60 protein-coding genes and 1 pseudogene (1 of these 61 running past the window's edge) are annotated in these 57,671 nt (G+C 44.2%); 29 read left to right on the forward strand and 32 right to left on the reverse strand.

Going from position 1 to position 57,671, the window contains the following annotated elements; translation table 11 throughout:
* Positions 1-186, forward strand: a pseudogene (locus F6K57_RS14950) (transcriptional regulator); the annotation flags it as partial.
* Here F6K57_RS14950 and F6K57_RS14955 read toward each other — a convergent pair.
* Positions 161-442, reverse strand: coding sequence for a hypothetical protein (locus F6K57_RS14955; protein WP_293068847.1), 282 nt, complete (start codon positions 440-442; stop codon positions 161-163). The pseudogene F6K57_RS14950 and the gene F6K57_RS14955 sit on opposite strands and share 26 nt — an antisense overlap.
* Between F6K57_RS14955 and F6K57_RS14960 the strand changes: the two genes are divergently transcribed.
* Entirely contained in the window at positions 441-1,688 is a 1,248-nt protein-coding gene (locus F6K57_RS14960) for an RNA-guided endonuclease TnpB family protein (protein WP_070394933.1), read from the forward strand. The genes F6K57_RS14955 and F6K57_RS14960 overlap by 2 nt on opposite strands.
* A 40-nt stretch (positions 1,689-1,728) precedes the next feature.
* Here the strand turns inward: F6K57_RS14960 and F6K57_RS14965 are convergent, their stop codons facing one another.
* Positions 1,729-2,454, reverse strand: a complete 726-nt coding sequence (locus F6K57_RS14965; RefSeq protein WP_293068851.1) for a hypothetical protein — start codon at positions 2,452-2,454, stop codon at positions 1,729-1,731.
* A 107-nt stretch (positions 2,455-2,561) separates the two neighbouring features.
* Between F6K57_RS14965 and cobU the strand changes: the two genes are divergently transcribed.
* On the forward strand, positions 2,562-3,167 hold the full coding sequence (gene cobU / locus F6K57_RS14970; protein ID WP_293068854.1) for a bifunctional adenosylcobinamide kinase/adenosylcobinamide-phosphate guanylyltransferase: 606 nt from the start codon (positions 2,562-2,564) through the stop codon (positions 3,165-3,167).
* A gap of 79 nt (positions 3,168-3,246) precedes the next feature.
* Positions 3,247-3,678: a hypothetical protein gene (locus F6K57_RS14975; protein WP_293068857.1), complete on the forward strand. Its 432-nt coding sequence runs from the start codon at positions 3,247-3,249 to the stop codon at positions 3,676-3,678.
* A gap of 465 nt (positions 3,679-4,143) precedes the next feature.
* Here the strand turns inward: F6K57_RS14975 and F6K57_RS41990 are convergent, their stop codons facing one another.
* Complete coding sequence (locus F6K57_RS41990) at positions 4,144-4,377, reverse strand: transposase (RefSeq protein WP_364302975.1); 234 nt, start codon at positions 4,375-4,377, stop codon at positions 4,144-4,146.
* A gap of 445 nt (positions 4,378-4,822) precedes the next feature.
* On the opposite strand from F6K57_RS41990, the gene F6K57_RS14980 reads away from it, so the two are divergent.
* From F6K57_RS14980 to F6K57_RS14995, 4 genes are all read left to right on the forward strand, one after another.
* Complete coding sequence (locus F6K57_RS14980; protein ID WP_293068860.1) at positions 4,823-5,254, forward strand: hypothetical protein; 432 nt, start codon at positions 4,823-4,825, stop codon at positions 5,252-5,254.
* Positions 5,255-5,323: 69 nt separating this feature from the next.
* A complete protein-coding gene (locus F6K57_RS14985) occupies positions 5,324-6,646 on the forward strand; it encodes a hypothetical protein (protein ID WP_293068862.1) in 1,323 nt (440 codons plus the stop codon).
* A 60-nt stretch (positions 6,647-6,706) separates the two neighbouring features.
* On the forward strand, positions 6,707-8,158 hold the full coding sequence (locus F6K57_RS14990; protein WP_293068865.1) for a Dyp-type peroxidase: 1,452 nt from the start codon (positions 6,707-6,709) through the stop codon (positions 8,156-8,158).
* Positions 8,159-8,223: 65 nt separating this feature from the next.
* Positions 8,224-9,399, forward strand: a complete 1,176-nt coding sequence (locus F6K57_RS14995) for a catalase family protein (protein WP_293068868.1) — start codon at positions 8,224-8,226, stop codon at positions 9,397-9,399.
* A 151-nt stretch (positions 9,400-9,550) separates the two neighbouring features.
* Here F6K57_RS14995 and F6K57_RS15000 read toward each other — a convergent pair whose 3' ends face one another.
* A complete protein-coding gene (locus F6K57_RS15000; protein ID WP_293068871.1) occupies positions 9,551-10,357 on the reverse strand; it encodes an NADH:flavin oxidoreductase in 807 nt (268 codons plus the stop codon).
* Between the two features lie 910 nt (positions 10,358-11,267).
* On the opposite strand from F6K57_RS15000, the gene F6K57_RS15005 reads away from it, so the two are divergent.
* From F6K57_RS15005 to F6K57_RS15015, 3 genes are all read left to right on the forward strand, one after another.
* Positions 11,268-11,507, forward strand: a complete 240-nt coding sequence (locus tag F6K57_RS15005) for an SDR family NAD(P)-dependent oxidoreductase (RefSeq protein WP_293019085.1) — start codon at positions 11,268-11,270, stop codon at positions 11,505-11,507.
* A gap of 195 nt (positions 11,508-11,702) precedes the next feature.
* Positions 11,703-12,995: a cytochrome P450 gene (locus F6K57_RS15010; protein ID WP_293068875.1), complete on the forward strand. Its 1,293-nt coding sequence runs from the start codon at positions 11,703-11,705 to the stop codon at positions 12,993-12,995.
* A gap of 315 nt (positions 12,996-13,310) precedes the next feature.
* Positions 13,311-15,068, forward strand: a complete 1,758-nt coding sequence (locus F6K57_RS15015; protein ID WP_293019082.1) for a peroxidase family protein — start codon at positions 13,311-13,313, stop codon at positions 15,066-15,068.
* Positions 15,069-15,241: 173 nt separating this feature from the next.
* Here F6K57_RS15015 and F6K57_RS15020 read toward each other — a convergent pair whose 3' ends face one another.
* From F6K57_RS15020 to F6K57_RS15030, 3 genes are all read right to left on the reverse strand, one after another.
* A complete protein-coding gene (locus F6K57_RS15020; protein ID WP_293019080.1) occupies positions 15,242-15,676 on the reverse strand; it encodes a hypothetical protein in 435 nt (144 codons plus the stop codon).
* Positions 15,677-15,943: 267 nt separating this feature from the next.
* On the reverse strand, positions 15,944-16,291 hold the full coding sequence (locus F6K57_RS15025; RefSeq protein ID WP_293043440.1) for a hypothetical protein: 348 nt from the start codon (positions 16,289-16,291) through the stop codon (positions 15,944-15,946).
* A 20-nt stretch (positions 16,292-16,311) separates the two neighbouring features.
* The gene (locus tag F6K57_RS15030; protein ID WP_293068880.1) at positions 16,312-16,785 is read right to left on the reverse strand and encodes an EVE domain-containing protein; all 474 of its coding nucleotides are present in this window, start codon (positions 16,783-16,785) and stop codon (positions 16,312-16,314) included.
* 270 nt (positions 16,786-17,055) lie between these two features.
* On the opposite strand from F6K57_RS15030, the gene F6K57_RS15035 reads away from it, so the two are divergent.
* The 3 genes from F6K57_RS15035 (at position 17,056) to F6K57_RS15045 (ending at position 19,449) form a co-directional block, all read left to right on the forward strand.
* Positions 17,056-17,676 (forward strand): heme-binding protein, encoded by a 621-nt coding sequence (locus F6K57_RS15035; RefSeq protein WP_075902850.1) that lies wholly within the window; start codon positions 17,056-17,058, stop codon positions 17,674-17,676.
* A 62-nt stretch (positions 17,677-17,738) separates the two neighbouring features.
* The gene (locus tag F6K57_RS15040) at positions 17,739-18,704 is read left to right on the forward strand and encodes an alpha/beta fold hydrolase (RefSeq protein WP_293068883.1); all 966 of its coding nucleotides are present in this window, start codon (positions 17,739-17,741) and stop codon (positions 18,702-18,704) included.
* 499 nt (positions 18,705-19,203) lie between these two features.
* A complete protein-coding gene (locus F6K57_RS15045) occupies positions 19,204-19,449 on the forward strand; it encodes a hypothetical protein (protein ID WP_075902846.1) in 246 nt (81 codons plus the stop codon).
* Positions 19,450-19,763: 314 nt separating this feature from the next.
* Here the strand turns inward: F6K57_RS15045 and F6K57_RS15050 are convergent, their stop codons facing one another.
* The 7 genes from F6K57_RS15050 to F6K57_RS15080 form a co-directional block, all read right to left on the reverse strand.
* Positions 19,764-20,228, reverse strand: coding sequence for a hypothetical protein (locus F6K57_RS15050; RefSeq protein WP_075902844.1), 465 nt, complete (start codon positions 20,226-20,228; stop codon positions 19,764-19,766).
* 91 nt (positions 20,229-20,319) lie between these two features.
* Positions 20,320-20,838, reverse strand: a complete 519-nt coding sequence (locus F6K57_RS15055; RefSeq protein WP_293068887.1) for an MBOAT family O-acyltransferase — start codon at positions 20,836-20,838, stop codon at positions 20,320-20,322.
* 176 nt (positions 20,839-21,014) lie between these two features.
* A complete protein-coding gene (locus tag F6K57_RS15060) occupies positions 21,015-22,220 on the reverse strand; it encodes a Coenzyme F420 hydrogenase/dehydrogenase, beta subunit C-terminal domain (protein WP_070394912.1) in 1,206 nt (401 codons plus the stop codon).
* A gap of 489 nt (positions 22,221-22,709) precedes the next feature.
* Positions 22,710-23,633, reverse strand: coding sequence for a Uma2 family endonuclease (locus tag F6K57_RS15065; RefSeq protein ID WP_075902842.1), 924 nt, complete (start codon positions 23,631-23,633; stop codon positions 22,710-22,712).
* Between the two features lie 115 nt (positions 23,634-23,748).
* On the reverse strand, positions 23,749-23,943 hold the full coding sequence (locus tag F6K57_RS15070; protein ID WP_075902840.1) for a hypothetical protein: 195 nt from the start codon (positions 23,941-23,943) through the stop codon (positions 23,749-23,751).
* Between the two features lie 60 nt (positions 23,944-24,003).
* Positions 24,004-24,216 carry a hypothetical protein gene (locus tag F6K57_RS15075; RefSeq protein ID WP_158069760.1) on the reverse strand — a complete coding sequence of 71 codons (213 nt, stop codon included), beginning with the start codon at positions 24,214-24,216 and terminating at the stop codon, positions 24,004-24,006.
* A gap of 567 nt (positions 24,217-24,783) precedes the next feature.
* Positions 24,784-25,743: a DUF362 domain-containing protein gene (locus tag F6K57_RS15080; protein ID WP_075902836.1), complete on the reverse strand. Its 960-nt coding sequence runs from the start codon at positions 25,741-25,743 to the stop codon at positions 24,784-24,786.
* An 863-nt stretch (positions 25,744-26,606) separates the two neighbouring features.
* Between F6K57_RS15080 and F6K57_RS15085 the strand changes: the two genes are divergently transcribed.
* The gene (locus F6K57_RS15085) at positions 26,607-26,945 is read left to right on the forward strand and encodes an NfeD family protein (protein WP_293019074.1); all 339 of its coding nucleotides are present in this window, start codon (positions 26,607-26,609) and stop codon (positions 26,943-26,945) included.
* Positions 26,946-27,335: 390 nt separating this feature from the next.
* On the opposite strand, the gene F6K57_RS15090 is transcribed toward F6K57_RS15085, so the two are convergent.
* The 4 genes from F6K57_RS15090 to F6K57_RS15105 all read right to left on the reverse strand — a co-directional run bounded on the left by F6K57_RS15090 (position 27,336) and on the right by F6K57_RS15105 (position 28,524).
* Entirely contained in the window at positions 27,336-27,977 is a 642-nt protein-coding gene (locus tag F6K57_RS15090; RefSeq protein ID WP_293019073.1) for a DUF6391 domain-containing protein, read from the reverse strand.
* A 177-nt stretch (positions 27,978-28,154) separates the two neighbouring features.
* Positions 28,155-28,292: a hypothetical protein gene (locus tag F6K57_RS15095; protein WP_293043480.1), complete on the reverse strand. Its 138-nt coding sequence runs from the start codon at positions 28,290-28,292 to the stop codon at positions 28,155-28,157.
* 9 nt (positions 28,293-28,301) lie between these two features.
* Positions 28,302-28,430 (reverse strand): pentapeptide repeat-containing protein, encoded by a 129-nt coding sequence (locus F6K57_RS15100; protein WP_081431320.1) that lies wholly within the window; start codon positions 28,428-28,430, stop codon positions 28,302-28,304.
* Positions 28,417-28,524, reverse strand: coding sequence for a pentapeptide repeat-containing protein (locus tag F6K57_RS15105; RefSeq protein ID WP_081431319.1), 108 nt, complete (start codon positions 28,522-28,524; stop codon positions 28,417-28,419). Before F6K57_RS15105 ends, F6K57_RS15100 begins: the two co-directional genes overlap by 14 nt.
* A gap of 759 nt (positions 28,525-29,283) precedes the next feature.
* Here F6K57_RS15105 and F6K57_RS15110 point away from each other — a divergent pair.
* Positions 29,284-29,487: a hypothetical protein gene (locus F6K57_RS15110; RefSeq protein ID WP_075906439.1), complete on the forward strand. Its 204-nt coding sequence runs from the start codon at positions 29,284-29,286 to the stop codon at positions 29,485-29,487.
* Between the two features lie 101 nt (positions 29,488-29,588).
* A complete protein-coding gene (gene ispG / locus F6K57_RS15115; protein WP_293043478.1) occupies positions 29,589-30,806 on the forward strand; it encodes a (E)-4-hydroxy-3-methylbut-2-enyl-diphosphate synthase in 1,218 nt (405 codons plus the stop codon).
* Positions 30,807-31,022: 216 nt separating this feature from the next.
* On the opposite strand, the gene F6K57_RS15120 is transcribed toward ispG, so the two are convergent.
* Positions 31,023-31,712, reverse strand: coding sequence for a Uma2 family endonuclease (locus F6K57_RS15120; RefSeq protein ID WP_293068942.1), 690 nt, complete (start codon positions 31,710-31,712; stop codon positions 31,023-31,025).
* Positions 31,713-31,763: 51 nt separating this feature from the next.
* Positions 31,764-33,071 (reverse strand): transposase, encoded by a 1,308-nt coding sequence (locus F6K57_RS15125; RefSeq protein WP_293019068.1) that lies wholly within the window; start codon positions 33,069-33,071, stop codon positions 31,764-31,766.
* Between the two features lie 594 nt (positions 33,072-33,665).
* On the opposite strand from F6K57_RS15125, the gene carB reads away from it, so the two are divergent.
* Positions 33,666-36,923, forward strand: coding sequence for a carbamoyl-phosphate synthase large subunit (gene carB / locus F6K57_RS15130; protein WP_293068896.1), 3,258 nt, complete (start codon positions 33,666-33,668; stop codon positions 36,921-36,923).
* 44 nt (positions 36,924-36,967) lie between these two features.
* Here carB and F6K57_RS15135 read toward each other — a convergent pair whose 3' ends face one another.
* From F6K57_RS15135 to F6K57_RS15155, 5 genes are all read right to left on the reverse strand, one after another.
* Positions 36,968-37,138 (reverse strand): hypothetical protein, encoded by a 171-nt coding sequence (locus F6K57_RS15135; protein WP_293068899.1) that lies wholly within the window; start codon positions 37,136-37,138, stop codon positions 36,968-36,970.
* The gene (locus F6K57_RS15140) at positions 37,138-37,596 is read right to left on the reverse strand and encodes a DUF29 domain-containing protein (RefSeq protein WP_293068902.1); all 459 of its coding nucleotides are present in this window, start codon (positions 37,594-37,596) and stop codon (positions 37,138-37,140) included. The genes F6K57_RS15135 and F6K57_RS15140 overlap by 1 nt, the downstream gene beginning before the upstream one ends.
* Positions 37,597-37,767: 171 nt before the next feature.
* A complete protein-coding gene (locus tag F6K57_RS15145; protein WP_293068905.1) occupies positions 37,768-40,083 on the reverse strand; it encodes a pentapeptide repeat-containing protein in 2,316 nt (771 codons plus the stop codon).
* Positions 40,084-40,102: 19 nt separating this feature from the next.
* The gene (locus F6K57_RS15150; protein ID WP_293068908.1) at positions 40,103-40,999 is read right to left on the reverse strand and encodes a DUF1822 family protein; all 897 of its coding nucleotides are present in this window, start codon (positions 40,997-40,999) and stop codon (positions 40,103-40,105) included.
* Positions 41,000-41,270: 271 nt separating this feature from the next.
* Positions 41,271-41,756, reverse strand: coding sequence for a ribbon-helix-helix protein, CopG family (locus F6K57_RS15155; RefSeq protein WP_293068911.1), 486 nt, complete (start codon positions 41,754-41,756; stop codon positions 41,271-41,273).
* 237 nt (positions 41,757-41,993) lie between these two features.
* Here F6K57_RS15155 and F6K57_RS15160 point away from each other — a divergent pair, with 237 nt between their 5' ends.
* The gene (locus tag F6K57_RS15160; protein WP_293046887.1) at positions 41,994-42,215 is read left to right on the forward strand and encodes a hypothetical protein; all 222 of its coding nucleotides are present in this window, start codon (positions 41,994-41,996) and stop codon (positions 42,213-42,215) included.
* A 226-nt stretch (positions 42,216-42,441) separates the two neighbouring features.
* Here F6K57_RS15160 and hrcA read toward each other — a convergent pair whose 3' ends face one another.
* Both hrcA and F6K57_RS15170 read right to left on the reverse strand, forming a co-directional pair.
* A complete protein-coding gene (gene hrcA / locus F6K57_RS15165; protein WP_293017368.1) occupies positions 42,442-43,533 on the reverse strand; it encodes a heat-inducible transcriptional repressor HrcA in 1,092 nt (363 codons plus the stop codon).
* Positions 43,534-43,950: 417 nt separating this feature from the next.
* Positions 43,951-44,310 (reverse strand): rhodanese-like domain-containing protein, encoded by a 360-nt coding sequence (locus F6K57_RS15170; protein WP_293068915.1) that lies wholly within the window; start codon positions 44,308-44,310, stop codon positions 43,951-43,953.
* A 597-nt stretch (positions 44,311-44,907) separates the two neighbouring features.
* Here F6K57_RS15170 and F6K57_RS15175 point away from each other — a divergent pair.
* Positions 44,908-45,321 (forward strand): hypothetical protein, encoded by a 414-nt coding sequence (locus tag F6K57_RS15175; protein ID WP_293068918.1) that lies wholly within the window; start codon positions 44,908-44,910, stop codon positions 45,319-45,321.
* Between the two features lie 56 nt (positions 45,322-45,377).
* On the forward strand, positions 45,378-46,178 hold the full coding sequence (gene cysE, locus F6K57_RS15180) for a serine O-acetyltransferase (RefSeq protein ID WP_293017371.1): 801 nt from the start codon (positions 45,378-45,380) through the stop codon (positions 46,176-46,178).
* A 39-nt stretch (positions 46,179-46,217) separates the two neighbouring features.
* On the opposite strand, the gene F6K57_RS15185 is transcribed toward cysE, so the two are convergent.
* Positions 46,218-46,802, reverse strand: a complete 585-nt coding sequence (locus F6K57_RS15185) for an Npun_F5749 family FMN-dependent PPOX-type flavoprotein (protein WP_293017372.1) — start codon at positions 46,800-46,802, stop codon at positions 46,218-46,220.
* 167 nt (positions 46,803-46,969) lie between these two features.
* Here F6K57_RS15185 and F6K57_RS15190 point away from each other — a divergent pair, with 167 nt between their 5' ends.
* Both F6K57_RS15190 and F6K57_RS15195 read left to right on the forward strand, forming a co-directional pair.
* A complete protein-coding gene (locus F6K57_RS15190; RefSeq protein WP_293017579.1) occupies positions 46,970-47,188 on the forward strand; it encodes a hypothetical protein in 219 nt (72 codons plus the stop codon).
* A 327-nt stretch (positions 47,189-47,515) separates the two neighbouring features.
* Positions 47,516-47,794, forward strand: coding sequence for an RNA-binding protein (locus F6K57_RS15195; RefSeq protein ID WP_075902801.1), 279 nt, complete (start codon positions 47,516-47,518; stop codon positions 47,792-47,794).
* Between the two features lie 543 nt (positions 47,795-48,337).
* Here the strand turns inward: F6K57_RS15195 and F6K57_RS15200 are convergent.
* Positions 48,338-49,420, reverse strand: coding sequence for an ATP-dependent 6-phosphofructokinase (locus F6K57_RS15200; RefSeq protein WP_293017373.1), 1,083 nt, complete (start codon positions 49,418-49,420; stop codon positions 48,338-48,340).
* Positions 49,421-49,664: 244 nt separating this feature from the next.
* Here F6K57_RS15200 and fbp point away from each other — a divergent pair, with 244 nt between their 5' ends.
* Positions 49,665-50,759: a class 1 fructose-bisphosphatase gene (fbp, locus tag F6K57_RS15205; RefSeq protein ID WP_293068923.1), complete on the forward strand. Its 1,095-nt coding sequence runs from the start codon at positions 49,665-49,667 to the stop codon at positions 50,757-50,759.
* Here the strand turns inward: fbp and F6K57_RS15210 are convergent.
* A complete protein-coding gene (locus F6K57_RS15210; RefSeq protein WP_293068925.1) occupies positions 50,730-50,867 on the reverse strand; it encodes a hypothetical protein in 138 nt (45 codons plus the stop codon). The genes fbp and F6K57_RS15210 overlap by 30 nt on opposite strands.
* 2 nt (positions 50,868-50,869) lie before the next feature.
* Positions 50,870-50,995 carry a hypothetical protein gene (locus F6K57_RS15215; RefSeq protein ID WP_293038000.1) on the reverse strand — a complete coding sequence of 42 codons (126 nt, stop codon included), beginning with the start codon at positions 50,993-50,995 and terminating at the stop codon, positions 50,870-50,872.
* 22 nt (positions 50,996-51,017) lie between these two features.
* Between F6K57_RS15215 and F6K57_RS15220 the strand changes: the two genes are divergently transcribed.
* The 5 genes from F6K57_RS15220 (at position 51,018) to F6K57_RS15240 (ending at position 57,314) form a co-directional block, all read left to right on the forward strand.
* Positions 51,018-51,338, forward strand: a complete 321-nt coding sequence (locus F6K57_RS15220; RefSeq protein WP_293068928.1) for a hypothetical protein — start codon at positions 51,018-51,020, stop codon at positions 51,336-51,338.
* A gap of 43 nt (positions 51,339-51,381) precedes the next feature.
* Positions 51,382-52,536 (forward strand): transaldolase, encoded by a 1,155-nt coding sequence (gene tal / locus F6K57_RS15225; protein ID WP_293017376.1) that lies wholly within the window; start codon positions 51,382-51,384, stop codon positions 52,534-52,536.
* A 220-nt stretch (positions 52,537-52,756) separates the two neighbouring features.
* Positions 52,757-54,286 carry a glucose-6-phosphate dehydrogenase gene (gene zwf / locus F6K57_RS15230; protein WP_293017377.1) on the forward strand — a complete coding sequence of 510 codons (1,530 nt, stop codon included), beginning with the start codon at positions 52,757-52,759 and terminating at the stop codon, positions 54,284-54,286.
* A 67-nt stretch (positions 54,287-54,353) separates the two neighbouring features.
* Positions 54,354-55,709, forward strand: a complete 1,356-nt coding sequence (gene opcA, locus F6K57_RS15235; protein WP_293068933.1) for a glucose-6-phosphate dehydrogenase assembly protein OpcA — start codon at positions 54,354-54,356, stop codon at positions 55,707-55,709.
* A 93-nt stretch (positions 55,710-55,802) separates the two neighbouring features.
* Positions 55,803-57,314: a cobyrinate a,c-diamide synthase gene (locus tag F6K57_RS15240; protein WP_293017379.1), complete on the forward strand. Its 1,512-nt coding sequence runs from the start codon at positions 55,803-55,805 to the stop codon at positions 57,312-57,314.
* 75 nt (positions 57,315-57,389) lie between these two features.
* On the opposite strand, the gene F6K57_RS15245 is transcribed toward F6K57_RS15240, so the two are convergent.
* A protein-coding gene (locus F6K57_RS15245) for a hypothetical protein (RefSeq protein ID WP_293017380.1) crosses the window boundary here: on the reverse strand, positions 57,390-57,671 show its end. It continues 816 nt past the right edge of the window; the window shows 282 of its 1,098 coding nt (coding positions 817-1,098); the start codon falls outside the window, past its right edge; it ends in the stop codon at positions 57,390-57,392.

A 57,671-nucleotide genomic window follows, 5' to 3' on the forward strand; every position in this document is an offset into this window, starting at 1 on the left:
CGAGACAGTGGAGAAGTTTTGGCTAAACTAGGCAAGCTACCTTCTAGTCGTATTCTGGCATTAGCTCCTAATACTGGTAACAAGTTGTGGATCGGAACTTCGGAAGGACTAGCTTGGGTGAGCATGAGTACAGGTCGCATCGAACCCCATTTGGGCTTTGTTAGAGAGATTCCAGGTAGTTTTTAGCTTGGGAAGCATCGGCTCTAAGTGAGTGCGTTCGCGTTCGCGCAGCGTCGGCTTTGCCGAAAGCGTGACCAAAGGTCAATCGCAAAAAAAAATTGACGCTCCCATCAGCAGCTTTGATTAACCTTTTTTCACGGAATTCCCCATCCTTCTTCAGGGTGGGGATGGATAGGGAGGGCGTTGCTAAGCCAATTATTTTTAGTATTTGAGATTTTAACACTCGTGCGGCTGTGTGGTAAAATCCGGTTATGCTTACCATGAACTACACTTACCGTATTTATCCAGACCTGCACCAATCGGCAACAATGCTCGAATGGCTGGAAACGTCGCGCCAGGTTTATAACCGTGCATTGGGCGAACTTAAGGACTGGATCAACTCCCGTAAGTGTTTGATGGATAGGTGTTCATTGAATCGGGAATACATTATTCCCGCCGACGTCCCTTTTCCATCTTATCATCGTCAGCAAAATGATTTGCCTAAATTGAAACAGACCTGGCCAGACCTCAAGAATGTTTATTCTCAAGTGTTGCAAACTACGATTCGGAGGTTGCATGACACATGGAAAGCATTTCAAAAACGTGGTTTTGGATTTCCAAGGTTTAAGAAGTTTGGACAATTCAAGTCTTTCTTGTTTCCACAGTTCAAAGACAACCCAATTAATGGCTTTGAAATTAAACTGCCCAAGATTGGAAGTATCCTAATTAGCTATAGTCGCCCAATTCCAGATGGATTTAAAGTCAAGCAAGTAAGGGTGTTGTCTAAGGCTCGTGGAACCCAATGGTATGTAATTGTTTCGATTCAATCTCAAGTGTCGATTCCCGATATTTCTGTTCATGGTAGAGCGATTGGCATTGACTTGGGATTGGAGCGATTCGCCACCACATCTGATGGCAACTTTTTTGAACGTCCTAAGTTTTTGAAGTCTCAATACAGCAAGCTGAAATTGCTGCAACGTCGAGCCGCACGAAAACAAAAGCGTTCTGCTAACTGGGAAAAAGCTCAAATCAAGGTGGCGCGATTGCATAATGAGATTACCGCCAAGCGCAAAGACTTCCATTACAAAACGGCACATAACCTTTGTGACCAAGCTCAAACCATTTTTGCAGAAGACCTGAATACAGTTGGACTCAACCGAGGGATGCTCCGCAAAGAGTGTATTGATGCATCCTTTGGGGCGTTTCTTTCTCGCCTGGAATGGGTGTGCTGGAAACGGGGGGTATTTTTTATGCGAGTCAATCCCAACGGTACAAGTCAAACCTGTCCAAGTTGCGGCGCAACTGTGGGTAAGCCCCTTGGGGAAAGGGTTCATCATTGTCCTGAATGTGGATACCAGACTCATCGCGATCATGCGGCTGCCGAGATGGTGTTATGGCGTGGAGTAAACTCAGTACCCGTGGGCAATCGGGGAATGGAAACTGCCTGTGCAGGCGTACTAGCGGGGGCTCAAACCTCTAGCCAAGTGCCGAAATCCCGCCAGGGAACAACCAGGAACTCCAAGAAGTGATTCTTCGGAATCCCCATCCCTCTATAGGGTGGGGAGGATGTCAAGGCCTATTTAGCTGAGAGTGCATCACAGTTAATGTTTCTGCTAGTTGACTAAGGCGATCTTCGAGGTATTTTTTCCGAATCAATAGTTGTCGCAGTTTTTGATAACGAGCGATGGCCATGCTCACACTGGGAACCTGATCTGCTGGACAAAACCTTGACCAAGATTGACCCTGCTCATCCAAGCCACAAAGACGATAACCAGTACGAGGAGATTGATAGGTAACATTAGTATTAGATTGCTCAACCCCTTCATCCACATAGTCCATCATCCGGTCACCATGGGCTAGTCTTACGGTTCCTATGGCATCTTGGGGTTGACTCGCTTGAGACTCTAACCAGCCATCAACAATTGGTCCTTCTAAGTATAGGTCTTGAATTTGCCGGAGGATTTTGTGCAGTTCCTGCTGCCAACCCAGAACAATTCCCTCAATGTCTTGCAACAGATTCATGGCCAAAGCTGGATTAGCACCATGGCGATGGTTTCCCAGTTTAGGGTATTTCAATCTAGGCAGAGTCGGTATCTTCTGTTCATCCTGGCGAGTAGGGAACGGTTGTACTGCCATAGAGAAAGAAGGTTCCTTTTTATTTCTACGACTTACTACACCTGCTTGTTGGTGATTAGTTTGATCAGCCACAGCTGGGGATGGTTTTGATGAATCAGTGGCACTAGCTTTTGCTAACTGATTTAGTGTTGTCTCGATCCGTCGCAATTTTGATTTCATGAAGACTGATTTGAGGAAATATAGTTGATTTCAAGGGGGAAGATGCCCATTATTGAACTATAAGCTTTATTAATTTTCGCGCAATGGCAATATAACTCCCAATAGCCTTGAATAGTACCAAATTTACCAGTACCAAATTGAGCACTAATTTAATTTTAGTCACCGGACCATCCAGGTCTGGCAAAAGCGAGTGGGCAGAAACCCTGGCGATGCAGACTGGGAAATCGGTAATATACGTTGCTACTGCCACAACCAACCCGGATGATCCAGAGTGGCTGGCCCGGATTGAAAAACATCAGCAGCGACGCCCCAGTTCGTGGACAACCCTTTTGGTACCACTGGACTTGGCAGGAACAATTACCAACTATTCTGACATCAATCACTGCCTGTTAGTAGATTCTCTAGGAACCTGGGTTGCTAATTGCTTAGAACAGAATGATACGATTTGGCACCAAACGTTACAAAGCTTATGGAATAGTTTGAGCAAAGTTAAAGGTTCTGTAATTTTTGTTGCAGAAGAGGCTGGCTGGGGAGTGGTGCCAGCTTATCCTATGGGTAGGGCGTTTCGCGATCGCTTGGGAAATGTGGTGCGTCATTTGGGGCACTTGGCTAACCCAGTCTACTTAGTCACCGGTGGTCATGTGCTTAATCTCAGTACTTTGGGTCAACCATTACCCTATAATGGTACTGTTGGCCAATCACCTCAAACCTAATCCAATCCATGGCAAGAGGGGGAAGAGACCAGCAGTGGGGATTAAAAATAACTCCTAACAAATAACTACTAACAAAGCCATGGCATCTGAACAACAAGTCAAACGCTATCTCACCTACTGGTTCCAGTTAGGCAAAAAAGTTGTGATGCACAATGGTTTTTTAGCTATGCAGCCACAATCATTAACAAATGGCAAGCACTACAGCCAAGAATTTGAAACGATTTGGCAGCTAGCTATTTCACCAGAGACTGGTGATTGTTACCTGGAAGGAACTGATGAAACAATTGCGGATTTATTAACACCCAAGTGGGATATACTGCCTTGTTCCCGTTGTGATATGCCTGTACCCATTAAAACCGCTGGCATACCACCAACCTGTTGTCCCTGTTTTGATTTACCCACATGGCCCAACACAGAATTGCCAGCACCACGAGATCCAGTGTGTAGTCAAACCAAACTAAGAGGGATTTGCGATCGCTTAAATCAAATTACTGATAATAAAATTACTTAAGAGAGTAGAAAAAAATAAAATACTAGTTTTTAGCTTGTAGGGTTGGCAACAAAAAGTGGCTCTCCTAGTGTGGCGATGATAAATTAGTATAAAATAATCGCGCTCAGGGCTTAATAAGTAAGGCTTTGAGTAATTTAAAAATGCAATTTTAATAAAAGCGATGCAGCGCGGTCTTGGGGGTTTCCCCCGGAGACAAAACCTTAGATAGTGGAGCCTTTATAGTTAGCAGGTTATGCAGAAAAGGGTTAAATATTTTTTAATAAGGCGACCCTATCTTACGGTAAATTCAAACCATGAGCGACTGCATTAAGACAATGTATTTTTAGTTTATTGAATCCCTTGCTATTTAAGGGGTTAAGCTTCATTTAAACTACTATTAAACTACTAATTTAATATCATCAGTCTAGGAGAGCCGAAAATCTGAGCTGTACCCAAGTTATTTATAATAATATGGAATCCGTTTAATTAGACAATGCAAGTTGTCAATGACGGCCACCAATGGAATTGAGTCAACCTCCTAAGTATTTGAGGTTGCTTGATGAGTTGACGACAACGCTGGAAAATTGCTTCTTCCAATGCTTCTATCGTCTCAAATACCCGATTGATGAGCGCCTGATCTAGAAGAGGCCATAACCGCTCTGCTGGCTGTAACTCAGGAGAGTAAGGGGGTAAAAACTCTAAAAATAAACCTTTGGGAATTTCGAGCTTCTTGGTGGTGTGCCACCGGGCTTAGGTTTTGGACTAGCAAGGCAGGGTGCTGTTTATCAATCCCTTGAGCAGCAGCTTTCTTTGGCTAGGATTCGGTTCATAATCTCGGTATTAACTCGCATTATTAATCCACCATTCGCTTTCCCCACTACACCGGTTCGACTTCTCCGTAGACGTATTGACAAAATTCATTCGCTTTTAAATTGTCAGTCATGGGTTGCCGTTCTGATTAAGTTTTTAAACACAGAAAAACAACACCACCCCATAAACAGGATGAATGTATTAAATTAAAAGTTAGGGGTGAGATACCACAGAACTCCAACCAAGGATATAGCAATTCTCAGAGAAACTCGCTTCTTTAGCCCACCCCGTTTCTGAAACCGACAAACCGATACCTGTCTAACCCATTCAATCACCAATAAGGAAGATTCTAGAGATGACCATGACGACAGCAGACCTTCAGAAATTATCTCCGACCGAGTTGGATCAGCTGTATCAGCGCAGTCCCATGGGTGACATCCCCGATGGAGAAGGGAAAGGCACTGTCTTATCTTTGACAAGCCTGCCTACAGGCAATCTCTGCTCTGGCTTAGTCAAGTTATTAGCCTGGCAGGGGAAGGTATTTTATCGAGATCAGGGCTTCTTACTCAATCGTGTCAGCCTATTTAGCATCCAGATGATCAAAGCCAAAGTTGATCCCGGCGAGAGCTGGTTCACCCAGGGAGAAGCCACGATTTTGGACTATTCCAAAACATCGTTTGTGGCCCAAAAAATTCGCGATGAAATTCGGGAAGTTTCTCCTGGTCTTTATCTGGGTCAAGCTTACTGGGACACAACCCGGGTGTTGTGTTTCTCCCTGGAATTTTAATCGCCCAAATGGTCTCTAGGCTGGCCAATAACCTGACTAGAGAAGAGATACCCCTATCGGTACAGGTGTATGACCTACCAAGAAACCCTCACCGTAATCGCTCCAATTAAGGCTGACCAGATGGACTGCCTGAGGGAAGTGCTCCAGTCCATCCAGCAAAACGTCGGGCATAACGACCTGATTCCCTTTGCTCAGTTTCCGCAGGTTCATTTCGCCAGGTTTGTCATCCTGGAGGCGGTTAAAGATCCCCTACTAGGCATCACAATTCCGCCCAGTCTGGCCTTCTCAAATTGCCTTGATGCTCCTCTGAAGGAGTATCTGCGCTCACTAGCGGAGGAGGGTGGTTATGGGTTGGATCGAATTTTTAGCCACTGCGAAGGCTATCCCTCCCCCCAGCGGCTCACTGTCAGCAGCCGGATCGCCTACCTGCAGAAACACCGGGTCAATACTCAGACCTTCTATGTGAACACCATAGGTCGCACAGTACAACAGGTTCGCCAGGAAGCCGACTTGCACGACAAGATCGAGCTCTTTCTAGATCGCTACCAGCACCAGCAAGGAGCTGACGGTTCCGATGTGGATACGGTTCGTCGGGCCATTCAGAACTTTGTGAAGCAAGATCCCTCCCTCTCCTGGGCTCTGACTCCGGCAGTACCCCCCGATCTAGGGTGGCAGATTCGAGACAAGCTGCATCTGATCGTTGGCTTGTTCTTAATCCTGCTGCTAGGATTGGCCTTCTTGCCAATCTCCCCCCTATTCGTTGCAATTTTGCGCTGGAAAGAGGAAACAGCTCCTCATCCTAGGCAGGATCCAAAATTTAGACTAAGTCAGTTTCATCGCCTTCACCTTGCCCAAGATGAAGACTTTTTTAGTCAAAATCAATTCAGTGTGGTGGGTTTTGTCAAACCGGGTTGGTTCCGCTACATCACCCTGAGGGTCATTCTTTGGCTGGCTAATTTTGCCACTCGTCACGTCTTTAACAACGGTGATTTGGGAACGGTTCCTCTGCTCAATCTATATGGGGTAGACACCATTCACTTCGCCCGCTGGGTGGTGATTGATCAAGGCCGACGGGTGCTGTTTATGAGCAACTACGATTTCAACTTAGAAGACTATATGAATGACTTCATCAACAAATTAGCCTGGGGATTAAACATAATCTTTGGTCACGGGGTGGATTATCCCAAAACCAGTTGGCTGGTAAAGGGTGGTGCTAGAGATGAACAAATTTATAAAGCTGTCCTTCGCAAGTATCAGATTCGCAGCCAGGTTTGGTATGCGGCCTATCCCAATCTTTCAGCGGTCAACATCAGCAACAATGCCCAGATTCGAGCTGGACTGTTCCAACCTTTAGACACTGCTCAACAGCAAGCATGGCTGTCTCGGTTCTGAGTTAAATTGCCCCTCTTTTCTAGCTGCTATGTCCTATTAACGACTACTCCAGGAAGCCCTATGTCTCACCTTGAAGTTCAGGATATTCAAAGCATTATCGCCAGTGGCTGCGGTAATCTCAAAGCTGCTGCCTATGTCCTACTACACATCCAGGACGCCCCTCTAGCTAGACAGTGGCTGAGCAATTTGGTAGATCGAGTGCAAACCAGCCAGGATCCCCCCTCCGATCTCTGCCTAAATATTGCCTTTACTTACGAAGGATTAACCACTTTAGGTTTGCATCAAAGCACCCTCAGCACTTTCCCCACAGAGTTTAAGGAAGGCATGACTGAAGCTAATCGCAGTCGTATTCTTGGCGATCATGAGGACAGTGAAAATGATCCGAAATTATGGGTTTGGGGGGGAACGAATCCGCAGCAGACGAGAGTGCACATCCTCCTGCTCCTATATGCCACTGATGATGAGCAATTGGATGAATTTTGTACCACACTGGTCGATCAGTTGCCCAAAGGTGGGGTTGAGTTTATTCTGAAATTGGATACTTTAACCCTCAAAGACGAAGCAGGGAGATTTCGAGAACACTTTGGTTTTCAAGATGGGATTAGTCAACCTATTATTGAAGGTCTTAACCGGGTCGGGTCACCAGATAATACTATCAAAGCGGGAGAATTTATCCTAGGCTATAACAATGAATACAATTTGCTGGCAGAAAGTCCCAGGGTAAAACCTGATCTCGATCCTCACAATATTCTGCCGCCTGGTGAATTTGCCTTCCATGATCTCGGTCGCAATGGTAGTTACCTGGTCTTCCGACATCTGAGCCAAAAAGTTGAGGAATTTTGGCGCTTTCTAGAGGAAGTCACCCAAAATCCTGATGGCTCCAGTAACCCTGAGGAGCGTCTCAAATTCGCCGCTAAAATGGTTGGTCGCTGGCCTAGTGGTACCTCCCTGGTGCAGTCCCCAGATCGAGATGACCCGAACGTTATCGATAAGAATGATTTTGCTTACCACCATGTAGATCCTCAGGGTTTTCGGTGTCCCTTTGGTGCCCATATCCGCCGCTCCAACCCCCGAGACTCCTTAGACCCGGCTCCAGGCACTGAGAGATCTATAGCCATCAACAAAACCCATCGGCTGCTCCGCCGGGGTCGAACCTATGGAGAACCGATCAGTCCATCGTTTGATCCAGAAGCCATCCTCAATAACCCCAACCCAGGGGAGCGAGGCATCCATTTCATCTGTATTAATGCCAATATCAATCGGCAGTTTGAGTTTGTACAGCATACTTGGGTCAACAATCCAAAATTTAACGGTCTCTATGAGGAGACAGACCCTTTGGTGGGCGATCGCCACCCTGGAAAAATGGGAAATACCGATATTTTCACAATTCCAGGAAAACCGATTAGAAAACGGATTAAAAATTTACCGCAATTTGTAGTCGTTCGGGGAGGCGCTTACTTTTTCTTACCTGGCATCAAAGCTATCCGGTATCTGGCATCGATTTCAGAGTAAATGCTCAAAATGACCAAGCAATAGAACTTAATTCATAAAATCAGATTTTGTGAAGGATGAGAGCCATGAGCATACCAAAAATAGTTAACGCCCTTTCCGTGAAATTAATTAACTTCACACGTCGATTGAATCCGGCTATTCGAGATAGCTTCGACCGCTTGTTTCAAAAAAGAATTCAAGCAGTTACCCAATTTATCATCAATCTAAGTAGGAAAAACGATCATCTGGCTATTGCTCAAGAAAAACTCCTGCCGGATGAAGAAAAAATTACCCGAGATATTGCTCAGCAAATGACTGAGTTTTTGAAAAAAAACTACACTGGAAAAGTTGCTGAGCGAGCTGGCAATACCAAAACTTATGGAGTTGTTAAAGCAACCTTTGAAGTTCTTACCGATTTAGCTGATGAGTTAAGAGTAGGAATCTTTCGAGAAACCAAAACCTATGCTGCTTGGGTGCGGTTTTCAGGTCCTGGGCCTTTAGAAACCCATGATTTATACAACAATGGCATTCTTAGCATTGGCATCAAACTGATGGATGTAGAAGGTGAAAAACTTATTGATGATGAAAAGATGACCCAAGACTTCACAGGTATCAGTTCTCCTACCTTTACCACCCCCAATATTATTGAAAATCTCAAGTTACAACGACAGGTTTTTAACGACACCCCCGCCTGGTATTTTCTGAATCCTTTTGACTCTCATCTGTTAGATGCAATCATGCAGGGGCTCTATGCCAAAGCCCATACCAGTCCTTTAGAAGTGAGGTATTTCAGTTGTGTCCCTTACCTCTATGGGGAAAGAAAAGCAGTCCAATATTCCATTAAACCCAGCACTGACGAGAAAACCCCTATCCCTAAAAATCCGTCCTATGACTATCTCCGAGAAGCGATGGTCAAGGTATTGGACGAACGAGAGGTCTGTTTTGATTTCATGGTGCAATTTCAAACAGATCCTCACCGGATGCCCATTGAAAATGCTTCAGTGGTCTGGTCTGAAACTCTGTCTCCTTACATCAAAGTGGCAACATTGCGTATTCCTGCTCAAGAATTCGATTCACCAGTTCAACTCGCATTTGCTCGCAATCTCTCCTATAATCCGTGGCATTGCATTGCCGAGCACCGACCTTTAGGTAACCAAAGTAGAGCCAGAAAATATATTTACCTAGAAACATCTAAGTTTCGGCAGCAGATGAATGGAGATAAACGAATAGAGCCGCAGAGTGATTGGATTATTTATCAATAAATATGAGTTTGGGTTAAGACTCTCAACACAGAAAAGTTACACCAACGGAACTAGGCAATACCCATTGATACCAAATCCGGTTATCATAGTGTAGTTACACAAATCATCAAATCCTCTCTAGGCAAGGACTTTGATTTTTTTGAATAGAGTCTCAGTCAAGCGGATTTGGTACATGAAGGGCATCTGCTCCAGCTTCCTCCACCCACTTGCAGATTTGGATAGAGTCTTCCAGGGTATTTCCAGGCTTGTCCCAAGGAATCACAGCATTGTTGTATTCCACTGCACTGATTTTTGCCTGGAGGTGAAAATCGTTTCCTACCTCTTTGCGTATTGCCTGGATAATCTCCAGTAAGAAACGAGCTCGATTTTCCAGAGAACCGCCATACTCATCCTTGCGGTCGTTGATGCCTGAACTCAGAAATTGGGTAATCAGATAGCCATTGGCACTGTGCAGTTCTACCCCATCAAGTCCTGCCTCACGAGCTCGTCTGGCACCATCAGCGAACGCCTGAATCATTTCCTTGATTTCCTTGCGTGTCATTGCCTGACACTCCAGCCCATGAAATGACTCAGTTTCACTGGTTGAACTAAGACCCTTATTATACAAATTCTCCACACCACCAACATCCCGCTGACGACCAGAGTGGCTCAGTTGCATCAAAAACTTACAGTCATATTCATGAACTTTCTCCCCGACCTTGCGCCAGAAAGGAATTCGATCATCCCGGTCAATCGTGGCATAGTTAGGTAAAATTCGTCCTCGGATTTGGACTGGTGTAAAGCAAGAGACGATTGCACCGACGCCGCCTCGGGCAAATTTCTCTTCCCAATTGATCCGTGCCTGGTTACCGGAACCATCATAGTTGTCAAATCGACCAGAGATATTAGAACGAAAGATCCGATTCTTTAGGGTCAAGTTTCGGAACTCCAACGGTTCAAAAATTATATCCTTTTCCATTTGATTTAGTTGAATCTTGGCTTTTGTCGGAATAAAGCAAGCTACAAGCTCAATGCCTAGCATTCCAGATGCTGGCCGAATATTTTTTTAGGAAAACTTTCTAAGGCTGCTATTGAGAGTAAATAACAATAAGGATGTCATTTGTCTTTTTTCCTTTCTATTTTGTGACGCTTATTTGGTTCTGATCCCCGATTCTCTGCTACGCGCTGTCCCTAGGCTAGGAATAAATTACTGTCAGTGACTATCCCCTTTGACCCAATCCCCTTGCTTTGGGGTGGGGGAGGAGTCATTGAACTATCACAAATTTGTATAAGGGCGTTTGTTGGCCAATTTTGGGTAAGTCCTGACAAAATCTTGCTCCCCAGTTGGATGTTGTTAAGTCTCTCCTCGAAAAACTATAATTTCCAACACTTTCCATTATGACTTAACGACCATTGATATTTCATGATTATTAAGTTTTTTAACAACAATCGGGTTTTGGAAAAGCTCCCTGTGAGGATAACTATCAAGGCAATAGAGAGATTTTTGGCAACTGAACCACCTACTTCAGCTAGGGTCTCCATTCTCCCTAAATTTCTCAAAAGTATGCTATACCTCAACTATAGTCCCTCTGCGTGCTTCATTGGTTTGATTTTTCATTGCCCTAGGATCTGGTGATCTCCTTAAAATGTAATTTAAGTTACAACTACTAGTGGATAACTATAACCTACATAGCATTTCCATTTGAGTTGTGAACATAATCCCTTAGGGAAAGGCAAGAGGCAAGAGGCATGCATGCTAGAGCTAATCAAGTATCTAGGGATTTTTTGTAATGAAAAAACTCTAATCCTTGTTTCCAATTCCTTTGGAAAGGCTATCGAAATAATTCTTCAAGATTTCCTGGGTTAATTTTTGTAAAAATACACCTCAAATGAATCTAAAAAATCAGGTAAAGGATCGTCCCAAAACCGCTCTGATTACTGGTGCATCCAGTGGCATTGGTTATGAATTTACTAAGTTATTTGCTCGCGATGGCTACAAGTTAGTACTAGTTGCCAGAAGTGAGTCGAAACTATCTCAACTGGCCGAGGATTTTAGGGAAAAATTTGGGACATTTGTCAGGGTTATTCCGGTGTTGTCCCTGGTCTCAAAAACCAGTTGCTTGCCCTGAGTATAAGATTTATGCCCCGAAATCTAGTAACCCAAGTGGTAAGAAACATGCAAGAAAGGAGCCACTAGTTCTGATTAGGCAGTGGATTTATAAATTCTGGCTTAAGCTGATAGCCTTCATGAAAATAGAAGCAATGGATAAGTTTCAAAGAAAGCCTCAAGAAAGATTTGTCAACAAAACAATGAGCAATGAATAATGAACACCTACCCTTCTACCAATGTACTCGACTTGTTACGGCTTCTGGGTAATCTAGCCAGTGGCTTTATCCGTAACCCCCGTGGTTTCGACCTTGAAAAAGTATTAGGGGGTTGGATTCAGGATGTAATCAAACGCTATGGTAGTAAAAATGTCATTCTAAACTTTCTTCTCAAGAAAGTCTTGCTAGTATCTGGGCGTGACTTATCAGACCGGATTTTACAAGACCCACCAGACAGCCAAGGCTATATCGAAGGCAATCTCAAGAAGGATGGTATGTCTTTTCTTGCCCCCAACGCCCTCACTATCAGCCATGATCAACAGTGGCAGCGCCTGAGACCTTATAATGAGGGAGTGCTTGGCACAGGTTCCCAGCACCAGTACCAACAGGCTTTCCTCGAACAGGTACATCGTGCTTTTTCAAAGCCAGTATCCAACATTGAGGATATCCGGAAATGTATGGGTCAGGCAATGCTGGGCATTGTGTTTGGGGAAAATGTTGCTCCTGAGCGGTTGATCAAGGATATACAGGTGTTATTCTCAATGGTGGGAAATCCGATCAAGCGGATTCTATTGGGAAGGTTTGAAACTAAGCGTTTAGAAAAATTTTATGAAACTCTTGAGCAGCTTTGGGAAGGCAGCGAAGCGTCTGAAAAGCCATGCCTGTTGTCTATGGCTCATGGCATAAAGCCCTACACTACTGAAGAGGAACTCCTGCAACAAATCCCCCACTGGATGTTTACCTTTACTGGTTCAGGGACTGACTTGCTGGCGAGAACCCTGACTATGATTACCTCTAGACCAGAAGTGCTCGAACGGGTGCGACAGGAAATCAAGGAAGCGGGTTCGTTAGAGAAAGCCTCAACCATTGCTAAACTCAGCTATTTAGAAGCTTGTTTGTTGGAAACTGGTCGTTTGTTCCCTCCAGTGACCAGAACCTTTCACATTACAACAGCTGGCGACGCTTATAATAACACCCGTATTCCGCCAGACATGGAAATTCTACACTTTTTCCCAATCATGCAACGGGAACGGTCTTTAGACCCATCCACCGATTCGTTTGTACCTCAACGGTGGCTAGATCCGAGCGATCAGGACAATTCGACTTACTCCAATTTGTTTCTGAGAGGATCTCGTACTTGCCCCGGAAGGGATTTGATCCTGTTTGTGTGTAAGAGTGCGATCGCAATTCTCCTAGACCAGCAGCAGCTGACATCCAAAACCAATGTACTCTCCCGAGACCCTCTACCAGCCTACTTCCCAGAAAAGGATATCCAATTTGTTAACCCTTGACGGCTTGTGAAATTAATTGACAGTTGAGTGATCAGCAAAGAGTACCCGAGATGGGTACTGTCAATCCCTGTAAATTATACAACACTAGATTTATTAGTCAATCCTCTTTAATTTATAAATTAATGAGTTATGATCAACATAAAAAACTAAGAAATAGAAAGAGCTAGACAACGGTGAATTAAGGATTAATTAAGATCATGCTCAGTCCTATTCACCTAAGCTTAGGAGTGAGCAGTAAGCTCTGACCGGAATTCCTGACACTCCCAACCTAAAACACTAAATACCTCGGTAATAAAAACTAAAGGAATTAGCACAATGACAAAGAAACCTTGGCATAAGTTTCCTACTCCTCTAGCCCTGTTCAAATTAAATAAATTCCGCGAGAATATGCGGGAAGAAAACCTGCACGATACCTCCCAATTACCCACAAAAGGGGAGCCCCCTGAACCGACTCCTAGTCCTGATGGTCGCCATCTTAAAATTCGTACAGCGGATGGTTCATTTAATGACCCCAATGATCCCAAAATGGGGATGGCTGGCACCCGCTTTGGACGCAATGTAGCCCTGAAATACGCATACCCCGACGAAAAGAATTTACTCAATCCCAACCCCCGTACGATCAGTCGGAAGTTATTGACCCGGGATGAATTTGTCCCAGCTTCGACCTTAAACCTAACAGCTGCAGCTTGGATTCAATTCCAGACTCACGATTGGTTTTCTCATACCTTTAATGATTCCGAAGAGAAAATCGAGATTCCTCTGGAACAGGATGACCCCTGGCCCGAAGAGCATAGACCTCTGGAAATCGAAAAAACTCCAAAAGACCCTACTCGTTCTGAAGACGATACCAAAAATCCCCCAACCTTTATCAACCAAGAAACTCACTGGTGGGATGCTTCCCAAATCTATGGCAGTAATCAGGAAACTATTGATAAGGTGCGTAGCCATGTCGATGGTAAGATGATCATTGGTGATGACGGTTTGTTACCTGTCAACCCAGAGAACGGAATCGATATTGTGGGCTTTGACGATAACTGGTGGATAGGACTAAGCATGTTGCATATCCTGTTCGTCAAAGAGCACAACACTATCTGTGATCATCTGAAAAAACAATACCCTGACTGGACAGATGATGACCTGTTCGACCACGCTCGACTGATTAATGCTGCCTTGCTAGCTAAAATTCATACTGTGGAATGGACTCCGGGCATCCTGGCACATCCCGCTTTGCAAGTTGCCATGAGAACGAATTGGTGGGGTATATTGGGTGAGGAATTCAAAAATCGCTTTGGGCGTATTGGGGACAGTGAAGTAGTCAGCGGCATTATCGGATCATCTATTGACCACCACAGTGCTCCCTACTACCTCACCGAAGAATTCGTTTCTGTGTATCGGATGCATCCCCTCATCCCCGATGAATTCCCGTTTTACTCAGTTAAAGACGGTAAAGAGCTGCTGACGAAAGACTTTTTTGAAGTGTCTGGCAAGCGCTCACGTGCCATTCTAGAACAGGTAGATATAGCTGATTTATTCTACACCTTCGGAATCAGCCACCCAGGTGCTGTCACCCTTTACAATTATCCAAAGAAATTGCAGCAGCTAGTGAGGGACAACGGTGAAGTATTTGACTTAGCTGCTGTAGATATCCTGCGAGACCGGGAGCGAGGGGTTCCCCGCTACAACCAGTTCCGGGAACTAATTGGTCGCGATCGAGTTAAATCCTTCGAGGAAATCACTGAGAAGCCAGAATGGGCGAAAGAATTGCGGGAGGTTTACAACAATGATATCGATAGTGTAGACCTAATGATAGGTATGTTTGCCGAAAATCCTCCCAAGGGATTTGGTTTCAGCGATACCGCCTTTCGGATATTCATTCTGATGGCATCCCGACGACTGAAAAGCGATCGCTTCTTTACCAAGGATTACACTGCCGAAATCTATACTCAATTCGGTTTGGACTGGATTGAAAAGAACACTTTCATAAGTGTTGTGCTCCGACATTACCCCAGCTTAGCTGCTAGTCTGAAGGGTGTTGAAAATGGCTTTGCTCCCTGGAAGCGCATAGTCAAATAATGGCTCAGTTGAACCTTTGGGTTAATTGACAATCTCCGCTCGCTCAGAGACGGGGATTGTTGCTTTTGGTTTGCACCAATGACAGTAGAGATCAAATCTCCCTAGGTGCGCTTGACCCATTAAGAATTATAGCAGTCGCCAGGGCAGGCGCGGACATGACAAAAGTCTCAAACCTAAGTAAGCGCAAGAGTTTGACTTCTGACTTCTGACTTCTGACTTCTGACTTCTGCTATAAATTCGCCACGGGTCGCACCTGAGGAAATTCCGCCCTGACGCTCACACTTGAAACCCGACTCACCCCAAGCCTTCATGTCTACATCCGTGAGCTGGATTAGATCAGAGCATCGGGGTTGAATGACTTGAGACAGCAGCGCCCAAACCAAGCTGCGAGCAATGTCTATCCCAGTTTTGAGAGGGGATTCTGAATTACCAGGAATACCTTTCTCTGGCACCAAATCTGTGTCTACCCAAATCCCATGAGCTCCCAGTAGAATTTGCGCCATCCACTGAGCCCGTGGTAGATGGGTGCAAGAGGTAATTAACTTAACCCTACGAACACCCCAACGCCGGAAAATTGGGATAGTGACATACTCCCACACGCTTATCAAAGATTACAGTGTGGGCTTCTTACCAACTCCACCTAACGGGAACGGATATTCGGTAAGCTTTATTAACGACACTGGATGCCCCTCCGCGCCGGAACAATAAATAAGTTCTATTTTTAGTAAGTAGGTGGCGGTTAGCTCTTAATTTGTCTTCCCTACTTCTTTTATTATAGACGATCTTCAATCGTAATTGTTCCCTATTACATAAATATCTTGTGCAAAATTCATCCCACACTCATGCTGCGAATGTTCGTTGTGGGGCTTCTTTTGCTAGAAGCTAAAGAAAAAGTTACCAAAGGTAGAATTAGCACACTTTTCTAACCAAACCTGTTCCGAAGATGCCATCTCCCGCTGAAAAATTAGCCAAATGCAGGGGTCTGGGGATCCATGAGAAATCAGAATTCGCTTGTCTGGGTGCTGTTTGACTAATTCAGCAACATGGATTTCTCGACGAATACTCCCCCCTAGGACAAAGAACGTATCCACAGGTGCTGATGCTGCTGCCTGCAATCTCAGAGTATTAATTAGCAGCCAGCCACACAAAAAAAGTGCTAGGGTTAATAACCCCCAAAGTCTTAGGCGTCTTCGCCATTTTACTGCTCGTGACAAGTTTATCATTCATTAATCGGCCTGAAATATTACCTTTGACTTGGATTTTTGGCTTGAGTGATACCTAGAATTTTATGAGCTACTGCCTGAGAAACTGGCATCACCGAGAGTCGATTTCCACGTCTGGTCACCCATAGCTCTTGGTCGCTAAACTCCTGTTTAAGGGTTGAAAGCTCTAGCAAATGGGGAAAAACATCGACAAATTGCACTACCACAGTATGCCAGCGCGGAGATTCAACACTTGATTTGGGGTCGTAGTAACGGCTAGTTTGGTCAAATTGAGTCGGGTCAACTACTTCACTTTTAATAATTTCCATTAAGCCCACAATTCCAGGGGGTTTAGTATTGGAATGGTAGAAAAAAGCCAAGTCTCCCTCCTTCATTTCACGCAGAAAGTTTCGAGCTTGGTAATTACGAACCCCATCCCAAATTGTTTTACCTTCTTTTTCCAGATCAGTGATGCTATAGACTTGTGGTTCCGACTTCATCAACCAGTAATTCATTAGTTATAGGCTTTTAAAAGGAGATGTGAAACTAGTATTGATCAAAAAAGCGACTGCATCAAGACAACCCGATGATTTTTTGGTGTTATCCGAAATCAGGATTTGGTTTCCTTATCTATTTGGAAATGCTGATCAAGTCCGGTTAGTTAGTTGGTTTATGCTCAAGTCGCTTTTTGTTATTCGTAATTTTTCCTTCTTCTTATAACTATAATGATCTTGAACTTGCTAAACAAGGCGTAGTCTTCCACTGTTAGTTAATTTTGCTCCCTGATGAAGCTATCCAAATTTCTCTTGCCTGTAGGCTTACTGGCAATTGTCTTACTGGGATGGAGAGTGTTCAGTGCTGCCTCTGCTCCCCTACCAGAAGGGTTTCCACCTCCTACCCCAGCTGGCAAAATCGAAATCAAACACTACCCTGCCTATCGCGCTGCCACAGTACCCTACTCTGGGGAGCTGTCTGAGGCAGCTAATCGTGCTTTTGGCTCCCTGTACCGTCATATTAGCTCTAACGATATTTCCATGACTGCTCCGGTCGAAACTCGTTATCCGATCAGTACCCTGGAAAGTAGTCAGGGAGATTCCCTTGCTCAGCTTGGTGTTGCCTATGTATCATTTCTATACCACCGCCGTAATATCACTCCTGAGCAGATTGAAAAGAATATTCAGGTAGAAGACATACCACCGATGACAGTAGTCAGCCTTGGGATGAAAGGTAGCTATAGTTATATCAGCTACCAACAAAGTATTGAGCAGTTGAAGGAATGGTTAGCCCAACACTCGGAGTATACCGTCGTTGGTAAACCCCGTCGCTTTTTCTATGATTCTCCCTTTGTTCCGGAACCCCTAAAGCGCAGTGAAGTTCAAGTTCCCATTAGAGCGGTAAATGACTAATACCAATTTAATTTATTCCTGCTACCAATAATGATAATTAGAATGATCAGGATTTTTTAAAAATGGAAAGACAAGAATTCTTTGAATCCAAGGGTGCAAAGATTTATGGAACACTTACCCTACCAGAAGGTGTGGAAAAGCCCTCCGCTTGCCTATTCATTGGAGGGTCTTTTCCTCAGACAAGAGAAGGAAATATAGATAATTCAAAAACCGATTGGTTTCCTAAACCATTACCAGAGCGAAACCTGTTCCGGGATGAAGCTATAATTCTGGAGGAAATCGGGATAGCCACATTTAGATACGATAAGCGAGGATGTGGTCAAAGCGAAGGAAATTTTAATACTACTCGACTATTTGACTTGGTAGATGATGCTCGGATGGCATTGGAATGGATGCGGAGTATTCCTGAGATTGACAGCAGTAGAATCGGAGTTCTTGGTCAAAGTGAAGGGGCTGTAATTGCTTTAATTTTAGCAGCGTCTGACCCAGACATTAATTTTTTTGTTTGGCAAGGTGGCATTTATAACAACCTAGAAGGGATAATCAAATGGCAAGCCGAAGCCTTTGAAAAATTAGATAGTACAACTATCAAAAATTTCAAGAAAAACATGCCATTAATTTATTGGACATACAAACAGTTTGATGAAATTATTGCTAGCGCAAAAAGGGGTGAAGAGTTCTTTCGCATCGGAGATGAAGATTGGTCTTTTAATTCTTACCTACCGGCGGCTCAAGAGCATTTTGACAATCCTCCCTATTTATTTGTGGACAAGGTCAAATGCCCAGTACTAATTTTACACGGTGCCTTGGATCACAATACACCTCCAGAAGAAGCTCAAGAAATGCAGCAAGCACTTATCGATGCTGGAAATAGGAATGTGACAACTCATATTTTTCCTGGATTGGATCACAGCTTCAGAAGATTAGGTGACCCAGATGAAGATTTTGTTACTGCTATGAAACGACCCCTAGATCCAGAAATGCCCCAAGCACTAACTAATTGGCTAAAAGTCTGGCAACAAAAGTGATCAGGTGATCAGATCAGGTCATGGGGAGATCGGGATATCAGCTACAGAACAGGAAAGAATAACAGACTATGATATCCCCTTAATCTAGCTAACAAATCCAGTTTATTTTAGGCTAATTATTGGGAATCGATATATACACCATTCGTCAAGTCTGAAATGTCGGCTCTTAGGCGAAAGCCTTTGGCTAGACAAACCAAGTCCACCTACCTAAGTGGACTCAAGTTTCTTTCTAGCCTAGGGCTACTAAAAATGGTGCAAGATATCAGTTAAAGCGACTTCATAAATTTTGGTAGTTTCCAGTTAGGACACCTCATTGGCTGAAATTTATAGGGTTATTTGATCATAAAAAGTACGGAATAGCAAAAAAAATTACAATTACCAGGTTTTGTCTAAAAATCACTAACTAGTTAAGTGTTACAAGCTCTAGCTATTGAAGTAACCGAAGATTGTAGAATATAAGGAAAACGTACTATTTCAGATTCAGAGGTGAGGTAAAGTTATGCCCCGTGGTGGTTATCGAGAAAATAGTGGTCGCAAGCCGAAGTGGAATCTGGGTCAAACGAAAGCAGTAAGGATTCCGGTAGTGATCGCAGATACAATTCTAGAAGTGGCTAAACGACTGGATGAGGGGGAGAGTATAGAGTCGGTGATTATTCCTAAATCAGAAACGACTAAACTCTCTCAATTGACTGAAGAAATAGGGGCATCACCAAGAGACTCCAAAGACTCATTAATGGGGTCTTAATTCAGAATTCAGAGTTCAGAGTTCAGGAATATTCCAGCTCAATTCGTAATTCTGAATTCTGAACTCTACAGATATTAGACTACAGGAGCATTTTCGCTTAGTTTCACTTGATTGTAAATAGGGTTTTCTTAAATTTATAAGCTCTTGATTTCTCTGATTTTTTCCTAAATCATGAAGGTGCTAAATCGAATTATAAAACATAGATTTACTGTACATAAAATCTTCTGGTTTACCAATAATAAAAACTCTCTAAATTTGATAAATTCTATACTTTGAAAAAAATATTGCTGTCTAGGTTCTTGATAAACATCAAATTAGATTCTATTTGGCCAAGTTGCTATAACCTTAATCTTCTGATTTTTGCACCAATTTATAAATTTGATGATGCTACTCATTCCCTGACTTGAAGTTATAGATTCAGATATCTTCTTGTTTGAAGTAATTTTGGCAATAGTTTTGATTTCTTTTTGGGTCATATCAGCTTTTCGATTAGCTGTTTCATCTCCATACTCATTAATAGTTGGAGACTGATAAGCTGAATTCCTGGACTGAAGGGTTTTAAATTTAGCTACTATTCCCTGTTGCACACGCTTCAAGGATATTGCACTGATAAAACGAACTTGATCAATTAAATTCAGTGATAGTAAATATTCCGGATCCCGACTCAACACATAATCAGTAAAGAGATTACTAGGTTTTCCATCATGTATATAATGCTCATATTCCAGAGGAAGAAGAACTAAATCTCCAGGTTTGAGCCAGGAACGAGAACGAGTCAAGATGTAATCAATACCAAGTGGAAAAGTTGTAGCTCCATTAAGACAACTTATGGACGTCTCTTTATGTATCTGACTACAGCTAATGCCAAATCTATAGCAGCATGGTAATTATTAAATTGAGATTGCGTCGCAATTCGCCTTTACGATTACCACCGAGAGGAATATAGAGATAATCCCGCAGAAAGTTAGAAAGGGTAATATGCCACCTACGCCAAAAGTCGCTGATGTTTACTGCTTTGTAAGGAGAGTTAAAGTTCAGTGGTAGCTTAATAGCAAACATCCGTGCTGCACCGATAGCCATCTCAGAGTAGCCGGAAAAATCGAAGTAAAGTTGGAACGTGTAAAATAAGGCACCACTCCAAGCATCATAAAAGGTGAGCAATTCTCCTGAAGCAGCAGCATTAAAGACTGGAGTAGCATAAACAGCAGCTGTGTCAGCAATCAAGACTTTTTTGATTAACCCTATGGAGAAAATAGTTACCCCCACCGCCAGATCTTCAGGGTTAAACTGACCAATCTTTAGGTCTACATTTATACAGTTCCCTGATCTCCTGTCCAATGAACAGTAATTGCTGACTTTTCCTAAGCATTTAGCCGTCAGCTTGGTCATTGATCATTGGGGATTGAGTTAGTGCTGCTATTGTTGTTATTTCAGCTCAAGCCTTTGCGATCGCTTGCTGATCAGCATCGCCATTACCCATTACCCATTACCTAGAATTTCTCTCGTAGCTGAGTTGGAAGGCACGCGATCGCTTACTCTACCGAACCGGAGCAATCCCTCAGTTTTTAGTCTGGCAACTTGTACTGTTCTACAATCCGCTTGGCATACTCTGGCACATGTGCCTCTAACTTTTCTGGATGATTGCGCTTTAGATATAAATAGTTGCGGGTGAAGTGGGAGTCAATAGAAAAACGAGCATACTCCAATCCTTTCGGACCTATTTTTTCAATCACCACTCCCATCATTTTTGCTGCCCACATCGGTAACGTAACTCCCTTGTCATAGGCAGGAATACTCTGTTGCACTGCCTGTTTGCGATCGCCTTTTGACATGACTGGTTGAGTTTCCAACTGGTCTTGCACCAAATCCAACAATTCTTGCCCAATGTCATTACGAACGAGAATCCACTGCCAACCAAAGGGAGCTCCCATGTAACCTACCACTAAATCCGCTAGGGAGTTTACATAGTCAAAACAACTCATGCAAGAGGAGGCAAACACATCTTTGAGTTGATTAGTCTTTAAGCCAAAGAACGGTACTTTCTCAATCGAGCCATCCTCATGTTTAAAGTGAATCCGGAAATCCTGCATAAACTCGTAATGTACCACTGTTTCTGGTGAACGGCTGGTGGTTTCTAGAAATTTTTGCAACCCCTCACGGTTGACATTATCGACACAGGGCGTACCTAAAACATAGAGTTTTTCTAAACCGAGTTCGTTTTGCACTGATCGCAATGCTTGGATTTGGCAGCCAACACCAATTACTAATAATCGCTTCATCCCTGATTGTTCCACTTGCTCTAACACAGAGAGGTTAGGAGACAAGGTAGGCTTATTCACCCGTGCTGCTAACACCTCCTCTGGGGTACGAGCAATGATCGGCATTGGCTGAAAGCGGTCTTCTTTAGTGTTTTGGACACAGACTACACCTTCAACTTTACCCTGCTTGAGCATTTCCATGGCAATGGTACTGACAATTCCTGTCCACTGCGCCCCTTCTATGGGGTTAATCTTCTTAGCCGTGATCATCTTCTGGTTAACACCAAAGTACCAATCGTCTGGATGATCTAGATTGCGGCTACGTCCATGGGCTTTTGTTTCCAAGTCAGCTATTTGCTGGTTTAAGAATGCACAAGCTTCCTTGACATAATGGATATAGTATGTATCACAAAGTCCACACTCGCTACACAGTTCCTTGGCAGGGCGTCGGCTACTTGGTTTTAAGGCTCTCGCTTTTTTATGTTTGGCAGGTTGAGGTGTCACTGAAGTCATTTGCTTAACTAATGGTCTATTGTCTCACGATGGTGAGCATTCAGCCGTCAGCTAATGCGCTACCTCAAGCGCGTCGTTCGCACAGCGTGGCCAAACGCGCCCCGCGTGGCCCAAAGGCCAAGGCCAAAGCCTGTGCCACGCACGCTACTTGAGGTGATATCAGCTATCAGCCGTCAGCGTTAATTTGGATCTTGGTTATCGATTCCAACACAATAGACAGGAGTGTAAATGCGTTCCCGTCGCGGCTCAATGCTTAGCATCGCATATCTCGATTGCCAACACTGATCGGATTTTCTCTTAATTTTCTCTTAATTTTCTCTTATTTGGTACATTTGTACTCAATTAAGTCATGCGATCGCGTAGCGTGGCCTACGGCCAATCGCACAAAGAGGAGATAATTGGACCCTCAGGTCAATCAAAGTACCACCTTAGGGGCGCAGGGCGTGCGCCCACCCACCAAGGGAAAAGAAAACCAGAAAAACCCTCCTTTTAGTTACCAAATTCTGCCACCTGAGATTCAGACAGACCTGTTAAATTCGCCACCTGCTCCACCGTCATCCCTTGCTCTAACAAGTTCTGCGCCACCTGCTGCAACTGAGACTCCGCTTGATCAGCTCTTTGTTGTTCTTGATCAGCTCTTTGTCGTTCTTGCTCGGCTTTTTGTTGTTCTTGATCGGCTCTTTGTTGTTCTTGATCGGCTCTTTGCCGTTCTTGTTCAGCTCTTTGTTGTTCTTGATCGGCTCTTTGTTGTTCTTGATCGGCTCTTTGTTGTTCTTGCTCAGCTTTTTCCTCAGAAGTGGGCAGTAACTCCCCATCCAAATTTGCCCAGCGTAACCAAGTTGCTTCGATGCCGTTATACTCACCATGCCAACGCACCAAGCTCAAACCTAATGCCTGAGATACCAGTTGGTTTTGCTCATTAGGTTCTATCGGTTGGTAAACTCTATTTTGGAGATGAAATCCAGCCCAATCATCTGGATTAAACGGATCAAACCAGAAATACTCTGGCACACGCATCTGATTTTGATAAATCTGTTTTTTCTCGTTTTTGTCACGCTCAGCAGTGCTTGCCGACAAAAGTTCGATAATCACGTCAGGAGCCTTTTCCTCCTCCCAAATCACCCAGCTTCGACGCTCTCCCTTGGGTACATCTAGAGCAACAAAGAAATCTGGTCCTTTATAGTCCTTATTTTTGAGTTGGGCAACGCTGTAGTAAACAAACATATTACCACCGACATAGCCATCCGACCTATTATCTAGCCAAGGCGATAGGGTATAAATGAGCAGATCCATTTGGGCTTTGTGCCGTGCGGTTTCCATTGGTATATCATCATCACAAGGGAGCTCAGCCTGAGTAGGTGGTGCTGCCACTGGCATTGACACTATAGTTTTAGAGAGTGTAAGCTCTGACATGGCTGTCCAAAGGTTTCAGTTTACCAAGTTTTGACACTTCTATGTTAATGGGTGCTGCTTCCAAGCAAATGGGATCATATTTTGGAGGCTCTGGTTTTGGCGGACGGAAACTCTCCTAGATACCTATAGAAATCACCCCCATGCCCTGGTCAGTCAGTGCTTCTTTACAAAGAAGCCGAAGTTTAGCTTTGATTGGGTCAGTATCCGGCAACGAGAAAGCATTCATCCCCTTCTTTGCTGCTGTCTTCAATGCTGCAAATACCTGCTCAAAAGGCAGATATTTGCCTAACACCTTTTGATAACTTTGCATCCAGGGGAAAGTACTGATGTATTCACAATTAAAGGTGAGGTAGCCAGAGTCCTCACCAATTTAGATAAACGAGAGATAGTCATTATTGTAACCAAAGCGGAAATCCCCTACTGGATCTTCCCAAGTGGCCATAACGTCCGAGGGTAACTGTTGATGGCTGATAGCTGAGTGGTCAAAGTATACATGGCTGCGTTCGCTAGCCAACGCCCTTCGGGCTAATCGCAACTTCCTCAAACCTAGACGCATCAGGCTGTTTGACTTTTTAAATGCCACCTTCGGTCTCTTATAAGTAAGCAGAAAGTCTATCACTGTTTGCTGGACTTGACCAATAGTCCAGCTAGACAGTACTTAATTATACAAAGTTGGACTATGTGTTGTGGTATTTACCAATGACTACTTAGTGATTAGTGATTAGTGATTAGTGCTTTGTGGCCAGTAACAAGTTTTCTGGTATTCACCAATCACCAGCTTAGTGATTAGTAATTAGTGATTAGTAATTAGTGATTAGTGCTTTGTGGCCAGTCACAAGTTTTCTGGTATTCACCAATCACCAGCTTAGTAATTAGTGATTAGTGATTAGCGCTTTGTGGTCAGTAACAAGTTTTCTGGTATTCACCAATCACCAGCTTAGTAATTAGTGATTAGTAATTACTAAGCTGGTGATAAGTGCTTTGTGGCCAGTCACAAGTTTTCTGGTATTCACCAATGACTGATTACTAATCAATAAAAAACCGCCGCTAGCAATAGGGCGGGATGGTTAAGCAATCGGAGGGTAACTCTAGGTTACTTGGTTAATCTAGGATAGTGTTGTAGCAAATTTTACCAAATACCTATGACTGTCTAGCTTTTACCATAAGCATTAATGGGCTCTTTGATAAGCCGAATATATAAATGCTTAAAGGTAGACCTAATTACTCGAGGCATACCAAAATCAATCGGTGTCATAGTATCAGGTAGTTTCCAATCCCTCACTTGGATTTCTACAGGTCGATGGTAAGGAAAGTCAATCTCTGCTAAGTCTGGCAACAACCCTAGCCGTTTTTGAGCTGCTAGGGTAGGAACCAGAGCTGGCTCAACATTGAGAATTTCCACTATTGATCGGTCGAGAGCAAAGACATCCTCTGATGCTCCCAAGATCCCCAAATGTCTCGGTTCACCACCAATCGGACCATTCCCTTCCTGACCAATAATGCCATCAATGATAGTCAACTGCGGATTAATCGCCCGTGCTGTTTCCACCAGCATTTCCCCAAAGCGCGTCTCATCCTTACCCGCTTCCATATGCCACCAGGCTTTCATTTTTCCGGGAACACAGCCGAATAAATTTTTAACCCCCATGGTCAGGGTCAACTGCATGTGGGATTTTACCTTCGGTAGGTTAATCACCACATCCGCATTCATGGCCTCTTTAGACAAACGCAGATGATTAAAGGTTTCGCTAGCAGTTTCATAACCCTTGCCGTGGAATTCAACAATAGGGATATCAAGTTCTGCCATCATTGGCAGATAGCCGTTCGCCTTAGCCACACCCCTAGCACTCCCAAAGGCTGGGCTATCTCCGAAAAAGGGTTTACCCCCAGCTTCTTTGACTAGTTGAGCCACGCAGTAAACAATTTCAGGGCGAGTGATACATTCTTTACCAGGACGACCAGCAGTAAGTAAATTAGGTTTCAGCAGAACCGAATTACCTTTCTTAACAAAAGCACTCATCCCTCCCAAAGGTTCTAGCAGCCTTTCCAAGGAAGCTCGTAAGAGTTGTCTATTATAGGAATCAGCACGAATTAAACTAACAGTTTGCATAATTTAATAGTTTTGATGTCAGGGGAAAATGATCAATTGTGTATTGTTATACCAATTTCCTGTCAAAGATGTAAACTTATAGTACACTTGGAGATTGGAAATTTTTCAGATTGTTTCCCGCCTCCAACAGATAAGTGACAATTTTCAAGAAAATCTGGTATTATTCCTGGAGGAAGTTGCCTATCGTAGCAATTGTCTGTTGTATTATGAAAATCTTTTACCCTAGGGTGGCAGATTCTTCGCTACACATGTAGAATAAGAATACATAATACATCTACTGATTCTCCAATGTATCTACAGCTTGTCAGTTGCGTCTGCGGTCTTGTATCTAGGTTAAGCCTTAAATAATCACTCTAGGTCATGTTTAGGTTGAAAGCGTTATTCAATCGTTTCAGGGTGTATCAGTGAACGCATTTGTCCTACTCCAGGGTTTTAAGGACAGTACCTGGATACAGTAGTGCACTTACCAAACTTTTAAAGGATGTGGATTTTAACAAATTTATAATTCTCTAACTTCTCTAATCCTGAAGTGTTTACTCTCCTGAGGAAGAATGGTTCCTTGTGTCATTCCTTGGATGCTGGGAAGTGTATCTAATCTGTAACCAATAAACGTTTCCGTTGCCGAATTTAAGGCTAATTTTCAGGAAGATCGGAATTCTCTGTTGACGCTAAAAATACCTAGAACACTGGATAATACCGATGCTCTCTTGACTGAAAACCGATCTATGGCACGGGTTAATCGCCACTTAAGGCAAAAAAATTTCACATTCAGCCTACGTTGCCAGATTTTCCCTGGTTAAAACGTTTTGTACCAAGCAGGCTGAACAGAATAACATAATCAGTCAAACGAGGTGAACACACAAATGATTAAAGTACAGGCTCCTGATTCCATCCTATTTCCACAACCAGGCCTTGGCAAGGTAGAAAGTACCATTACCCCTACCAAGCCTGGGCGAGTCAAATTTAAAGCCACATACTGGCCCGCCCGGTTATGTGATCATGATTCCCAAGTTACCCTTGTGCCTGATGACCAAGTGACTGTGCTGGGCCGACACGGGATTACGTTGCTGGTGGTTCCTGCCGGCTATATTTCCCCTGGCAATTCACCAGAGGATGAACCGGGGGTTGAAGAAGCTAGTGAATCCCAGAGCTTGGGATTCACTCAAAAACTGAGCTCAGTCTTTTCCAAACTGTGGCGCTAGAGTTTAACTAACCGTAAGCTTATGCGCTACGCGCACGCTACTTGAGGTGCTATCAGCAGTCAGCTTACGCACTACTTGAAAAGCTTCGCTTTCGGTGAAACAGTTAATGTTCTCGTAGCCAGGATAAATAAACAAAGTTCAGACGTTATATGTAAGATATATAACGTCTGAATGTGGGATTTTTTTTCGTGGCCAAGCTTGCATCTAAAGCTTGCATCTTATGTTATTTCCGGATAATCACCATTAATCAAAATCTCCTCATCTCCCCATCTCCCCATCTCCCCATCTCCCCATCTCACCATCTGCATGCTTAGTCCTACTTTTAAGAATTGGTATAAGTGGGTCGGTTCTCTTGCACTGATCTAACCAAGGACAAATAACAGTTCAAGCTTAGTCAATCCATCGCATCTGGACAAAATGGGCTGGACGTCCCCAGATATCAGATGTTTCCCTAATGTCTACAATCGCCAGGTTAAAAGGAATGGCAGTAGTTAAGTACCGTTGTGCTAAGTTGCCCAAATCAGGTGTTAGTTGAGTAGCAGCCACCGCTGCAAAGCCAAGACCCAACAGTTGTTCAATCGGTCCTCGCGGCAGTAACAGATGAACAGCCAACCCTAGTCCAGCACCTAAAAACACTGCTACTGAGAGATTCGTGCCGCACCGGGGGTGGATAGCCATATCCCATTCTCCCCGAGTCAGTCGCTCTAGGGCAGTGGGTACTGCTCGTCTCAAGTCAGCCAAATTTACCTGACCATAGAGATAAAATCCTTGGTCAGTTGATAGTCCTCCTATAGCATTATTATCTGATGGAGGAGTGGTTGGGGTTGCACCAGCACCACTAGCACCATAGCGTTCACTTAGAACCCAGACAGTAGCGTGTTCTAGAGCATGAACCTGACGCAGCATGAGAATGTCTTTTAACCCTGGAACGAAATTCAGCTGCCTAAGCAAATCCGTATCCTGTGTCGGTTGAGGGGCTGTAAAATCAAAGTCCCAAAAGTTACTGGTGTTTACGGAAGCAGAATTACTCATGGCAGCAAAAAAGCAAAAGCAGGTTAATTAATATCAGACACTTTCACTGTAGCATTGTGTCCGATTGAATACTTAAAATTCCTAAGTATTCAGCTGACTGCTTAATAATGATAGCTGAATGCTTAGAAAACTTAATCATTCTTAGTTGTTCGTAAATTAACCATTAAAAATTAACAATTAACCATTAACAATAAATATAGCTCCTCGCTGTTCTAGCTCAGGTTTAATTTTATCGGGCAAAACCGTATTGTACCAAAATTGAGCACCTTGGACATTGACTTTCTGAAGATTGCTATCAAATAGGTTAGTACCCATCAAATTTGTCTAACTCAAGTCAGCATTAGTCAGATCGACGTGACGCAGTTGAGCATAACTGAGTTCACTACCACTGAGGTCTCCATAACTCAACTGAGCATGACTTAATTGAGCATAGCTAAGGTTAGTCTTCCTCACTTAGTTTGGCATTTTGCAGACTAGCACCACTGAGATTAGCATCGCTCAAATCAGCATTTTGTAAGTCAGCATGAAGCAGATTACTCTCGTTCAAACTGGCATTGCTGAGATTGCTTGCTGTAAATTAGTACGACGTAAATCAGCACCGCTTAGGTTGGTAAGTAGTCGGACAAAAGTAAAATTAACTGTTGAAATAGGGAGCAGGGACTGAGGCCGTGGGCCACGCGGGGCGCGTTCGGAGCTGGGAGCTGGGAGCAGAGGGGCTTTTGGCAACTTTACAGAAGTTAATACAGCGATGCAGCAAGGGAACAGGGGGTTTCCCCCACTCGCTATTGCATCAAGAAGTGAGGTTTATTTTTGTCCAGGTACTTAGTTATGCAAACCGCCGTAAATGTATTGGCAAAGACTTGATAATCGTTGTGTAAAATAATTTCCAATAACGCTTTATTTTCCTCTAGGTTTGCCGTCATTTTACAAAATCAAATTTGCTTAAATTCCAACAAAACGGTTTATGGATAATTTACCTTTACCCCCTTTTAAAAAAACTGATATATGACTTCTTTATAACGCTGAATTCTTTACGGTTTCGGGAGTTCATCTTCAGTAAAACATCATGATTAATATCCTCATGTTCTGTGGTATTATTGGGGTGATTATTGTTGTTATTTGAGATGCTCTCTACCATAGATACAAATTACTTTATTAATAGTATATAGAGATTTGAATTTGAACAGCAAGTTGAGACCAACAAGCGACTCCTAAAAAACGTAAAATTGAGAGCAATGACTTTAGCCAATGAGGAATGTAATTTGCCCGGGTGGTCATTACTAGCTATAACCATAAGGAGAGTACTGTGGAAGTTAATGTAAATTGTGCCCAAGACTGCATCAACGGTTGTATCTTAGGTGACAAATGCCCCAATCAACAATACGTTGCTGAGGCATCCCAGTTCATTAACGGTACTTCATTGGACAAAATGTTGGAGTTGGCAGAGGAAGCACGGCTCAAGAAACTATCTCAACCCCCTAAATGGGTGATTCCCGACTTTCCTGAGTAGGAAACTCTCACCCCTAAGCCAAAAGCGCCTGATTCTATGGGAACCTAAGAGAATAAATACAAAAACCTACTATTTTCGCTACGCCAAGCAACTAACAGGTTATGCAAACTCTAAGTACACCTCAAAGGGCTAGTACACTACCAGCTTTCGATACTACTATCCACCGCCGTCAAACCCGCCCTGTCAGAGTGGCTAATGTCACTATTGGCGGGGGATACCCGGTGGTGGTGCAATCGATGATTAATGAAGATACCTTAGATATCAATGGTTCCGTTGCTGCTATTCGCCGCTTGCACGAGATTGGTTGCGAGATTGTCCGTGTCACTGTACCGAGTATGGCACATGCTAAGGCTCTAGCCCAAATCAAAGAGAAACTAGCAGCGACCTATCAAGCGGTGCCTCTAGTAGCTGATGTCCATCACAATGGCATGAAAATTGCTCTGGAAGTTGCCAAGCATGTGGATAAGGTACGGATTAATCCAGGATTGTATGTCTTTGAAAAGCCCAAAGCCAATCGCAGTGAATACACTGAAGCTGAATTTGAGGAAATTGGGGAAAAAATTCGGGAAACCCTAGAACCCCTGGTCATTTCCCTCCGTGACCAAGGTAAAGCTATGCGCATCGGAGTCAATCACGGTTCCCTAGCGGAACGGATGCTGTTTACCTACGGTGATACCCCGGAAGGGATGGTGGAATCTGCTCTGGAATTTATTCGTATCTGTGAATCCTTAGATTTCCGCAATTTGGTGATCTCCCTCAAAGCTTCACGGGTACCTGTGATGCTAGCCGCCTATCGCTTAATGGTAAGGCGGATGAATCAGTTGGGGATGGATTACCCGTTGCATTTGGGTGTTACTGAAGCTGGGGATGGGGAATATGGACGGATTAAGTCTACGGCTGGTATTGCTACTCTGCTAGCTGAGGGGATTGGTGATACGATTCGTGTCTCCCTTACGGAAGCCCCAGAAAAAGAGATTCCTGTTTGCTACAGTATTCTGCAAGCTCTGGGATTGCGGAAAACTATGGTGGAGTATGTGGCTTGTCCGTCCTGTGGTCGTACTTTATTTAATTTAGAGGAGGTGCTGCATAAGGTACGGGAAGCTACTAAACATCTCGCTGGCTTAGATATTGCTGTGATGGGGTGTATTGTTAATGGTCCTGGGGAAATGGCTGATGCTGACTATGGTTATGTCGGTAAGCAAGCTGGCTATATTTCTCTGTATCGCGGTAAGGAGGAAATTAAAAAGGTACCTGAAGATCAAGGAGTAGAGGAGTTGATTAATTTAATTAAAGCTGATGGTCGCTGGGTAGATCCTTAATAATTTTTGAATAAAAACTATAAAAAACTATCACTTTGTGGGCGCAAGCCTTGCGCCCTTACAATTTATTTGTGTTCCACTCATGATCACAAGTCCTATAAATTGACAATTAGCAATTAACCTCCTCATCACTCGATCAGTTGATTGATCATGGATTTACGTAGTTTTAGAATTACTTGACCGATGCTGTCACAAGCCCTAGAGCAATGGCGAGAATCATGCATCTGACTCATCACCTAACTCTTTGAGTCTAGCTAGCAATTCCTCTACCCGCTTTTCGGCAAGTTCTCTTTGTTGCCGTTCAGCTTGAGCTTGTTGTTGAGCAGCTTGAGCTCTCTCGTCTGGTGTTGGTACCAATTGCTGATCTTCACTGAAAAACCGTAGCTGGGAATTATGCACACCTAAAAATAATTCCAACTGCTGACTCCACAGCCACCCCTGAGTATTAGGGTCGAGGGGTTGATACTGGCCTCCCATCAGGCGAAATCCCTGAAAATCGAGGGTATCGGGGTGAAACCAGAAATATTCTGGTGTCCTGAAAGTATCTTGGTAGAGGATTTTCTTTAATCCCTTATCAACTTTAGCTGTACTGTTAGAGAGCAGTTCAATAATCACATTGGGATATTTTCCTTGTTCTGCCCATACTACCCAACTTTTGCGGGGTCGATTTTCCGTACCGAGTACTACAAAAAAGTCGGGTCCTCTAAAGTCTCTGGTGGTAATATGCTCAGGACTGAAATAGATAGTGAGATTCCCTGTAGCATAGAAGTCGCTTCGTTCTCGCCACCACCACTTGAGGCAAGCGAGTAACAGCTCAATTTGATCTCGATGGCGATCGCTTTCCAAGGGGGGTTCATCACTCCATAAATCACATGGTGGAATGATAATACTTTCTGACTCAGCCATTACATTGACTTCCACAGTGGCTTCTGAATTCGTGACTACTCCCACATCAAATCAAAGATTATGATGTGGGCTTCTCAACCTCACGAATGAGACTTGCTGCTCCTCGGCGGATGCCTCCGCTACGCGAACGATATCCTGTACCGATTTACCACAGCCATTAAGCGGCAGTCCAACCGCCAATAGTCCACGATTTAAAATGTTGATACCACTGTTCCAGTCGCGGTCAATTTTAACTTTACAACTAGAACAATAATGAATGCGCTCACTTAAAGTTTTTTCGACCCTAGAACCACAACTAAAACACTCGATACTTGTGCCACGTGGGTTAACTTCCTGAACTAACAAACCGCGTTTAACCGCCACTGCTTGCAATATTTCCAAGAATGCTCCCCAGGCCGCATCATGTATTGATTTTGCTAAATTAGTTCTAGCGAGTCCTTTGATATTTAAATTTTCGTGAGCAATTAAGTCATACTTACTGCACAGCCAATGAGCAACCTGATAATGAAATTCTTTTCGGCAACGGCTTAAATGAAGGTGCATCAAAGCTACTTTATGTTTAGCTTTTTTCCAGTTTTTAGAACCCTTGATACGGCGCGACATTACTTTTTGAGCTTGAGCAAGTTTGTCCTGAGCTTTTCTGTAAAACTGCGGGATAGGCACTGCTTCGCCGTCAGATGTCGTCAAGAATTTCTCCAGGCCAACATCAATACCAACGGCAGAATTGACTGAATCTACAGGTAGCAGTTCAGGTACGGTATCATCTTTCATCGAAATACAACAATACCAACCATCAGCTTTTTTGACGATAGTGCATTGCTTGAGTACAAAACCCACGCCCTTCGGGCAAGCTTCGCTAACAGGTAATGGCCGATGCATTACCACAGGTATTGACCCAATTCGACTTAGTTTTAAAACACCGTCAACTAGGTGCGCTCCCGCTTTGGTATTGTTAACCCTGGGGAATACAAATGACCGGAGATCTCCGGGCTTTTTGAAGCGAGGTCTTCCACCACGCTTACCACTGGCGTCTGGTTTTCGCCATTTCTCCCAGGCTTTGTTAAGCCGCTGTAGGTTAACCTGTTGCGTCTCTGCGTAAATTTGTTTGTACTCAGGGAACAACCGCTTAGTTTCCTTGAGAGCAGATTGCTGGGTGTAGTAGTTGACCGGGTGAGGAATTTCACCAATCGGCTCATAAAGTAAGCTACATCTATCAACTGGTGAACGAGTCCTGTTGAGCCAATCAAGCCTTTGCCCTAGAGCATAGTTCCAGTGACGGCGCAACAGTTCTAGCCATCTATCCATCGTGGCTATCTGTTCGTCACTAGGCTTGATTCTGTAGCAGTAGGTTAATATCACTGTGCTATTGTACCACTTACGATCGCGTTCGCGCAGCGTCGGCTCTGCCGAAAGCGTGGCCAGAGGCCAATCGCTTTTAGCGGAAGCTGAGGCCTTTGGCCACGCTTCGCGAACGCGATGAAGCGTTCGCGCAGCGTCGGCTCTGCCGAAAGCGTGGCCAGAGGCCAATCTGTTGAGAACTTCAAGACGCTGTCGGGCAATTCACCGGAGACGAAACCTGATTACGTTGAGCGATAGGCGCGACAGTCTGTGAGTCATAAGTTTAAGTTATATGAAATAAGGCGAGCCTGTCTTACGGTAACTTCTAACCCGTTAAATCGGAGATTATAACGGGAGACCCCTTGCCCGTTTAAGTTGGCAAGGGTCATAGCACTCACAGGCAAAATCGCTACCTCTAGTTTGACAGCTTTACTGGAAATGGTTAACTTAACCGTTGACTGTCAACGGTCAACGCTCAACGGTAAACAAATCAGGTTTGTTGGGTAAAAGCTAGATGCTTTGTAAAAGCTGGATAAATAACTAGGGAATAATTTGGCAAGCAAGCATATAATAGTCAGGATCTAATAACGTTTATGTCACCACAGAGCAACCACTATGCCCCGCCGCGATGATATTCACAAAATCTTGCTCCTTGGTTCTGGTCCGATTGTGATTGGACAAGCCTGTGAATTTGACTATTCCGGGACTCAGGCTTGTAAGGCACTCCGGGAAGAAGGCTATGAAGTGGTACTGGTAAACTCTAATCCAGCTAGTATCATGACTGACCCGGAAACGGCTGACCGTACCTACATCGAGCCCCTAACTCCAGAAATCGTCGAGAAGGTGATCGAAAAAGAGCAACCATGTGCTTTACTGCCAACCATGGGGGGTCAGACGGCTCTGAATATTGCGGTTGACCTAGCTAAGAATGGGGTGTTGGAAAAGCATGGAGTGGAGCTAATTGGGGCAAAGCTAGAGGCGATAGAAAAGGCTGAAGACCGCCAGTTGTTCAAGGAAGCAATGGAAAGAATTGGGGTAGGGGTCTGTCCTTCGGGAATTGCGAATAATCTCAAAGAGGCTAAAGCGATCGCACAAGAAATCGGCTCTTACCCGCTGATTATTCGCCCGGCTTTTACCCTGGGGGGTAGTGGTGGTGGCATTGCCTATAACAAAGAAGAATACGAAGCAATGGCTCAGGGGGGTTTGGATGCTTCGCCAGTGTCTCAAATCTTGGTGGAAAAGTCTTTGTTGGGCTGGAAGGAGTATGAGTTAGAGGTCATGCGAGATTTGGCAGATAATGTAGTGATTATCTGTTCCATTGAAAATCTTGACCCGATGGGGATTCATACTGGGGACTCGATTACTGTTGCTCCCGCTCAAACCCTGACGGATAAGGAATACCAACGGTTGCGGGATTACTCGATTAAAATTATTCGGGAGATTGGGGTTGAAACCGGAGGGTCAAATATTCAGTTTGCTGTGAATCCCATCAATGGCCAAGTCATTATCATTGAGATGAATCCTCGGGTTTCTCGCAGTTCTGCCCTAGCCTCTAAAGCAACAGGGTTCCCGATTGCTAAGTTTGCGGCTAAATTAGCCGTGGGATATACCCTCGATGAAATTCCCAACGATATTACTAAACAAACTCCTGCTTCCTTTGAACCAACTATTGACTATGTGGTAACTAAGGTACCCCGGTTTGCCTTTGAGAAGTTTCCCGGTAGTAAACCAATCCTTACGACTCAGATGAAGTCAGTGGGAGAAGCGATGGCGATTGGACGGACGTTTCTCGAATCGTTTCAGAAAGCGTTGCGCTCCCTGGAAACTGGACGGTTTGGGTGGGGATGCGATCGCAAAGAGAAGCTGCCATCTCTCGAACAAGTGCGCTATGGTTTACGAACCCCGAATCCAGAACGTATCTTCACGGTGGGTCATGGTTTGATGCTAGGGATGACCCTAGAAGAAGTACAGGAACTCACAGGAATTGACCCCTGGTTTTTGGATAAATTGGCGGAGTTGCTGGAAACGTCAAAATTCCTCAAACGTAACCCATTGCAGACCTTGAACAAAGAGCAGTTATGGGCAGTCAAACGTCAGGGATTTAGCGATCGCCAAATTGCTTTTGCTACCAAGACCTCGGAAGATGAGGTGCGTGAATACCGTAAGCATCTAGGAGTAGTACCAGCATATAAGCTAGTAGATACCTGTGCAGCAGAGTTTGAGGCATTTACACCTTATTATTACTCCACTTATGAAGAAGAGTCGGAAGTGATACCTTCGGATCGGCGGAAGGTGATGATTTTAGGTGGGGGACCAAACCGGATTGGTCAAGGGATTGAGTTTGACTATTGCTGTTGTCATGCATCTTATGCTCTGAGTAAGCAGGGGTTTGAGACAATCATGGTCAACTCCAACCCAGAGACAGTTTCTACAGATTATGATACAAGCGATCGCTTATATTTTGAGCCCCTGACCAAAGAGGATGTACTCAATATTATTGAGGCGGAAAATCCGGAAGGGATTATTGTTCAATTTGGGGGACAGACACCGCTTAAGTTAGCAGTGCCGTTGCAAGAAGCCTTGAAGGTTAGCAGGTTGAAGGTTGGCAACCAACAACTGGTAACCCAAATTTGGGGAACCTCTCCCGACTCAATCGACGTAGCTGAGGATCGGGAGCGGTTTGAGAAGATTTTGCGGAAGTTAGATATTAAGCAGCCACCCAATGGAATTGCTCGCAGTTATGGGGAAGCACTAGAGGTGGCGAAACGGATTAGTTATCCAGTGGTGGTGCGTCCGTCTTATGTGTTGGGGGGACGGGCTATGGAAATTGTCTATTCCGATGAGGATTTGAAACGCTACATGAAGTTTGCGGTGCAGGTGGAACCAGAGCATCCGATTCTGATTGATAAGTTTTTAGAGAATGCTGTAGAGGTAGATGTGGATGCGATCGCAGATGACACTGGTCGGGTAGTGATTGGTGGCATCATGGAACACATCGAACAGGCGGGGATTCACTCCGGAGACTCTGCTTGTTCTTTACCCCACACCTCTCTAACACCCGTTGCTTTGGAAACTATTCGCACTTGGACTTATCAGCTGGCAAAAGCCCTGAAGGTGGTGGGGTTGATGAATATTCAATTTGCGGTGCAAGGGGAAACCGTTTACATACTCGAAGCCAATCCCAGAGCATCCCGAACAGTTCCCTATGTCTCCAAGGCAACAGGGGTACCCCTGGCGGGGTTAGCATCTCGGGTTATGTCCGGTGAAACCTTGGAATCCCTTGGGTTAACTGAAGAAGCTAGCCCTAAGCACATTGCAGTCAAAGAAGCGGTATTGCCCTTTGAGAAATTTCCTGGTACAGACACCCTCCTCGGACCAGAAATGCGTTCTACTGGGGAAGTAATGGGGATTGACACAGATTTTGGGAAGGCATTTGCCAAAGCAGAATTAGCAGCTGGTCAGCGTTTACCCCTGTCTGGCACAGTGTTCGTTTCTACAAATCACCGAGACAAGCAAAATGTAGTACCAGTGGCGAAAGACTTAATCGAGTTGGGATTCGAGCTAGTGGCAACGGATGGCACTCGCAAGGTGCTGCAAGAGCATGGACTGGATGTGGAGTTGGTGTTAAAACTCCATGAAGGACGTCCCCATGTCTTGGATTGGATTAAGAATCAAAAGATTCAGCTAATTATTAATACCCCTTCTGGAGAAGATGCCTATGCCGATGGGCGGTTAATTCGCCGAACAGCATTAGGCTATAAAATTCCGATTGTGACTACAATTGCTAGTGCTAAAGCAACAGCAGCAGCAATTCGTTCACTACAGTCCCAACCACTGGGAGTAAAAGCTCTACAGGACTATATCACGAATTAGCTTTTGCTCTCACAGCCGTAGGGTGTGTTAGGGACGGGCTCGCCCTAATTTTCTCGGTAGCCAGTGTTAGGATAGCCCGTCCCGTAACGCACCGCCAGGGTTTGGACTACATCTTTACCACTACCATTCTCCTGAAACCTTCTGTTCCCTGTTCCCTGTTCCCTGTTCCCTATAGCTGAAACCCTTGATTTTTGGTTTAACTTGGTAAGTCCCACTAATTTTCCCAATCTTGGCTAGTATCACACCAAAAACTATCCTCAATCACCTCATCAAAGGAATAAAGACAAGCTTCTGGGAAGGTTCGTATTGGTAAATTAGTTTCCCGCAAAGCTAAATCAATACCTGCTTCATAGCCATCCATCATTGCTTCCGACCGGCGAGACTTTAAGCTCGGGTTTTGCCGTAAATGTCGTTTAATTGCCCGACGTTGTTCTCTAATACTCAAAAACCAACTGCGGCTACGATGCTCTGGCTGATACTGCCACTTGAGCAGATGACCAAGCAGAACGCAAAGGCGACTTACTAATTCCCGATATTCCTGTCTTCCCAAAGCTTGAATTTCTTCCTCCAGATGCTGCCAATCAAGCTCAGAAAATTGCTTGTGCTTCAGTGCTTGCGCCTGCTGCTGAGTCCAAGCATAGAAGTCTTGCTCGTATAGGGATGGTTTATCCATAAACTTGAAAAAGTTATTACAGTTTTTTACATTGCCAAAAATACCTATATAGTTTATTATCTCTTGCCTTTTGCCTTTTGTCTCTTGCCTAAAGTAATATGTTCACAACTAAAATTAAAATGCTATTAGCTGGGACAATCTTATCCATTATAACCCTTTATAAACCTTACACTATACCTCGGTCCAGCCCTCAATCGTTGCTATCAAAATATTCACAAGTGGGTGCTCTATAGCTTCTTTGAACGCATCAACTCCTCCAGCTTCCAAGGCATTAATAACCTTTGCTTTCAGGGTAGGATTACTGTTGATTTCTTCAGCAGCCTCAGCGACAACTGTTAATTTTTCAATTTCGGTTGTGGTTGGCTTAATTTGTGAAAGTTGGTTTAGGAGTTTCTGAATCTCTGCTGCTGCCTCTGCCAGATTTTTGGTTGGGGCGTAGTAGTGCTGAGCGCCAACTATTTTGCTGTCATTGACTGTTCCCGCGTAACCAAAACCGATTGAAGAATTGCTCTGGTCTATGTTGTTGGCTGCGAAATCAATAGTATTATAAATAGGTCTGTTAGCCTGGAGCTTAATGATTTCCACTAGCTCCGCACTTTGATGACGATAAATCTCTATTTCGCTATGCTTAGCCTTTAATTGAGCTAGATATTTTTCCTCGACTGCTTTAAGTGCTAACTCATAATTATGCTTGAAATCCTTTTCAATTTCAGCTTTGTTGAACTCCCTAGGTATGTTTATGCGAATCACGATAGTACCATCCCCCTTATTCTCAATAGATTGAATCGCTAACTCCTGTGCCCCGCTTTCAACTTTTATCTTCTGGAATGAGGGAAGAAATGCCTGCCAGTTAAGTCCATGAACGAAAATCAAATCAAGAGTTTCTAAAACTTTTTGAAATAACTTACTAAATTCTTCTGGAGCAAAGTTACCGCTATGGGGACGACGCTCTTGTTGAGAATCTCTCAGATAAACATAAGCACAAATTATCCCATCAAGATTTGTAGCACTATTGATATTCCAGTCTTGTATACAAGTCCCAGTCAATAATGCTTTTTCAAAGTTAGTATTCAATGCTTGAACTGCCGTTAGATTAGCTCCAGTCAAATTGGCTTGACTGAGATTAGCTTCACTGAGATTAGCGTGACTGAGATTAGCTCCAGTCAGATTAACTTGACTGAGATTAGCTTCACTGAGATTAGCGTGACTGAGATTAGCTCCACCAAGATTAACGTTACTAAGATTAGCTCCCCTAAGATTGGCTCCAGTTAAGTTTCTTTCCATGAGCTCTGGAACTAACTCAGTGTTTCTTGCCCTCCACTGATTCCAAGCTTCTAGTCTTTTTTGATATAAAATCAGGTCTTCGTTGTTGGCTTGCTGCTGAGTGATAAAGCTAATTGGAGCAAGATCATTCCAAGTGGGAGGCAATTCTGCGGGATTCTGGAACAAAACTGGCAACCAACTAGCACAGGGAAAATCATTCTCTAATCCTTGCAATTGTTCCCTTGCTTCCCTTACTGAAATATATAACGATTTTCCCCTTGAAAATGACTTAAGAAATCCCTTTAAAAACTCCTGAGCTACTAGATCTGGTACTGGCTCTCGCATCACAATAACTTGCGGGATGTGCAAGTCAGTTAAACTTTGTGCTAAACCTAGCCCATCACAAGAGTTAAAAATAGCTATCTTTAATCGCCTTTCAATTGAAGCTTTTAAAGCATTTTTTAACTCACTAATTATTAAGCTATCTGTTTGGTTAATACAAATATAGCCGCTCTTGCCATCTACTTGGCTGTAACTATGCCCAGAAAAAAAGAGGATATCCCAGCCTTTTTCGTCCCATAATGCCCTATCTAATTCCAGGCGTGACGGCTCAACCAGAAACGTAGGTTCTATATTAGGTAAATGTTCTAGTAATTCTCGGTCTGTTTCAAGATTAATTCCGTCACTGTTTCCCAAAACAGCTAAAATTCTCACCTTATCGTTGATAATAGAAGAGACGGTGCGCTTAACTCTATCATAGGTTAATTCCGCCAAAGCCACCTCAGCTTTGCGGTAATGATCAAAAATGTCCCACAGATGCCAGGAGATTCGTCGTAACTGAATATCTTCCACTTGGATAATTACGCGAATTTCGTCAGAAGGACTTAAATTTTTCAGAAATGCCTCTTTGATGACACGAAAATCTTCATAATTAAGCCAAGTATTTAGACTTTTTACCAAGTTTTTGGATAATTTACGAAACTGATCTCTACTGATGATAGAAGTGTTTATCTCTGGTTTTTTATTCAAAGCGCGTACAGAAAAACCTAGGTTTTGATATATTAAATGCCAGCGCTTATGGAGTTTAGCCAATTCTGGTGCTGGGGGCAATTTTCCTAGTATTTTTATTGATGGAATAGCGCGATCATCTCCAATCTTTATAGTAGCTAAACAACCAGTTTCAAGGTTTCCCTCTCCTAGATTTATTACAACTAATTTACCCATTTTTTAATTATAAAAAAAACTAAACCATAAACAAATCTGTAAAACTGAAATTACCCCCATAGTCTATTTTAACACTGAATTTATCTCCATAATCAGCACTAAACCTTAGCTGGATGCCAAGATCACCAAGTTGTGATTGTGCTTCTATAAAAGTTTCATCTGAGTCATCAAGTACAATCATCTTGGTATTTTCTGGTAAATATTTTGGGTCGCTGATAGCATATAGCTGTAGAAAAATATCGACTTCATTATTAGTTTCTCTAGCCACATGGAGCACTAAAGCCATCTGGTATCTATTATCCCAGGTAATTTTTTTAACTCGATGGACTCCTTTGATGTGCCTAAGAGCATATCTATAAGAAGGTTGTACTGTTCCTAAAATCTCGTGCCATGGATGCCAATTTTGTTGCTCCGCCTCACGAAAGTCATTGCCCAACCAATTATTCAAGTTTATTGCATTCTGAACAAGTTCAGTCTGCCAGGGATTTAGCACTGATGTTTCAGGTTCTAGCAGCTCATAAATTAGCTCATAAATATCAAAGTCTTTATCAAAGCAGTATTCTAATGACTGACGCTCTAACACTTGTTTAACTGACAAAACTGGCAAAACTGGAAAAGTAAAGCCCATAGAATTTAATTGTTGAGCATTTAAGGTTACCAAGGCTTCCAGATTATTAACCCTTGCACAAACCAGCTCTTCAGCAACTTCAAAACCTGTCACCTCTATAAGGTTGTATAATCGATCTTTCTCTGAAATGGTGTAATCGAAAGGGCATTCCTTTAGAATTCCCATTACCATAGATAAAATTTGTGTCGCATCTTTTTCGCTCCTCAGGATTTTGGCGTAATAAAATAATTTAGCCACAGTCGCTTTGGCAACATAGCCCTCAATTCGTTGGGATTCAATAATTTCCAACAACTTTAGCGTCTGTTCCAAAAACGGCTCTTGCTCGATCAGGAGACACATCAAGACACTTAAACTTACCAAAACCCTCATAATTGAACATCAATAGCAGTTCTCAAATGAATAAACTACAGTGAACACACCCAGTGAACACACCCAGTCAATGTTGATTGCAGCAACAGCTCATTCTCAGCTGACCCCCTAATCAGGAATGGGGGCTATTCACGTGAAAACCGCTGTATGCATCTTGTAACTAAATTGAGTAACTAATTAGTTACTCAATTTAGTAGTCCTTGAATTTAGAGTCTCTTGGAATCTCGGGGTTGACTGAAGACTTTTCACCTTTTACTAGCTTACGCAATCGCGCTGATTTAGACCCTTTTGATACAGAAGACCGAGGTTTACGGCTGCTTGGCTCCTGATCCAGTACCTGGTTTAGATTCTCCTTCATCTCCATGAATAACTCTTGCAATTCATCCAGACGCCTCTCTAGATTAGAGTCAGTCTTAGGTACAGGGGATACTCCCAGGGATTGAGCAACTCCTTGAATGGCAAGTGCGAGATCAGTAACATTGGTTTGTTTTCTGAGGTTCTCAACGGAGGCTTCTACTACTGTTAAACGCTCCTCTACTGAGTCATCGGTTTCCAAACCCTGTCTCAGCAGTCTGTTGATTAACTCTGTCACTGAAATGCCCTTCTCCTCAGCGCGCTCTTTGAGGGCTTGTGCTAGGTCTTCAGATAGTCTGAAACTAACTAGTTTTCTGGACATAACAATTTATTCACATTAACTAGTGATATACGTATTATAGCTTTTTTGGTGGCTAGTGATATACGTATTATAGCTGCTTGCTGATCAGTAATTACTATGATATGGTTCCTCTAACCCAGTTAATATAGGGATTTCAGCTATTTTCAAAAATATATCCCCGACGTCAGCCTGTCTGCTAGTGGTCAAATTTGATATACGTATGATATACAAAAGTTATACATGATTGGAGGTGCCCAGATGAAGCGTCTAAGAGACTTTTTCAGAAAAGCGAGAACTCCGATAGCGGTAGTGAGTGCAATACTTGTCGGAGCTAACGCTGGGATTGGAATTTGGCAAAATTTAGATTTAAACAGTCAAATTCAGGAGATTATCAACAAAACCTGGGATCATAGTGAGTCTTCTGCTGAAACAAGCAGGAAAGATACGGACCTTCCTGAAGATCTACCTCCTAAACTCTGAAGAAGCTACAGAAATCGGTGACTTGCCCACCCAGTGGCAAAGGGAATGAGTCGATGGGGGTGCATCTCTAGCTATGGTGATCAATGCTCTCTGTTTTAGGGAAGCAACTGAGTTGGGACTGAGAAATTTTTCCAGTCCCGTTAGCTATAGTAATGTGAATAATTTAGACAAAGAGCTTGAGGTCGCATTTCCGATCAACGTCTTGCTGTTACCGTAAGAAGTTGGTTTAAGCTGGTTGACTCAAGGCTTCCGTTAGATAATCTGCCGCTGCTTCCACTAATGCGATCGCATTTTCATAAATCATGCGAGTTGGTCCAATAATTCCCACACTTCCCACCGGCACTTGGTCTTGCTGATAGTTAGCAGATACCAAGGTACAGCCACGCATCGGTTCCAAGGAATTCTCCGCACCAATCCTAATATTCACACGAGAGTTAACTTCACACTCTTCCGGTACTTTAAAGATTACTGACCACAGTTGCTCCTGTTCCTCTTCCAACAGATGTAGCAAACCTAGAGTCTGGTCGATTTCCGAAAATTCTGGTTGACGCAACACCTCTGAGATGCCACGAATCATAATCGGGCTGGACTTAGGTGCTACAGTGCGGCGGGTCAACTCAGCTAATAAATTGCTGAAAAAATCCGCATAGCGGACAAATTCTCGGTCTAATTCACCCCAATCTAATTTCTCCAATTCCCTGAGAGTTCTTCCGCGCAGCTTACTATTCAAAAAGTTAGATAATATTTTTAACTCCCGCTCCACAATCGACTCATCAACCGTCCTATCATCCTCTGACTGGGGCAGATTCATCAATACCGACTGAGTTTCATAACTATCGGTAACTATAATCAACATCACCTGCCCTAGCTCTAGGTGCATCAACTGTAGATGGCGCAGGCGAGTAGTGCGATTGTCAGGGAAAGTAATTAAAGCAATATATCCACTAACCGTTGCCAGAATTTGAGCAGCATTCCGTAGCAATACCTCAAACTTAGCTTCCTCCCAGTTCAACTTCTCTGCCAATAAATTCTCAACATACTGACTCAAGGTTTCTGACGGTTGAATCAGCTGGTCAACATAGGTTCGATAACCTGAATCAGAAGGAACCCTACCTGCAGAGGTATGGGGTTGATATAGTAGTCCAACTTTTTCCAACATACTCATGCAAGAACGAATCGTCGCTGGACTAACACTCAGGTCATATTCTTGAACCAAGGCTTTAGAACCAACCGGTTCCGCCGTGGCAATATAGTGACGAATAGTCGCCCAGAGAATATGTTGTTGCCGACTTGTTAAACTTAGTTGTTGGCGAGACATTTTGAACCAAAGCTGAACTTCATTTTAAAGGGAAAAAAGTCTAAATTAGAGGGAGGAGTTACCATTAAGGTGATAAAACATAATAACTAGGAAGCGATGCAGCGCGGTTTTGGGGGTTTCCCCCATGAGCGACTGAATTAAGACATAGAATTTTGCCTAAAAGCTGGCTTGAGTTAAGCAGTCTTTAGTCCAAAACAGTAGGGCTGATAATTAGATATCCCAATCAATCACCAAAAATCAGGGTTGGTTTTGGTGAAAGTTGGAAGTATCTGGCATTTATCCATAGCTATGGCAGCTTCTGCTCACCCAAGGATTAAGTTGGTTATTAATACATTTTCTCTAATAATATTTGCTGTAAGAACATTTGTTCTAAGATAGCAGAATCTACTCATAGCAGTAGTTAGCAGTGAGCTGCAATTAGTAACGAGGAATGCTATCATCAACTATGATTGAGTATGCGTCAATACCCCCAGCTACATTCTTGACATTCGTGAACCCCTGACTGATTAACCACTGACACATCTGAGCCGAGCGCATACCATGATGGCACATGACCATGGTTTCGACTGCGGGGTCAAAGCGAGTAGAGATTTCCCCAGACCACTGAGCAAATTCACTCAAAGGCAGAATTTCAAACCCTTCTATAGAAGCGATCGCAACTTCTTGCCGTTCTCGGACATCAATAAGCTGTAACTGCTCCGGGGAATCTGCCATCTGCCTTGCCAGTTGTTCAACACTGATTTCAAGAAGAGGTTGATCAAACGATTGAGCGACCATAGGACGGAAATAGCTGTAACGCGCTTGTTTTCTTAGTTTTGACCTTTATTTTACCTCTAGTCATCCCAATTTCATTGATTCGCCCTAAAGATAATGATCAGGTGATGGGCTGAGCAGCTATGGTCGCTGATTAATATGTACCAATATTTAAAGGAGTTACGATCAGCATTAACATCAGCTTTAAGTCGTCAGCTATCATGCTTAAAATAAACATCGAACACAATAATTTAATAGTTCGAGATTTTACAGAATTGAAAGTTTGGTCATTTGCCCATCTAAGTATTCAGGCGTTGGCTGATAGCACCTCAAGTAGCACCTCAAGTAGCGCTTAAGCTGATAGCTGATAGCTAATTGGTAAAGAATAAATTAATACCAAAGCTATAAATAAATAATTAATGTGGCAGATAGCAGAGTGTCACAGGTATTCCTATCAAACAACAGAGGTTTATAGGAAAATCTAAGTAAGTACTGTAATTTTTTATAGTTTACTCGTACTCAAATAGGGAGGAAATAGTAACAACTAGTCTTAGGAGGGTTTTGACAATGGTACGACAAGGTGTTAGAGGAGTCATAGCTTTAATAGTAGCCCTCTGTTCTATGCCAGTTTTATCTCAGACAGCGAATTTTGCTTCTTTAAACTTATCACCTGGTTTTTCCCCAAGTCAAGGACAGGTCAGTGGTCACACCGGTGGTGCTTACTCGTTGTCATCGATTGCGAATAGCGATCGCAACAATGATCCCTGTATCGGTTTTGGAGACCCTACTCCAGATCACCTGATGGTTTTGGAGACAGATTTCCATAATTTAACTATAGGGGTCAACACAGGGGGAAAGGATACCACTTTACTAATTCAGTTTCCCAACAATCAGATCCTTTGTGGGGATGATACAGGTTCAAAAAAAGATGCCAGCATAACCGCACAAAATTGGCCAGCTGGGACATACCAAATCTGGGTAGGTTCCTTTGAGGGAGGACAAAGGTGGGATTACACCCTGACAGCTGTTGAGTAACTAAAAACGGTAAACTAGTTAGTAATCTGTTCAAGTATTAATTCTGGTGACCCCTAGTGCTATCTGCCCTGATTGCTGACTTCCGTATTATCTTTGAGCGTGACCCAGCTGCTCAGAACTGGCTGGAAGTTTTGTTCTGCTACCCTGGTCTACAGGCTCTGCTGTTCCATCGCTGCTGTCACTGGTTACATGTGATTGGGATTCCATTCATTCCTCGACTGCTGAGTCAGTTATCCCGATTTGTTACAGGTATTGAAATTCATCCGGGTGCCAAAATTGGTCATGGTGTATTTATCGACCATGGTATGGGTGTGGTGATTGGAGAAACCGCCATTGTGGGAGACTACTGTCTAATCTATCAAGGTGTTACCCTCGGCGGTACAGGAAAGGAAAGTGGCAAGCGCCACCCTACTCTAGGAGAAAATGTAGTGCTGGGAGCTGGTGCTAAGGTGCTAGGGAATATCCAAATTGGTAATAATGTGCGCATTGGTGCTGGCTCAGTGGTCTTGCGAGATGTTCCTTCCGATTGTACTGTCGTCGGTATTCCAGGTCGGATTGTCTATCGTTCCGGTGTGCGAGTCAATCCCCTTGAACATGGTAGCTTGCCTGACTCAGAAGCCAAGGTAATTCGAGCGTTAGTAGACCGGATTGAGTCTCTCGAACAACAGCTGCAAGAGTTAGCTCAGCAAAAATCTTCAATGGCATCAATGATGTCTGATCACTCTTCAACACCAGATGCTCCAGAGAAGGGGGCTAATGCCCCATGTTGTGATCTCCAGGATAAAGAAATTCGGCAGTTTTTAGATAGTTTTGATACTCCCACCGCTAAATCGAAGATTATAGCGGGGGATTCTTAAGAGCATAAAACTCTTACTGGCACAGCCAAACAGCCGAAGCTAAGGATTAACAGCTTTTTGAAACCACTCCCCAGAACTGTCTTGGTAGTAAAGCCATCGGTTTTGGGGGAAACCCTGCAACGCTAGGTGATCCACCTTGACTGGTTCGATCAATAATAGGCAAAAATTTGGCAAAGGCTGATCTAGGGCAGGTGGCGGTGGGGAAAAGGCTTGTTTATCTGCTACTCTGGCAACACCAGGGTCAGGCCAAGCAAATTGTAAACGAGCTGCATCAGAAAGATTTTGCCAAGTCTCTTGGCGGACTTGTTGAAGTCCTTCGTCGGCATAATCAGCAGTGATCAGGGTCAACTGGCCTGCTAAACGAAATTGTTCGCGAGTGTTAGGAAAGTACCAACAAACTTCTCCCCAGGGATGATGATTAATGTCGTGAATTTTCTGGCTACGGGTATCGGTAATAACTTTGAGTTGGTTGGAATTGTCCAAAAAACCTCGAAAAACTACGGTGCGGTTAGCCGGATAGCCCTTGGGGTCAACGGTTGCAAGTTGAAAGTAACGGGCATAAGCTAGGCTCCGATTGTGATGGAGTGCGCGAGCTAGGGGCGATCGCCAAAGAGCAATAGGCATTTTTTTTGAGACATAGCCCAGAAAATAGCGCAAATGTAGGGTAGTTTCAAGCTCAGGATGGAACCAAGTCGCAAGTTGGCTGACAAAACGTTAGAATCCCAATTAGAATCCCAATCTAATCACTCATACAACTATTGGCAGCACAACCAGCACCAGGAGAGCAACTCATGTTCCTCAATGAACTGACACCAATTTTTGAAGAATTTACTCAGCAGCCTGTAGCTTTTTTGGGCGGATTTTTTTCAGGAGTGTTCCGCCTGAATCTCTCAGATGATCCTCTCAAAAGTTGGCTAGAGGCTCAAACTGGCTCTGAAGCAGACAAAGATGGTCATAACAGAAGCGAAAATGATAAAAATAATGGTCCGCAGTCGATTTCCATTGATTAAGAGCTAATTCAACTCTATTTAGCGTGGGTGTTTGGGGTATAATTGGTGCTTAAGCACCACCCTAAAACATTTTTTTGATGAATTATTAAATAGTGTCAACTAGACAACCACTGATAATCCCGTAAGTGAGCTATCATGAAACGGTATTCACAAGTTCAGGGATTACTAGGGTAAAATTTTGATATTGCTTCCCCCCCCTGAGGTGGTTGCCCACTGTCGAAATTTACCACTGGTTCCTCAGATATGACCGTGAGCAACCAAAATACGTTGTACTCCGTTCTTCTGTGCCTCTGAACTTTAGTTCTATGTTCTGCCTCATCGATCGACATGACCATTTACGTCGGAAACCTGTCCTATCAAGCCACCGAAGACGACTTAAAAACAGTTTTTGGAGACTACGGCACCGTTAAACGAGTTGTTATGCCCACAGACCGTGAAACCGGCAAAATGCGCGGGTTTGCCTTTGTGGAAATGACAGAATCAGATCAAGAAGACTCAGCTATATCTCAGTTGGATGGTGCTGAGTGGATGGGACGTAGAATCAGGGTCAATAAAGCCAGACCTCGGGAAAATCGTAGTAACGCTCCACGGCGCAATTCCTGGTAGTTGGTAATCAGCTGTTGAACAAGATTGAGCGACGTATTCCCCCACCTGGCTATCGCCACGCTGCGCGAACGTTCAGGTGGGGGTTAGGGGCGCACATGTCTTACGCCTTCTGTCCGGTCAATCCGGTCAAGAAACGACAAATTCTGTGCTATAACTAGGTTTATGTTGAGCGGTACGGCAAAGGGCAGAACAAGATTCTGAATAACCTGGAGGCACGACCTCTCAACGAAAGGGAAATCAAACCTGTAAATCCTGTGTAGTCGGTTTATATACGTCAGACTCTAGGTGAGAGATTATAAACATGGCCCCATAGCGGAAACGACTTGGGGGAACAGTCCAGCAAAAGTCCTGGAAGCAGGCGCGAGAATGCCGCCTGTCGCGAGGGATAAGCCCTTGTAATCAAGACGGACACTCCCACCTGGTACGCGAGGTGGGGGTACTTCACGAGTTCTCAATTTGACCGTTGACCGTTGACCGTTGACCACTAACAGTCAACAGTCAACAAGATTCATGTACTTAAAAAGTTCATGATATTAAAACTGTCTAATCTCCTAGACAAATACCTAATCCTCTAGCGGTTCTTACCAGAGTTCCGTTCGGATTCACAGCTTGATAATGCTTAATCGTTTCCTCAATCGGTACACTTACAACCTGGCGATATTGCCATGTAACCATCTGGTCATATCGTTCATTGGCGATTAAGTCAACTGCTGCCACACCGAAGGCTGAGGCAATTAAGCGATCAAGGGGTGAAGGAGTGGCACCCCGCTGGGTGTGTCCAAGAACTGTAACTCGCGTTTCCGCTCCAATCGAATTACAAATCTCTTGGGCTAGATATTGGCCAATGCCACCTAATCGACATTCACCAAACCCCACATTACTCTGAAGCACCTCACCGCTTGCAGTGCGAACCGCCTCGGAAACAACGATTAAACAGAAGTTTCGCCCTTGCTCCTGAAGTTGCTTAATTTTATGGCAGACATTGTCAAGGGTATAAGGAATTTCTGGAATCAGAATAACGTCAGCCCCTCCTGCAATGCCAGCACTGATAGCAATGTGACCAGCATCACGCCCCATCACTTCCAAAATCATCACCCGGTCATGGCTAGCCGCTGTGAAATGTAAGCGATCTAGAGCTTCGGTGGCAATGTTAACGGCAGTGTCAAACCCAATGGAGCGCTCGGTAATGGCAACGTCATTATCGATAGTCTTCGGTATACCTACCAATTTCATCCCCCCTTGTTGGGCAAGTTTGCGCAAAATAGCCAAACTGCCATCACCTCCAATACCAATTAGAGCGTCTAGTCCCAGTTGGTGATAGCCATCAGCAATATCACTGCTGCGATCGCATAGCGTACCATCTGGCATCGGAAAAGCAAAGGGGTCGCCTTTGTTAGTAGTGCCAAGCATTGTACCACCCATAGTCAAGATCCGATCAACCTTGTCCAAAGTTAGGTTAATCGCTTGAGGCGGATTTTGCATCAACCCCTGAGTAGCCCGACAGATGCCAAGCACCTCCCAGTTGTAAGTAGCCACAGCTCGGTGAGTCACAGCTCGAATCACCGCATTGAGACCAGCACAATCTCCACCACTGGTGAGAATGCCAATGCGTTTAGTTTCTCCCATAATCTCCGTTTAAGGTTGCAATGCTTATGTTCAGATCAATTTGACCTCAGGTATAGGCTCCAAGACAAGAAAAATGGTGTGAAGATTTGATTTCTGTATTTCTTCTAAAGTTATTAAGCATCATCAAAAATGCCTCCCTAAGATAGAAAGTGAAGAGGACTAGGCACTGGGCCAATCGGTACTCTTGCGAACACCAACATCTCTGACAAACCAAGTGCCCTAAGACCTAGGGAGGACAAAAATTATGGCAGAGGGAGCTGAACCTAGAACTCAAGAAAGAGCCCTGGATCGGGATTGTAAAACGTTATCCCGTCACGTTTTCGAGCAACTCCAAAGTTTTTCGATGGAGGCACAAGACCTAAGTGCCCTCATGAATCGCATCGCCCTAGCTGCCAAGCTAATTGCTCAACGCATGAGCCGAGCTGGTTTGATGGAAGGGGTGTTAGGATTCACCGGTGAAGTCAATGTGCAGGGTGAATCTGTCAAAAGGATGGATCTCTATGCCAATGATGTTTTCATCTCGGTATTTAAGCAAAGTGGTCTCGTCTGTCGCTTGGCCTCCGAGGAAATGGAAAAACCCTACTATATCCCGGAGAATTGCCCAATTGGACGTTACACTCTGCTGTATGACCCCATTGATGGTTCCTCCAATATCGACACGAACTTGAATGTTGGTTCGATTTTTTCGATTCGTAAGCAAGAAGGAGAGGATCTAGACGGGGAAGCCCGTGATCTTCTCCAAAACGGGCATAAGCAAATTGCTGCTGGCTACGTTCTCTATGGTCCTAGCACAATGCTGGTGTATTCCATCGGCACGGGTGTTCATGCCTTCACTCTCGATCCAACCTTGGGAGAGTTTATCCTGTCGAAGGAAAACATTCAGGTGCCAGAACATGGCCCAGTGTATAGCACCAATGAAGGCAACTTCTGGCAGTGGGAAGAATCCATACGGGACTATGTTCGCTATGTCCATCGCCATGAAGGCTATACCGCTCGCTATGGTGGGGCATTAGTGGGAGATTTTCACCGCATCTTGTATCAGGGCGGTGTATTCCTTTATCCCGGTACTGTGAAAAAACCAGAAGGGAAGTTGCGTCTACTATACGAATCTTCTCCCCTAGCCTTTTTGATAGAACAAGCCGGAGGCGCTGCCAGTACAGGTACCGAAGACATTTTGGACACTGTGCCAACAACCCTCCATGCTCGTACTCCATTAATTATTGGCAGCAAAGAGGATGTAGCTTTGGTCAAGTCCTTCATCGAGGAAAAGGCAAGGCAGGCGCAAGAAAAGTTGGAAGTGGCAGGGCACTTAGATCAGGGTGAACCGGTTGAAGGTTAACTGGTTGAAGGTTGAAGGTTGAAGGTTGAAGGTTAACTGGTTGTTCGCGTAGCGTGGCCTTTTGGCCAAGGTTAAGCGGTTGTTCGCGTAGCGTGGCCTTTTGGCCAAGGTTAACAGGTTGAACGCGATGGACGAAGTCCCGCAATCGAGCGATCGCGTGGCCAAAGGCCAAGGTTAACCGGTTGAACGCGATGGACGAAGTCCCGCAATCGAGCGATCGCGTGGCCAAAGGCCAAGGTTAACCGGTTGAAGGTGGCAATGAATACCTCCCTACCCTTCGGTTTTTCCTTTGGGGTAAGGCCACGGCTAATCTTTGAGAAAAGCTTCGCCGAACTCCAACCAACCGTCAAGCCAATAGTCAAGCCAATAACTTTCAACCAACCAACTAACCCTACACCGAACCCCAAGGCGAACAACCAATCAACCAACCTTCAACCAATCAACCTTCAACCACCCAACCTTCAACCACCCAACCTTCAACCAACCAACCTTCAACCAACCAACCTTCAACCAACCAACCTTCAACCAACCAACCTTCAACCTTCAACCAACCAACCCTACACCGAACCCGAAAGGTGAACAACCTTAAACCCTTGACAAATAACACATAAGGAGCTAAGCAATGACAACGACAGCCGAGAATCCGATTTTTCAGATTGAAAAAAATTATGGTCAGAGTATCTGGATGGATAATCTCAGCCGCACGCTGATTGAGTCTGGAGAACTAAAAGAACTGATTAAAACCCGGGGAATTTGTGGGATAACCTCCAACCCAGCAATTTTTGAAAAAGCGATCGCAGGCAATGCCATCTACGATACCGATATCGAAGCCGGTATTCGTGCCGAGAAGTCGGTGATGGAAATTTACGAAACCCTGGTATTTGAAGACATTTCTAATGCTTGTGATATCTTCAAACCTGTCTACGACCAAACCAATGGGTTAGATGGTTACGTCAGCATTGAAGTCCCACCCACTATCGCCAAAGATACTCAAAGCACGATTTCCGAAGCCCAACGCTATTACGAAGCTATTGGTAGGGAAAACGTGATGATTAAGATTCCCGGTACCCCAGAAGGGTTACCCGCAGTAGAGCAAGCTATCAGTGAAGGCATCAACGTTAATGTCACCTTGCTCTTCTCTGTAGAAAGCTACGTTGAGACATTCTGGGCTTATATCCGGGGTTTGGAAAAACGAGCCGCAGAAGGGAAAGATATTAGCAAGATTGCTTCTGTAGCTAGTTTCTTCCTCAGCCGCATTGATACCAAAGTGGATGCCAAATTGGAGGAAAAAAGTGCGGCGAGCGATGACCCCAATGTGACAGAGAAGCTAAAGGGAATCGAAGGCAAAGTTGCGATCGCTAACGCTAAAGTTGCCTACCAGAAGTACAAAGAAATTATCCAAAGCGATCGCTGGAAAGCTCTATCAGCAAAAGGTGCACAGGTACAACGGTTATTGTGGGCAAGCACCAGTACCAAAAACCCTGCCTACAGCGATGTGATGTATGTCGATGAACTTATTGGACCGAATACTGTCAACACCCTGCCTCCCAATACCATCGAAGCTTGTGCCGATCACTGTTCCCCAGAAAGTCGGATTGAGACAGGTGTTGAAGAAGCTTACCAAACCATAAACTCTCTTAACGATCCTGATGTCAATATCAATCTCAGCGAAGTTATGGATGAATTACTTGAGGAAGGGATCGTTAAATTTGTTAAGCCCTTTGATTCCTTAATATCATCTTTAGAAAGCAAAGTCAAACTATTGGCTACGGTGTAATAGAAGACGTTGAAGGTTGCCAGTTAATTTAGGTTGAAGGTTGTCGGTTGACAAAATGGCTTCGATAGAAAGCTAATTTAAAGTGTTAACCGTCACCCTTCAGCCTACCCTAAAACGAACACCTGGGTAACAACAACCTTTAACCTTTAACCTTTAACCTGATAACCTTGGCCAAAAGGCCACGCTACGCGAACACCCTGATCACCTTCAATAGGCAAAGATGGTTACTCTGCTAGAAAATCCCTTAAGAGTGGGCTTGCAACAGGAGCGCACGCCAGAACCATTGATTATGGTGATTTATGGCGCGTCCGGAGATTTGACTAAACGCAAGCTCGTACCAGCACTTTACCAGCTTAAACGAGAACGACGTCTACCACCAGAAATTACCATAGTTGGTGTTGCCCGTCGAGATTGGACTCATGACTACTTCCGGGAACAAATGCGGGAGGGAATTGAGGAATTTTCCGACGGGATTCAATCGGAGGAGTTGTGGCAAGACTTTGCCGATGGCCTGTTTTACTGTTCCGGTGACATGGATAAAGCCGAAAGTTACCAGAAGCTGAAAGCCTTCTTGGCAGAACTCGATGGTAAACGGGGAACACGGGGAAACCGGGTATTTTATTTAGCGGTAGCTCCCAGATTCTTCACAGAAGCCATCCAGCAATTGGGGGCAGCGGGAATGTTGAGTGACCCAGTCAAGCAGCGCTTGGTAATTGAAAAACCCTTCGGAAAGGATTTAAGTTCAGCTCAATCTCTGAACCGGGTGGTACAAAAAGTTTGCAAGGAAGAGCAAATTTACCGCATTGACCACTATCTCGGCAAAGAAACCGTTCAGAATCTGTTAGTGTTCCGTTTTGGTAATGCTATATTTGAGCCCCTTTGGAATCGCCAGTTTGTTGACCATATCCAAATTACCGTAGGCGAATCGGTAGGGGTAGAGGAACGGGCAGGTTACTACGACAAATCCGGCGCACTGCGGGATATGGTGCAGAACCATTTGATGCAGCTATTTTGCCTAACGGCCATGGAAGCTCCCAATGCTCTGGACGCTGACAGTATCCGTACTGAAAAGGTCAAGGTGATTCAAGCTACTCACCTGGCAGATATTCATAATCTAGAAAATTCAGCAGTGCGGGGTCAGTATGCAGCAGGTTGGATGAAAGGCAAACAAGTGCCTGGGTATCGGGAAGAGAAAGGGGTTGACCCCAATTCCACTACCCCCACCTATGTCGCCCTAAAGCTACTGATTGATAACTGGCGCTGGCAAGGAGTTCCCTTTTACCTGCGCACGGGTAAACGACTGCCGAAGAAGGTCAGTGAGATCTCCATTCAGTTTCGTAAAGTTCCCCTAATGATTTTTAAATCTGCGGCTCAGCAGACTAGCCCCAATGTCTTAACTCTGCGCTTGCAGCCCAATGAGGGAATTTCTCTGCGTTTTGAGGCGAAACGGCCAGGACCAGATTTGCGCACCCGCACCGTAGATATGGACTTTAGCTACGGTTCTTCCTTTGGTGTGGCAACCGCTGATGCGTATAATCGACTGTTACTTGACTGTATGTTAGGGGATCAAACCTTGTTTACCCGTGCTGATGAAGTGGAAGAAGCCTGGCGGGTAGTGACACCAGCCTTAGCAGCTTGGGATGGTCCGGCTGACCCAGCATCGATACCTCAGTATGAAGCAGGAACTTGGGAACCGAAGGAAGCTGAAAACCTCATTAATCGAGATGGGCGTCGTTGGCGCAGACTTTAAGTTAGTTAGTGACTACTGACTACTGACTACTGACCATTGACCATTGACAAAAAACAAGTGAATTGCTATGGCTACACAATCTCCTCCGTTGCTTTCGATACAACCACCCAAAGATGTTTCTTTGGGTGAAATTGAAGCGGAACTGCGTCAAATTTGGCAAAGCTATGGTGAAAACGGTGATTCGCCCAGTGCGATCAGGGCAACCACATTTAGTTTAGTGGTTTATGAACCCGAAGAAACCCAGCAGCTCTTAGCAGCACTGGGATATTATTCCGGTCCAATTGATGGTATCCTAGGCCCGCGCATGGTGGCTGCTCTCAAGGCAGCACAGAAAGCCTACGGATTGGAAAGAACGGGTAAAGCAGATGAGGCGACTAAGGCAAAACTACGGGAGGAATACAATGAATCTGTCCAGAAGGGACAGACTCAGAAGAAGTTAGAGTATTCCGGTGATTTAGAAGGATTTGGCATTGCCGATGCGATCGCAGCCTCTAACCCCTGTCGCATTATTGCCCTTTGTCCTATTGCCGGAGAAGATGAAGGGGTTAAGGCTCAGGTATCTGCCTCTTGCCCCATTCAAAAGCAAAGCCAGAGTACATTAATATGTTGTGAATACATCACCCTAACTGGCACGGCTGCTGCGTTGGAACGGATTAGCGGTGTCATTTCGGAATTGATGTTACCAGAACTGCCGAAATTCCTATGGTGGAAGGGAACTCCCGATCCTAATTATGGGTTGTTCCAACGCTTAGCAGGGCTAAGTAATACCGTCATTGTTGACTCAAGTAGCTTTAACAATCCAGAGGAACAGTTATCACAAATGTGTGAGCTGATCAATCAGGGCACACCAGTGGCTGACCTGAATTGGGCACGGTTGGCAGCATGGCAAGAGTTAACCGCAGAAGCATTTGATCCACCAGAACGTCGTGGGGCAATCTACGAAGTTGATCAAGTTACCATTGATTACGAAAAAGGGAATGAGGCTCAAGCACTGATGTTTCTGAGTTGGTTAGCATCTCGCTTAGAATGGCTTCCCACGTCTGATCTCAAAGAAGGTGGGGATTACGACCTGCGGCGTGTTAAATTTATCAGACCCAACCAGCAACCTGTAGAAGCAGAATTGGCAGCTATCCCCGTAGCTGATGTCGGAGATGTGGCAGGTGATTTGATTAGCCTGCGCTTGGGTTCGACCAACCTGCAAGCTGATTGCTGCACTGTATTGTGTTCACAAACCACTGGTTGTATGCGGATGGAAGCTGGTGGTGGTGCTCAGTCTTGCCGCATTCAGCAGGTATCGCCTTTATTTGACCAGAAGACAGAGTTTTTGCTCTCTCAGCAATTACAACGCTGGGGTCGGGAGATGCTATACGAAGAAAGTATGGCAGTAACCAAGGAAATTTTGAAGTTGACGGTAACAAGTTGAAGGTTTGACAGAAGCGTTGAAGGTTAACAAGTTGCACGTTCAATGTTGAGATCATAAACTTTAACCTTAAAACCTTAAACCTTCAACTCTTCAATGGCTTTAATCATCGCTGGTGAACGTAGTGGGGTGGGCAAAACAACAGTTACGCTCGCCCTATTGTCGTATTTATCCAAGTGTAACTATAAAATTCAATCCTTTAAAGTCGGTCCGGATTACATTGACCCGATGTTTCATCAGCGGGTTACGGGACGTCCTTGTCGGAATTTAGACCCAGTATTAACCTCTGAAGATTATGTTAAAGATTGCTTTTATCGCCATTGCCAGGGAGTAGATTCTGCCCTGATTGAAGGGGTGATGGGGTTATTTGATGGAGCATCAGGAAAGGATGATTTTGCCAGCACAGCTCATGTAGCGCGGCTGTTAGACATACCAGTGTTATTAGTGTTGGATTGCTCTCGGTTATCTCGTTCCGTGGCTGCGATCGCATATGGCTATCAATCCTTCGATCCCAGGATTACCATAGCTGGGGTAGTTTTGAATCGAGTCGGAAGCTCACGCCATTTGGAATTGCTCAAGGATGCTCTCGAACCGTTACACATTCCTGTATTAGGAGAGCTACAGCGTCAGGATAATATAACTATTCCCGATCGGCACTTGGGCTTGATACCTACTGCTGAAATTACTCAACTGGATGCTTTGATTAACCGACTTGCTGATCTAGGACAGAATTGCTTTAATTGGGAGCATCTTCACTTAGAGTTGAAGGTTAAGAGGTTACAGGTTGAAGGTTCTTCGGAGTTGAAGGTTAAGAGGTTACAGGTTGAAGGTTCTTCGGAGTTGAAGGTTAAGAGGTTACAGGTTGAAAGTTCTCTAGACAACCTGCAACCTACCAACCTTCAACTTGTAACCTCTAATAACCGACCACCTGCTCTAATCCGAATTGCTGTAGCATGCGATCGCGCTTTTAGTTTCTATTACCAAGACAATCTCGATAGTTTGGAACAGCTAGGAGCAGAGTTAGTGTATTGGAGTCCCCTCACCGATACCACTTTACCTCCTGATATACAAGGGATGTACTTTGGTGGTGGTTTTCCAGAAGTTTTTGCTGAGCAACTCGCCGAAAATACTAGTGCGCGAGAGTCAGTGCGAACAGCTATAGAGTCAGGGATGCCCACTTATGCTGAGTGTGGCGGATTGATGTATTTGGGGGAGCAGATTACAGATTTTGACGGGAAATCTTGGTCAATGGTAGGGGTATTACCCACGGTTACGGTGATGGGAAAATCCCTTACTTTAGGATATCGACAGGCAACTGCTTTGGTCGATGGACCCTTGTTACCTGTCGGAGCAACGGTTTGGGGACATGAATTTCATCGCTCCCACTTGACAGTCATGCCCTCCAATCCCTTGTTTGAGTTACGGGGATATAACCAGAGAAAGGTTGGAGTTGAAGGTTGGCAAGTCTATCAGCTCCATGCTTCCTATGTTCATCTCCATTGGGGTAGTTGTCTAGAAGTTCCGGTTCGATTTTTGCAATGCTGTCAAATGTGGTGTAAGAAAAAGAATCAAGCAACGTCCTGGCTGAGTGCTGAATCCGGTCGTTGATCAACACGAATCCCATCTTTGAAGTTCACTGCTTCAATCACCTATCTGTGTCAGGTTGTTGATTCCACCTGGAGTTTATGCATTATCCAGGATGTTATTACCTTTACAGCTTTTCTCGACTGTCTTAAACTGCTGGCGACCAGCACCCTTGACTAACTGAACAGCAAACTGGGATGCCGTAAACACAGGAGGTTTGTCTAAAGCACCTTGAGCCTGTAGATTCTCGATCAGGTCATTCTTAATTTGATTAATATCTAGTACACCAGAACTGAGGGTGTCACATCGAAAAGTAATAGGTGAAGTAACAGCATTACCACCATTCTCAAGAATCTGCTCCCCAGCTGTATGGCCACCGAT

This window comes from Moorena sp. SIO4A5, assembly GCF_010672005.1.
GTDB lineage: Bacteria > Cyanobacteriota > Cyanobacteriia > Cyanobacteriales > Coleofasciculaceae > Moorena.

Coding starts and splice junctions, on each gene's coding strand:
- F6K57_RS14960 (WP_070394933.1), top strand. CDS start 441: ATGAACTACACTTACCGTATTTATCCAGACCTGCACCAATCGGCAACA.
- F6K57_RS14955 (WP_293068847.1), bottom strand. CDS start 442: ATGGTAAGCATAACCGGATTTTACCACACAGCCGCACGAGTGTTAAAA.
- F6K57_RS14965 (WP_293068851.1), bottom strand. CDS start 2,454: ATGAAATCAAAATTGCGACGGATCGAGACAACACTAAATCAGTTAGCA.
- F6K57_RS14975 (WP_293068857.1), top strand. CDS start 3,247: ATGGCATCTGAACAACAAGTCAAACGCTATCTCACCTACTGGTTCCAG.
- F6K57_RS14980 (WP_293068860.1), top strand. CDS start 4,823: ATGACCATGACGACAGCAGACCTTCAGAAATTATCTCCGACCGAGTTG.
- F6K57_RS14985 (WP_293068862.1), top strand. CDS start 5,324: ATGACCTACCAAGAAACCCTCACCGTAATCGCTCCAATTAAGGCTGAC.
- F6K57_RS14990 (WP_293068865.1), top strand. CDS start 6,707: ATGTCTCACCTTGAAGTTCAGGATATTCAAAGCATTATCGCCAGTGGC.
- F6K57_RS14995 (WP_293068868.1), top strand. CDS start 8,224: ATGAGCATACCAAAAATAGTTAACGCCCTTTCCGTGAAATTAATTAAC.
- F6K57_RS15000 (WP_293068871.1), bottom strand. CDS start 10,357: ATGGAAAAGGATATAATTTTTGAACCGTTGGAGTTCCGAAACTTGACC.
- F6K57_RS15005 (WP_293019085.1), top strand. CDS start 11,268: ATGAATCTAAAAAATCAGGTAAAGGATCGTCCCAAAACCGCTCTGATT.
- F6K57_RS15010 (WP_293068875.1), top strand. CDS start 11,703: ATGAACACCTACCCTTCTACCAATGTACTCGACTTGTTACGGCTTCTG.
- F6K57_RS15015 (WP_293019082.1), top strand. CDS start 13,311: ATGACAAAGAAACCTTGGCATAAGTTTCCTACTCCTCTAGCCCTGTTC.
- F6K57_RS15025 (WP_293043440.1), bottom strand. CDS start 16,291: ATGATAAACTTGTCACGAGCAGTAAAATGGCGAAGACGCCTAAGACTT.
- F6K57_RS15030 (WP_293068880.1), bottom strand. CDS start 16,785: ATGAATTACTGGTTGATGAAGTCGGAACCACAAGTCTATAGCATCACT.
- F6K57_RS15035 (WP_075902850.1), top strand. CDS start 17,056: ATGAAGCTATCCAAATTTCTCTTGCCTGTAGGCTTACTGGCAATTGTC.
- F6K57_RS15040 (WP_293068883.1), top strand. CDS start 17,739: ATGGAAAGACAAGAATTCTTTGAATCCAAGGGTGCAAAGATTTATGGA.
- F6K57_RS15045 (WP_075902846.1), top strand. CDS start 19,204: ATGCCCCGTGGTGGTTATCGAGAAAATAGTGGTCGCAAGCCGAAGTGG.
- F6K57_RS15055 (WP_293068887.1), bottom strand. CDS start 20,838: ATGACCAAGCTGACGGCTAAATGCTTAGGAAAAGTCAGCAATTACTGT.
- F6K57_RS15060 (WP_070394912.1), bottom strand. CDS start 22,220: ATGACTTCAGTGACACCTCAACCTGCCAAACATAAAAAAGCGAGAGCC.
- F6K57_RS15065 (WP_075902842.1), bottom strand. CDS start 23,633: ATGTCAGAGCTTACACTCTCTAAAACTATAGTGTCAATGCCAGTGGCA.
- F6K57_RS15070 (WP_075902840.1), bottom strand. CDS start 23,943: ATGCAAAGTTATCAAAAGGTGTTAGGCAAATATCTGCCTTTTGAGCAG.
- F6K57_RS15080 (WP_075902836.1), bottom strand. CDS start 25,743: ATGCAAACTGTTAGTTTAATTCGTGCTGATTCCTATAATAGACAACTC.
- F6K57_RS15085 (WP_293019074.1), top strand. CDS start 26,607: ATGATTAAAGTACAGGCTCCTGATTCCATCCTATTTCCACAACCAGGC.
- F6K57_RS15090 (WP_293019073.1), bottom strand. CDS start 27,977: ATGAGTAATTCTGCTTCCGTAAACACCAGTAACTTTTGGGACTTTGAT.
- F6K57_RS15095 (WP_293043480.1), bottom strand. CDS start 28,292: ATGGGTACTAACCTATTTGATAGCAATCTTCAGAAAGTCAATGTCCAA.
- ispG (WP_293043478.1), top strand. CDS start 29,589: ATGCAAACTCTAAGTACACCTCAAAGGGCTAGTACACTACCAGCTTTC.
- F6K57_RS15120 (WP_293068942.1), bottom strand. CDS start 31,712: ATGGCTGAGTCAGAAAGTATTATCATTCCACCATGTGATTTATGGAGT.
- carB (WP_293068896.1), top strand. CDS start 33,666: ATGCCCCGCCGCGATGATATTCACAAAATCTTGCTCCTTGGTTCTGGT.
- F6K57_RS15140 (WP_293068902.1), bottom strand. CDS start 37,596: ATGGATAAACCATCCCTATACGAGCAAGACTTCTATGCTTGGACTCAG.
- F6K57_RS15145 (WP_293068905.1), bottom strand. CDS start 40,083: ATGGGTAAATTAGTTGTAATAAATCTAGGAGAGGGAAACCTTGAAACT.
- F6K57_RS15155 (WP_293068911.1), bottom strand. CDS start 41,756: ATGTCCAGAAAACTAGTTAGTTTCAGACTATCTGAAGACCTAGCACAA.
- F6K57_RS15160 (WP_293046887.1), top strand. CDS start 41,994: ATGAAGCGTCTAAGAGACTTTTTCAGAAAAGCGAGAACTCCGATAGCG.
- hrcA (WP_293017368.1), bottom strand. CDS start 43,533: ATGTCTCGCCAACAACTAAGTTTAACAAGTCGGCAACAACATATTCTC.
- F6K57_RS15170 (WP_293068915.1), bottom strand. CDS start 44,310: ATGGTCGCTCAATCGTTTGATCAACCTCTTCTTGAAATCAGTGTTGAA.
- F6K57_RS15175 (WP_293068918.1), top strand. CDS start 44,908: ATGCCAGTTTTATCTCAGACAGCGAATTTTGCTTCTTTAAACTTATCA.
- F6K57_RS15185 (WP_293017372.1), bottom strand. CDS start 46,802: ATGCCTATTGCTCTTTGGCGATCGCCCCTAGCTCGCGCACTCCATCAC.
- F6K57_RS15190 (WP_293017579.1), top strand. CDS start 46,970: ATGTTCCTCAATGAACTGACACCAATTTTTGAAGAATTTACTCAGCAG.
- F6K57_RS15195 (WP_075902801.1), top strand. CDS start 47,516: ATGACCATTTACGTCGGAAACCTGTCCTATCAAGCCACCGAAGACGAC.
- F6K57_RS15200 (WP_293017373.1), bottom strand. CDS start 49,420: ATGGGAGAAACTAAACGCATTGGCATTCTCACCAGTGGTGGAGATTGT.
- fbp (WP_293068923.1), top strand. CDS start 49,665: ATGGCAGAGGGAGCTGAACCTAGAACTCAAGAAAGAGCCCTGGATCGG.
- F6K57_RS15220 (WP_293068928.1), top strand. CDS start 51,018: ATGAATACCTCCCTACCCTTCGGTTTTTCCTTTGGGGTAAGGCCACGG.
- tal (WP_293017376.1), top strand. CDS start 51,382: ATGACAACGACAGCCGAGAATCCGATTTTTCAGATTGAAAAAAATTAT.
- zwf (WP_293017377.1), top strand. CDS start 52,757: ATGGTTACTCTGCTAGAAAATCCCTTAAGAGTGGGCTTGCAACAGGAG.
- opcA (WP_293068933.1), top strand. CDS start 54,354: ATGGCTACACAATCTCCTCCGTTGCTTTCGATACAACCACCCAAAGAT.
- F6K57_RS15240 (WP_293017379.1), top strand. CDS start 55,803: ATGGCTTTAATCATCGCTGGTGAACGTAGTGGGGTGGGCAAAACAACA.